Origin of the sequence: Alkaliphilus hydrothermalis, assembly GCF_016908555.1 — a bacterium.
Taxonomy (GTDB): Bacteria; Bacillota; Clostridia; order Peptostreptococcales; family Natronincolaceae; genus Alkaliphilus; species Alkaliphilus hydrothermalis.
The window spans coordinates 115,344-173,014 of the sequence record NZ_JAFBEE010000001.1 but is presented as its reverse complement, the minus strand read 5'-3'; the positions used below and the strand labels follow the sequence as shown (position 1 = coordinate 173,014).

The following is a 57,671-nucleotide window of genomic DNA, read 5'->3' as shown; positions in this document are numbered from 1 at the left end:
ATAGGGACACCTTTGGTGTTGTAATATTCACTCGATTTCCCAATAGGGTTGATAATGCAGTAGCAGCCGTACCCATGCTGATGTTACCAATTTCACCAATGGCATCCTTTACATCTTCGGCAAAGTCTTCATATTCCTCTTCATGGCTGGTATCGGGCGTGGAGGAGCTACTTCCACTGAGTAGTGCATCTATTTCTTCTTGGGATAGCATATTACTCATCTAGTTCATCTCCTTTCTTTTCAATCCTTGTAATTCGAACGGCTAATTTGTTTTTAGCGGTTCCAGGTACCCCGAAATATTTATGTTTGTCTCCAACCTGAACTTCGATTTCTTCGTTCACTGGATCATCCAACATAATTACATCGCCTTTTTGTAGTTCAAGAAAATCTTTAACTGTAATTCTAGTACCCCCAAGGATAGCTGCAATATTTATATGACTTCTTTCGACCCTTTTCTTTAGGGTGTGTTTATCATTATCTGTGACGGATTTGCTAATACTAGAAAACCAGAACTTTGTACTTAGCTTTTCTAATATTGGCTCTATAACGATATGGGGAATACATACATTCATCATTCCCTCTACTTCACCTATTTTTAGACTCAAAGTAATTAGAGCAATGGTTTCATTGGGTGAAACAATTTGCACAAACTGGGAATTAGTTTCAATCTTATCTAATTTGGGCTGTAACTCGATCACATTTTCCCAAGGGTCAATCATTAAATCAAGAATTTGCTTCATGAGCTTTTTGATTAATGTAATTTCAATCTCAGTGTAGGTTCTCTTTTCATCAAATGGTTTCCCATTTCCACCTAGAATTCGATCTATAAAAGTAAAAGCAATTGAAGGAGAAACCTCCATTACGATTTGTCCTGTAAGAGGATAAGGATTGACTACTGTAAGGACTGCTGGATTTACAATAGAATTGCTATACTCATAATAAGCCAATTCCTCTACGTTCAAAACTTCAGTGTGGATATAACTCCTTAAGTATCCAGATAAGAAGGTATTCAATAGTCTAGAAAAGTTCTCATGGATAATCTGTAGTGTCCTAAGTTGATCCTTCGCCAGCTTCTTTGGACTCTTGAAGTCATAGCTTCGAATCTTCTTCTCTTGCTTTTCTTCTTTAATTTCTTCAGCGTCTACCTCACCGGTACTTATGGCTTTCAACAAGGCATCAATTTCATTTTGTGATAATATATCCGACAACTACTTCACCTCCTACTGGATAATGTAGTCGATAAAATAAACATTCGTAATTTCATCAGAATTCACTACCCTTGATACTATTGCTTTGATTTCATTTCTAAGTTTTTGCTGTCCCTTTAAGTCCAGTATGTCCTCTGGTTTTTTAGAGATTAGAGTTTGAATAATTCCATCCCTCAGCTCAGAGTTTTTCTCTAGAAACTTTTCAGGTAATTTTTTATCACTGGTTTCAATCACAATCGTTCCTTTAAAATAAACCCTAGTGCCACTGAGGTTTGTTGTGAAATCCCCCATCGTGTACTCATAGGTCTTAACTTCCTTTGCTGCTTCTTGCGGATTTCTGAAAACAGCAAAATATAATATTGTCCCAAATACCAAGCCTGATAGAATACAACCAATCAGAGCGTATACTATAATTTTTTTAGTCTCCATAAATCATCCTCCATTTTATCTAGGGTAAAGAAATCTCATCTTCTGACCTCAATATAACTATATCTACTCGGCGATTTTTAGCTTTATTTTCCATCGTATCATTAGTAGTCACTGGATGATATTCCCCATACCCAGAGGCAGAAAATCGAGCTGGCTCAAGTTCAATCTCCTCTATTAAATACCGTACAACATTGGCTGCTCTTGAAACAGATAACTCCCAGTTCGTTTCAAATTTTGAATTAGGACGTAGAGGATCTGTATCCGTATGACCTTCAATTCTTATATGCTTTCCCTTAAACTCTTCAGCAGCTAAAAATTCAGCTAAATAAATAAGAATCTCCTTTGAGGTGTCCTTTAGGTCAGCTTTACCTGAGTCGAAAAGAACATTATCTTGAAATCTTAGGACTAAGCCCCGGGTTTCAAGAGAAACTAGAACGTCTGTATTAAGCCCTTTATCAGCTAAATATTGCTCTATCAATTCTTGAAGTTTTTTAAAATCTTCCCACTCTTCCAGTTGGTTTGTGATCTGATCTTCCTTCATCGCCTCAGATATATTTGGAGATGGTTCAACAGTTTTACCTGAATCAAGAATCCCTATGGAACCATTAAAAGAGGATATAATTGCTTCAAATTTTTGAACATCAATCTCTGAGAAGGAAAAAAGTAGTACGAAGAAGCAAAGTAGTAAAGTCACCATATCTCCATAGGTGGTCATCCACAATGGCGCACCTGCAGGTGGACTTTCTTCTCGTTTTTTTCTAGCCATTGGCACCCACGCCTTCCTGTTTATGATCCAGTGTCTCCCTTACCTTTGGTGGTAAGAAGGCCTTTAGTTTTTCTTCAATAATTCGTGGATTTTCCCCTGCCTGTATAGAAAGTAATCCTTCCACCATAATTTCTTTTCTCTGGATTTCTTCCCTACTTCTAAGCTTCAGCTTATTGGCAATCGGTAGAAAAATTAAATTTGCCAGTAAAGAACCATAAAAAGTAGTGATTAAGGCAACAGCCATCGAAGGGCCTATTGAAGATGGGTCATCCAATTTTTTTAACATGTTTATTAGTCCTATTAAAGTACCAACCATCCCGAAGGCTGGCGCATATGCCCCCATTGCTTCAAAGATTCCTTGTCCATTCTTATGACGTTCCTCTACAAAGGCCAACTCAGTTTCCAATAGATTTCTTACTAATTCAGGGTCAGTACCGTCAACAATCAGCATGACTCCTTTTTTAAGAAAATTATCATTGACACTTTCAGATGCTTCCTCTAGAGCTAGTAACCCTTCTTTTCTTGCAATATTCGCTAGGTTTATAATCTTGTGAATGATATCACCTGGATCCTCCTGCTTATGGGTAAAGGCTTTAGAAACAACCTTCATAGCTTCCAGTACCTTTTGCATAGGATATGCTACAAAGGTAGCTGCAATTGTTCCCCCCATAACAATCAAGATGGATGGTAAATTGAAGTATGATACAATATCACCGCCATCCATGATTCCCATAATAACGAAACCTAAACCCACTACAATTCCTATTATCGTTGCTATATCCAAGACTACACCTCATTTCTATGGTTCTATGTATTTTTCTCTAAGAAACCAATGTTGATTTTTTGTCTGTATTCTATAACCAATCTAATAATCTCATCTGCACTGTTGGAAACCACCATCTTGTGACCATTAGTTAAAGTGATGACAGTATCGGGAGTTTCCTCCACCAACTCAATCAATTCTGCATTGATGATGATTTCTGATCCCCTGAGTCTCTTTAATTTAATCATGGTTATCTTCCTTTAAGTCCCCTAGCCCCTAAGGGACTAGGGGGATTTTTTAATATTTATGTAACATCATGTTTATTGCCTTTTACTATCGTTTCATGTTAACAACTTCTTGAAGCATTTCATCGCTGGTGGTAATGATTCTTGAGTTTGCTTGGAACCCTCTTTGAGTTGTAATCATATTCGTAAACTCCCTTGAAAGGTCTACATTGGACATCTCCAACGCCCCAGGGTTTAAGTTGCCGAATCCACCAGAACCAGGTACTCCTACAATGGCTTGTCCAGAGTTGGAGGTGTTTCTATACATATTGGAAGCTGTCTTCTCTAAACCAGCAGGGTTCTTGAAGTTTGCTAAAGCAATTTGCCCTAATAATTTTCTCTGCCCGTTATCAAAAACCCCCATAATTTCACCAGTGCTGGCGATGGTAAAATCATCTAACGTTCCCTGCTTAAAACCATCTATACTCGTAGCAGAAGCAGTAGATGTATTTGCAAACATTGTTAAGTTATTATAATCTATTTCGAAGTTAACTGGTCCCGCACCATTCGTTAGTGGTGCTCCAATCACTAAATTTAGAGTGGTTGGACTAGAAACTTTTCCATTGAGATCAAATTGAACAGCTGCAGCAGCTCCAGAGAAGTCACCGGCACCAGCGTGATACATACTGCCATCAGCATTAATATAGAAGGATTCCACAGTAAATGTACTTGGAGCGTCTGAGGTCTTAATAAAGGCTTGCTTTATTCTATGAATTCCCCCTAAGTTGTCATACACCTCATAGGTGGTTTCTCTAGCCACTGAATCTTCATATAAAGGGTTGATTTCGTAAGCAGTAGCACCACTTGGTAATGCTTTTTCCATATATACAAAAGTCGCATCAGCTCCAACTGTTCCAGCTGGAGGTGTTGTATAAGTGGTAGTGGTTACCGTTTCACTATTTAAGTTGCCTTCAAACCCAACATTTTCAGTAATCTTAGCATCAAAGGTTGTGGCTTTAGAAACCTGTAGTCCCTCCATATTAGACTGTAGTACTCCATTCGCATCTGCTCTGTACCCCAGCACTTTGTAGCCATCTGCAGTAACTAAATTACCAGCTTGGTCTAATGCAAAGTTACCAGCTCTAGTGTAACTCCTATTCAAGTAGTTTGGATCATCTGCAACAACAAAGAAGCCATCACCATTTACCATTAAGTCTGTATTATAGTCAGTTCTTTCCACTGCCCCTCTAATATGAAAGGTATCCATTGAAGCGATGTTAATTCCTAGACCTACTTGCTGAGGGTTTGTTCCACCTTTTCCTGCTTGTGGAGATCCTGCACCCCTAAGGGTTTGGCTGAACACCTCTTGAAAGGTTACCCTAGACCCCTTAAAACCTACTGTATTAACATTGGCAATATTATTACCGATAACGTCCATTCTTGTCTGGTGGGCTCTTAATCCCGAAACAGCAGAAAACATTGATCTCATCATAATTAACGACCTCCTATCCTTATAATTGGTACTCCATCCCATCCATCAATCAGGGATGGTAAGCCTCCTAAGTCGGTCCGGCTTAGATCATTACAGCACCATCAATATTGGTAAAAACACTTTCCTTCAACTGATCTCCAACCGCTGCCGTTATAATGGTTTTATTCGCCACACTGGCAACAAAGACTCTGTTGTCCATCATAATTAAAGTTTCTTTAATGCCTTTTTGGGAAGCAATGCCAAAGGCTTGGTTTAGCCTCTTTATGTCCTGAGGCGACAAATGAATGTTCCTCTTGTCTAATCTTTCAATAGCATGCTTAGAAAATTTAATCTCTTGATTTTGTAGAATCTGATTTTGGAGAATCCTATTAAAACTGGTTTGGTCCCTATAGTTCTGCTTCAGTGGTTGCATCTTAGGCTGTTGTAAGGAGTTGTTTTTAATTTTAATGTCATTATACAATTTACACCCTCCTAACATCCCTAATAAAATCTATTTACTTGCTTTCCTCCACCGCAATTAAACGGTCTGATAGCTTCGTTATAGAATCATTAATGGAGTCTAATGTATTGGCTATGGTGGTTTGACTTTTCACCAAGTTATTATTCATTTGCATAATATGATCCATTATAGAGTTTTGAGAGGTTTGCATATTCTCGTTTAGGTTTTTCATTTGCTCTAATGATGTAAATTGAGCCATCTGAGCAATAAATTCCTTGTCCTCCATAGGCTTTAGTGGATCTTGGTTTTTCATTTGTGTAATCAATAGTTTTAAGAACATATCCTTATTCATTTCATTGGAATTTTTCTTTTGATTCGGTTCATAGGTTTTGTAATTGCCTGCAACTTGTGATACATCCATCAGGTATCCCTCCTTCTTTTATGCTAAACCATTAAATTTTGAATTAACAACATAAGGATTTTTACTCCCCCCCTCCTCTAGGAAGGTTGACGCCTCTGTCCCCACTAAATTAGCTTGATTTACCCGCCTAATTTTTAACTGTTTGTTTCTTTGTCTTTGAGGGTAATATTGAGATCTGTTAAAATCTTCTTGGTTATGACCAACCGCTACCTCTAGCTTAGTAATATTTAGTCCTTTATCTCCTAGAGCAATCTTTAATTGATTTAAGTTGGCGTCAATCATCTCCTTGATGTGTTGGTTCTCAGCGAACATTTTAGCCGTCATAGTGCCTTTATCAAGGGAAATATTGATATGTAGGGTTCCAAGATTTTCTGGAGTAAGCTGTATTTTCATCTCACTTTTACCCTTTTGCACAAGAATTTGTACCTTATTGACTACCTCTTGAACTAAAGCCTTGGCATCCACCTCTGGTAATGTCTGCACTAAAGTTGCTTCTAGTTTTTGCGTGAACTTAGCTGGATTTAAAGAAACATCTCCTCTATTAAGGGGTAATTCACTTACTTCCTCAACAGACACCAACTCTTCAGCAGATTCTGCAGACTCTGTTATCGTAACATCTTTGCCCTTGCCCTTAGGGTTTAAATCAATTTGATCAAATAAAACTTCTTCATTTCCCTCTAGGGTGGGGGCTTGTTCAACATCTACATCCTTGGAACCATCTGTTGCATGGTATGAGGTTGCAACTGTTTTTTCTTCTGTACCTGCAGCAAAATTTTCACCCGAAGAAAGACTTTCTTCAAGATGAGAAACTTTTTCATTTACTTGCTTAATCAAAGCTGGTAGAATTTCTTTGATACTGTCTAGTTTAATCGTGCCTTCTTCAAAAGCCAAGTCTACGCCAGATGCATTTAGAGCTTCTTGTAGCTTTAAGAGTTCTCCCTTTAAAAGTTCAGGGCTAATAGATTCCAACAAGCCTGCAATCTCACCTAATATAGCTAATGCTTCGTCTGGATTGATATTTTCTTCCTCAAGCTTTTTAAGTAATAGCTGTAATTCCATTAAAGCTGCTAACTCCTGCTCTACTTTAGAATCATTTTCAATCTTGTCCTCCTCTTCTATGGGAGTTTGATCTTTGAGATTTTTCATTTCAGAAGCATTATTAGCTTTAGGCTCTTTTTTTACTGGACCCGGCTGAGTAATTTCCTTTTTCTCAGGGGCTTTAGTATCTTCAGAGGTATTCCTAGCACCATTAAGTACAGCATTAAAATCACTGTTGCCATTTGTTCTGCTATTTTTTTGTTGCTGCAAACTATGTGTAATATTAACTGCCTTAATCATCATATCTACCATCATTTTTCATTTCACCTCCCTTCACATTAAGTTCAAGCCGTATTATTTAGTAACTAATTTTTTTGATAATTCAACAGACTTTGAAGTCTCCAGTTCCTCCATTAATTTAGCAACTAATGTTGGCTTTAGCCTTCTAAGTACATCCACCACCAATTGCTCTTGAGTAAAAATAATTTCTGTTCCTTCAGGCAACTGGTGCCTTTTGTAGGTACGTTCCGTCTGTAACATTTCATTTACTAGGCTGGCTAGTTCGATAATGGGAAGTTTTTCATATACTTGTGCTAACTCCTGCAATTTCTTTTCATACTCTTGTTGTATTAAGGCTGAAGCAGCCAAATGATTGGATAGTCCACTGGTTTCAGTGTTTAAATTTTCTAACTCAGTGATGGCTTTGTAAAGATTACCGATAAATTCCTGATCCTCCACCCTAGCTAATACCTCTCCAGCTAGTCCAATTGGTAGCTTTTGATATAGTTTTGCTAACTCACTGATATTGTACTGATCAGCAGAGCCTATTTTTTGAACTAATTCCTCTAAGGGAGTTTCTTTATAAACCTCTGCCAAAGATGCTAGCTCTTGGTTGCGTAATCTGTTTGATTCAATGACTTTCTCTATTTCTGCTTTTTTAGAAGGTATTAATCTAGCTTCTACTTTATCTTTTATTTCTTGGTTGAGGCCTTCAAGAAACAAGGCACTCTGCTCTACTGGCAACTTATCAAACACAAGAGGTAAAAGTTCTATTGAAAGCTCACCAGAATTAAAAGTTCTTTCGATCTCTTTAATGGCTCCATTAGTATTAAGGGAGGAATAATACTCAATAAGTGAATCCACCGTTTCCTCCTGTTCAACATTTATTTCTGTAAGGAGCTGTTGATAAATATCGCTTTTTAGTTCTCCTAGACGTAGGGTTTCCTGTACCCTTGCAGTCTTGGATGGATTTTCACGGTTTAGCAAAATCATAAATTCGTTAAAAAGTGATTCATCCTTAGACTTGATAATTTTGAGTTTATCAACAAGCCGATGATCTTCATAAGTAGCATATTTCTTTGCAATTTGTATTTTTAATAAATCTTTTTCTTCTTTAGTAGGCTTCTTAGCAAACACGTCCCCTAGCTTACCTGGTAAATAATTAGATAGGGTTTCATCGGCTTTATATCGAAAGTTTTCATCCGCATAGTAGATTATGCCTACTGTTAAGAGAGGTACCATTAAAAAAGTAACGATTATAATGATAATAGGCTTCATAATTCCATTTTTCTTTGCATCTTCACTACTGGCCATTTTATCCTCCTTATTTACAAGCTGCTTTGAAGGAAACCAATTGATCTATAAACATTTCTTCGTCCTTCAGCTCCATATAATGGTGGTCTTCAAAATCTTTTTCTTTAATTCGGTTAAATATTTTTGTTTGCTTTTTCGCCTCCATCAATTGTAGCCTACATTGGTCAACTTTGTTTTCCCATTGATTTACGTTAGTCCTCTGTTGATTAATTTGTCCGTCTATAAACTCTAGTTTTAAAGCGTAGTGTTGTAGGTCTCTAATCTGAAGCTTTTTTTGGCTGTTGATTCGAATTTCACTGGCTACTTCATGTCTTCGTTGCAACAAGCTGGTTAGATGTTCTTCCTCTTGTAGTAATGACTTTGTTGCTATTCCAAGATTATTTTTTTCATTTTCTTCATTCTTTTCTTTTAAGTTCAGAATTGTTTCAAATCGATAGGAAAATCTTCTAGCCACTTTGTTACCTCCTTTGCTTAATCTTTAAATAGTTGTTTGAGATGTACTAAGGTTTTTTCGTAGGAAGATTCCTCATGGGTACTCTGTCTTAAGAATTCATTAATTGCATCTATTTTAGCTATAGCATAATCTATTTTGGGATTTGTGCCCCGAGCATAGGCTCCAATATTTATCAGATCCTCTGCCTCACGATAGATTGATAGGATTTCTTTTATTTTAAAGGCGATGGATAAGTGTTCTTTGTCAACAATATTGTTCATAACACGACTGATACTTGCTAGCACATCAATGGCTGGATAGTGATTTTTATTAGCAAGCTTCCTAGATAGAACAATATGTCCGTCCAAGATTCCCCTTACAGCATCGGCTATTGGTTCATTCATATCATCACCATCCACCAGTACAGTGTATAAACCAGTAATAGCTCCTTTATCAGATGTTCCTGACCTTTCCAATAACCTTGGTAAAATAGCAAATACCGATGGAGTGTATCCCTTTGTTACCGGTGGCTCTCCGATGGCTAGTCCCACCTCCCTCTGGGCCATAGAAAATCTTGTGAGGGAGTCCATCATTAACATTACATTTTTACCTTGGTCCCTAAAATACTCAGCTACCGAGGTAGCTAATAGGGCTCCCTTAAGTCTAACAAGGGGTGGTTGGTCCGATGTTGCCACTATCAGAACAGAACGACTTAATCCTTCCTCCTGTAGGTCATTATCAATAAATTCCTTAACCTCTCTACCCCGCTCTCCAATCAGTGCAATAACATTTACATCCGCTTGCGTATTTCTGGCAATCATCCCCAACATGGTACTTTTACCAACTCCACTCCCGGCAAAGATACCTATCCTTTGACCATTACCACAGGTAAGTAATCCATCAATTGTCCTTACCCCCACAGATAGTGGCTGGCTAATTTTAGTTCGTGCCAGTGGGTTTGGCGGGATTCCCATAGCAGGATATGTCCTATGGGTGCCTAGAGCACCTTTTCCATCTATCGGATTACCTAGCCCATCTAATACTCGACCTAAAAGTTCATCTCCCACCTTGACTCTTAGGGTGTCACCTGTAGCCTCTACAAGACTACCAGGACCAATCCCCTCCATTTCCCCAAGAGGCATCAAGAGAACATGTTTCCCCTTGAAGCCCACTACTTCAGACAGAACAGGTACCGCCCCTTTAAGGGGATAGATAATGCATACCTCTCCGATCTTTACAGCAGGTCCCTGGGATTCAATAGTGAGGCCGATTACTTGTGAAACTCTACCAGTATATTTAATTAAGTCAGTCCTATCTAAGTTGTCATAATATTTTTTTAGTAGACTAGTCTTCATCTGCTTCACTCACTTCGTAAAAGCTCGTTAAAGAGCTTTTCAATTGTTTTAATTTGGGTATCAATGCTGGAATCAATTGTTCCAGATAGGGTGTCAATCAAAACACTTCCTGGTGACAAGGAAGGTTCGCATTTGATTTCCATTTTCTCAACGCCCTCTGTCATCATGTAAATCCTATGTTTTGATGAATTAACTAGGTCATAATCCTCTTCACTTACTCGAATAATCAGCGATTCTGCAAAGGTAAGCTTTTGAAGCCCCTCCATAACTAGATTTAAGAGCAGTTCATGATTCTCGTTGATTTCATGTCCAATAACCTTTTTAACAGTTTCAATAACTAATTGGATGACCTCCCCTTCAAAGGCCTTAGCCATTTGTTGCCTTTCCAAGAAAGATTGTTGCTTAATTTCGGCTGCCTCTTGAATAATTTCCTCCATTGCTTGGTAGCCATCATTTTTTCCTTGAATCATCCCTTCTTCATATCCATCCGCCTTAGCTTTATCAAATATCGATTGACTATCTATATAGGCCTCTTGAATAATTGATTGGGAATCTTTTTGCGCATCTGCAATCATTTGTTGACTAATCTCTTCAGCTTGACTTATAATCATTTCCGCCTGCTGATTCAATTCTTCTAGATCAACTGGAGGTTCTTCATCTTCCCCCTCCCGTAGTTGAGCTCTTTCAAATTCATCCTGCTTGATTTTTATTAAATTCTGAAGTTCTGAAAAGCTGATCTCCTTCTTCTCTCCTAGTATAATGTTTGAGGATTTAAATACTCTTGGTTTAGACAATGATCTCATCTCCTCCACCACGGGCAATGATAATCTCTCCTGCCTCCTCCAGCTTTCTGATGATATTTACAATCTTTTGTTGCGCTTCCTCCACATCCCTTAATCTTACTGGTCCCATGAAATCCATGTCCTCTTTTATCATCTCTGCCATACGTTTAGACATATTTGCATAGATAACATTGGCAACCTCTTCTGTAGCACCCTTTAATGCAACTGCCAGCTCTTTATTGTCAATATCCCTAATGAATCGCTGGATAGCTGTACTATCGAGACTAATGATATCTTCAAACACAAACATTCTCTTACGGATTTCTTCAGCTAATTCAGCATCAGAAATCTCTAAGGTATCCATAATGTTTTTCTCTGTTCCTCTATCAACAGCATTTAATATATCAACTATAGACTGAATTCCTCCTGCTGATGTATAGTCCTGACTTACTAAAGAAGATAGCTTCCTTTCTAAGACTGCCTCCACTTCCTTGATTACCTCTGGAGAGGTACGATCCATAATGGCTATCCTTTGAGCTACTTCTGATTGCTTTGCCTGCGGAAGAGCAGATAATATTTGTGCCGATTGCATGGATGGCAAGTAGGATAATATCAAAGCGATGGTCTGGGGGTGCTCATTCTGGATAAAGTTCAACAACTGACTTGGATCAGCTTTTCTAGCAAAGTCAAATGGCTTTACCTGTAGGGAGGCTGTCAACTTATTGATAATATCCATTGCCTTTTGTGAACCTAGTGCTTTTTCCAAAACGTCCTTTGCGTAGTTAATTCCCCCTTCTGATATATATTCTTGAGCAATACAGACTTCATAAAACTCTGAAAGGATTCTTTCCTTTTCAGCCGGAGATACTTTTCTCATATTGGCAATTTCCAAAGTTAGTTCTTCGATTTCTTCATCATTTAAATGTTTAAATATTTGTGCTGAAAATTCAGGGCCAAGGCTAATCAGTAAAATTGCTGCCTTTTCTTTTCCAGACAATTCCGTTTTTACGGACTTTCTAGCCATCCTCACACCTCTATTCTTCGCTTAACCAATTTCTGAGTAGCTGAGCCACAGCCTCAGGTTTTTTAGCTACTAATTTTTCTATCTGTTGCTTCACTTGAGAACCAGAAAGTTCTAAATCAATGTCTTCGTATTCTTCTGGAGTAATGGTTTCAATGACTGGTGGTAATTCAACCTTCTTCTTCTTTCTGATTTGGGCTACTGCAAAGAACGCAGCACCCATCACTACAGCCGCCAATACACCAATCAATCCTAAAGGTAAATCCCTTAGACCTCTAGATTCAACAGTGTTGAAGGCGTCCTGTACATGTGGTGGTAGTGAGTTATTAAACTCTTTAATACCAACTTGTACAACTTTTGTATCTAATCCAGCAGCTGCAGATATGATATTAATCAGTTCTTTTTTCTCAGAATCCGACAGATCTCCATTGTTCAAAGAACTACTATTAATGTATACCGCCACTGTAATATCCCTAACTTGGCCTTGAGCCTTCACTATTTTTTTTCTTAATTCATTAATCTCGTAATTAATAGTTTCGTTAGCCTCTTCATATTTTGCTTCCGATTGATCAGCTTCAACGTACTGGGGAGTTTCTGTATTTGGATCAGTGCCTGGTACCCCACCGGTGCTGGAGTTTACAGAAGAACTCTGAAGCTTCTGCATACTTCTAACGATTCCATTGGTTTCACCTTCTATGGGTGGAGAAAACTCTTTTATCTCTGTAACTTCACTATCAAAGTCTAAACGGACATTCGCCATTACAGCTATATTTCCATAACCGTAAACAGTTGATAGAAAGTCTGAGATGCTGATTTCTAACTCCTGCTTTATAACATTATTAAGATTTAACTGATCATTTACTCCAAAGGCTCCATCCTCTGTATTTTTAGGATTAAGCACCCTCCCATCATTGCCATGGATTGTAACATTTTCTACATCCAATCCCTCAACAGCATTGGATACCAATACAGCAATCCCGTTAATACTGTTATTGTCTAACTTTGTAACTGGGCTTAAATCCAAGTACACTGATGCTTTAGACGGTTGTTGGTTATTATTAAAAACAAAACCAGTCTTTTCAGGAACAGATAAATTAACCACCGCTCGATTGACCCCTGATATTTCTTCTATCGTCTGGGCCAGGTGATTTTGCTGAGCTATTAGAAATCTTTGAGATCTTTCTTCGCTAGTCATCATAAAAGAGCTCGAATTAGTTAATGCCTCTTCGTACCCGAATCTGGCACTGGGTAAACCTTCTGTAGCCACCACTACTTGTGCCCTCTGCATGTCCTTTTCATTAACCATTATCGTACTACTGGCCTCTCCCAACTTAGCTTCAATATTATTACTTGTCAGTACATTTAAAATTTCTCCAGAATGCTTTGGATCTAAATTTGTATATAATGGGACGTATTCTACTCTAGTAAAAAAGAAAATTAGTCCGGTTAAGGTAAGTAGTATAAATACCCCCGAAAAAAACATCTGCATTTTTTGTTTCTTTTCCATGCCCTGAAAATAATCATTCAGTTGTCCGCTTATTTTCTGTAATGCTTCCGGCATTGAATCACCTCATCTCTGCTATATTTAGATCTGCATTCTAGTAATTTCTCGGTAGGCGTCTAACACCTTGTTTCTAATTTGCATCATAAATTGCAAGGAAGTATCAGCTTTTTGCGCTGCAATCATAGCTTCGTGGATGTTTTCCAATTGACCTGAAGCAAGCTTTAAGGAATAATCTTCACTTGTTTTTTCCAAGCGATTTGTATTGTTAATTGCCTCTGCAAGGAGTTCCTTAAAATTTCCTTGAGATTTTTCCGATGCCTCATCAAACAATCCCAATCCCTTAATCCTATGTATTTCATTATTTATTGAAATTCCATTAATTTTCATCTCTTATCCCCCGCTATCTTCCTAATTCAAGTGCCTTCATGGCCATACTTTTTGTCGTGTTCATTGCTGTTACATTAGCTTCATACCCTCTTGAAGCTGAAATCATATTCGCCATTTCTGTCACGATATCAACGTTGGGCATCAATACATAACCTTCTTCATCTGCATCTGGGTGACCTGGTTCATATACCCGTTTAAAAGGCGTTGTGTCTTGTCTGATCCCTACGACTTCCACACCCTTACCAGATTGATTGCCTTTAGCATTGTTTAAAAAACTGGCAAAGGAGCCTTCTCCTTCTTTAGCCTTATATACCACAACTTGTCTACGATAAGGACCACCATTACTGGTTCTCGTTGTGTTGGCATTTGCAATATTTTTTGATATTGTATCCAGTCTTAATCTTTCAGCTGTTAATCCAGATGAACTTATATTGATGGAATTAAATATTGACATTATTATCGCTTCCCTTCATTTATTGCAATTCTCAATCTAGAAAAATGATTATTAAGTTGAGTAGACAATGTGTTGAATGTAATTGTGTTTTTAGCTAATTCAGCCATTTCCACATCTATATCTACATTATTTTTATCTCGCCTTGTACTAAAACCACCATTATTTACCACCTTGTGTTCCGCATCAGCTATTGACCTAACCCCTATTGGGATATGATTTTGGTGGGTTGTTACCCCTGTTAAATCATCTCCATTTACATACCTCTTGAGGATTTCTTCAAACTCCACATCAGATCGCTTAAAGTTGGGAGTATTTACATTTGCTATATTGTTAGCAATGACTTCATTCCGTTTCCAAGATGCATTGAGGGCTTTTGATAATAGGTTGATTTGATTATACATTCATTTACCTCCTAATTTAATAGACTATATCCTCTTATACCGATAGATGATTTTCTTGTAATTTTTAATTTAGACTTTTTTATTTAAGTATCCCTTAATTTTATAAAAGTTTCGTATAACTATAACGACACCTTTTCCTATATAATTGACTTGACAATTCGATGTTTCCTCGCTGACCAAAAGCAATTAAGAACCCTTAATAATTGAATAGTGTAAAAATGAATAAATCATCTCCACCTTATATGATTTGATATATTTCTTTATTTTCCTTCTTTTTTTTGCATTTTTCTACAAACAGGACTATAGCACTAAAGGAAAACAATCTAACCAACCTAAGCTATTTAGTACCCTTTGCTAATAGTAATATAGAATGTATATTTTGTCATTTTTTTTCATTTTCCTTCTTTTTTTTGCATTTTTCTACAAGCAGGACTATGGGCCTACAAAGAAATAAGAACAAAGAATATTGTTTTTCAACGTTTTGGGGATATCCTATTTAAATATTAAAATAATTTAAAACTTTTTTAAGTAAACATATTATGTCAAATTATGATTGTTATTTCCAAAATTACTTTTTGTTTATTTTAATTATAAAAGAAATCATGATAAAACACTGTTACAGTTAGGTTAAAATTCAAATTTACCATTAATTACATTCCATGATTATAACTAAACTCCAGACCTTTATGTGACAACAAAACATGCATGATGTGTATAATTATAAATTTCAGTTTATACAAATAAAAAAGGTGCATCTGATAGGGATGCACCTTTTTATTTGCAATTTCAAATTATCTCTTTAGCTTTCTTAACTCTTCCATTAGACGATTGTTTAATATTTTGATATGAGTTCCCTTCATACCTAAAGATCTTGACTCGATTACTCCAGCACTTTCAAATTTTCTTAGGGCATTTACAATAACCGATCTAGTAATCCCCACTCTATCAGCGATTTTACTTGCTACCAGTAAACCTTCACTACCATTTAATTCATTAAAAATATGCTCAACAGCTTCTAGCTCTGAATATGATAAAGTACCAATAGCCATTTGTACAACGGCCTTCTTTCGAGCTTCTTCTTCAATTTCTTCAGATTTTGCTCTTAGAATTTCTAAGCCTACTACCGTAGAGCTATACTCAACCATTACTAAATCTTCATCAGTAAATTGGTTAGCATGTCTTGCTAATACTAAAGTTCCTAATCGTTGTCCACTACCATTAATTGGAACAATAGTTACTAACTTATTGTAGCTTTCAACGTCGTATTTAAAGATTTGCAGTAGCTCGTCTTGTGTAATGTTAGATTTCGTTTCTAGGATTCTTAGCATTTCTTCATTGTACTCTTCTGGAAACCGTTTTTCAGCTGTTTTTTCATCAACAACAATTGGAATATCAGATGTATCAGTTAAACTTACACCCAAAACCTTTCCCTTTGAACTTGCTACGTAAACGTTGGCGTCTAAAATTTCACTTAGAATTCTACTCAACTCATTGAATGATATTGAATGCTCTCCCGATTTCTGTAGTATTCTATTAATTCTTCTGGTTTTTTCTAATAAAGCACTTGCCATTATACTTCCTCCTTTGTATCTAGAAAATTATATTCTTTTATAATGTATGTATCCTGATGAAGGTCAGATCAAAAATTCGATTAAAGTGTAATTTAGTATTATGTACTTAGTCAATATTACATATCTGCTATTTGTGTAATAATTTTCTATTAATTATATCATCTTCTGTTAAAAGGATTTTTATACCCCTTCTTATGCAATCTCCTAATATTTCATCAAGAATATCGCAGTAAATTTTTTGAATAATTACACATTTAACATTATGTATCAAATTGTTACCCCATAAATGGAGCTAAAACTTAAATCCTAAATCAATCGATACTTCTTCTTCATCTCAGTCTAAATGACATATTAACATAATTGAAAACTAGAATCAATAGTAATTATTAATCAATTTCTAATTTTCGTTTTCTACATTCTCTTCAAACTTACATTCCTTATGGCTACACACTATTTTATCGCCCTTTTTACTCTTTTTATAAATTAAAATAGATTCACACTGAGGGCATTTTCGATTTATTGGTCTATTCCAAGATACGAATCGACACTTTGGAAAGGAACTACATCCATAAAACAACCTTCCTTTTTTAGATCTTCTTTCAATTATTTCTCCATCTTCACAGTCAGGACATTTGATTCCTAATTTGTTAACGATTGGCTCTGTGTGGGTGCATTCTGGGTAATTAGAACAGGCTAAAAACTTACCATATCGACCATGCTTAATCAACATTTTAGCACCGCAGACTTTGCAATCTTCATCACTTTCCTCGACTAAATCAATTTCCTCCATATCCTTCTCAGCAATTTCTAACATTTTACCAAATGAATCATAAAATTCTTTAATTAATTGTCTCCAGTCCTCGCCGCCCTCCTCAACTTCGTCCAGTTGTTTTTCCAGACCAGCAGTGAAGTTAACATCCAGCACATCTCCAAAGTAGTTTTCTAAAATTTCCGTAACAATAATTCCTAATTCTGTTGGTTTTAAGTTCTTACCTTCTTTTTCCACATATCCTCTTGATAAAATGGTTGAAATGGTTGGTGAATAGGTACTTGGTCTTCCTATGCCTAACTCCTCCATAGTCTTTACTAAAGACGCCTCTGTAAATCTAGGCGGTGGTTGAGTAAAGTGTTGCTTTGGAACTGGATTGATGATACTGATTTTTTCTCCCTCTTCCAAAAGGGGCAGATTAACGTCCTCTGATACACTGGCATAACTATATATCTTTAAAAATCCATCGAACTTTAATCGTGATCCAGAGGATTTGAAGTTAATCTTCTCAACTTCTAGTTCAATTGACAAAGTATCAAAAATTGCTGGTGCCATCTGACTAGAGATGAATCTTTCCCAGATGAGCTTGTATAGTTTGTACTGATCCCTAGAAAGGGAGTTCTTAATAGAATCGGGATCTTTATCCACATATGTAGGTCGAATTGCCTCGTGGGCGTCTTGAATATCTTTCTTATCCTTTTTACTCTCTTTTTTCTTCGTCGTCCCTTCCTTTCCAAGATACTTTTCTCCAAAATTTTCTAAGATTAAATTTTTAGCATTTTCTTTAGCTTCTTCGGAAATTCTGGTAGAGTCAGTACGCATATAGGTGATGAGACCTACGGTCCCCTCTTTTCCAATATCTATACCTTCATAAAGCTGCTGTGCAATCGACATTGTTTTCTTTGTAGAAAACCCTAACCTATTGGAGGCTTCCTGTTGCAATGTGCTGGTGATGAAAGGTAAGTAAGGATTTCTTTTCTTTTCACTCTTTTTCACCGAGCTTATCAATAGGTCCTTATCCTTGATTCTACTTAGAATCAATTCAACTTCATCTTGATTATTAAGATCCTTATTGCCTTGATGGTCAGAATGGAATTTAGCTTCAAATTTCTCCTTCTTCTTGTTAGCTACTTCTAACATTAAACTCCAGTATTCTACAGGCTGGAATTCATTAATTTCTTCTTCTCTGTCTTTAATAATCTTCGTTGCAACCGATTGAACTCTACCTGCACTTAAACCCTTTCTAATATTTCTCCAAAGCAGTGGACTTATTTTATATCCCACTAGTCTATCTAAAACTCTTCTTGCCTGTTGAGCATCAACAAGATTTTTGTTGATGGCTCTAGGCTTTTTGATAGCATTTTTGATAGCATTTTTAGTTATCTCATTAAATTCGATACGACATGGAGTGTCTTCAGGAATATTAAGGGCATTGGCCAAGTGCCAAGAAATGGCTTCCCCCTCTCGGTCAGGGTCAGTAGCCAGTAGAACTTTTTTAGCCTTTTTAGCTTCCTGTCTAATTTCCTTTAAAACAGGTCCTTTTCCTCTAATAGTAATATAATTTGGATTAAAATTATCTTCTATATCTACACCCAACTTACTTTTTGGTAAGTCGATGATATGTCCAACTGAAGCTTTTACAACATAATGGGCTCCAAGAAATTTCTTAATGGTCTTTGCTTTTGCTGGTGATTCTACAATCACTAAAGATTTTGCCAAACTACTACACCTCCCAAAGTCAATTCCCCTCATTATAACAATTTATCTATTCACTGTAAATGTTTTGCCAGGCAATTGGTTGATGAACCCCTTTATTTCTAATATTGTTAATATACTACTTAAGTCCTTTATCTTCAATCCAGACTTATATGCTATTAAATCAATAGAGATTTGTCCTTGTCTAATAATTGAGTAGATTTTTTCTTCTATCTCCCCTAGTTGTTCAGTTGTTGCTACCTTGTTACAATTATTGATGAGGGGATAACTTTTCTTAAGGTCTTCTATAATATCTTCAATGCTTAGTAGAATTTTAGCTCCATCGCGAATAAGTTTGTTGGTACCTTTACTCTGAAGCTGATTGATATTCCCGGGTAATGCATATACTTCTTTACCATGGTCTAAAGCGTATTCTACAGTAATTAAGGCCCCGCTCTTTTCTGCCGCTTCAATAACAATAACACCATCTGATAATCCACTAATAATCCGATTTCTTGCGGGAAAATGATGTTTCATCGGCGGCGTTCCGGGAGCATATTCACTAAGTACACAACCTGTTTCAATCATCTGCTTCATGATAGCTGAGTTGGAAACAGGATAGCATTGTTCCACACCACTACCTAATACACCAATGGTGTAACCCTTATTATCTAAAGTGCCTTTATGACTAGCAGCATCTATCCCCAGTGCTAGACCACTGATAACACCAATGCCCCACTGACTCAATTCCTTTGCAAATTGATAGGCAGCCCATTTACCATAAGGACTTGCTTTCCTCGATCCTACAATTGATATTAATGGCAGGTCAAATTTTGCATTGCCATTTATGTATATTACGTAAGGTGAATCATATATATTTCTTAATTTATCAGGATATGCTTCATCTAGTATGGTTAAGATTTTAATATTTTCCTCACCAGCTCTTTGATAAATCTTTTCAATGAATGTTTTATCTCTATTTTGAGTAATTCTATTGGCAATTATTCGGTGTTTATTGAGGGCTTCTAATACTTCCTTCTCATCAGCCTCCCATATTTCCACTAATCCTCCGAAATACTCTTGTAATTTCATGACGACATTATAGCTAATTCCCCCAAGATGATTAAGCCAGACTAATATATCCTTATCACCTAAAAGCAAATTTCTACCCCCCTCACCTAAAATATGTTTTTCCAATCTTAGGTATCTATCACTTGATTACTAAAAGCTCAACTTATCACATTATATAACAACAAATAAAATTAATAAACTAAAAGCAAACAAAATTTGCCCTTTACTTTTCCTGTCTCCATTGGTTCATATGTTCTCCAATAAACCTTAAGATTTCTTTGTGTGTTTCCTTGCCATTTCCTGTTATTTCCATAGATTTACCAAAAGCCATATGTATATGCTTACTTCGATCAATAGGCCCTAAATCCCGAATGTACTTACCGTTTTCCCACATATCCGTCTTAATGGCTATAGGCATTATCGGAACATTAGCCCTCTTTGCTAGTTTAATACCAAGGGTGTTGAAATCCTCTGGAATAAAATCAGAAGCCCTTGTACTCTGGGGAAATATAATGACAGATCTTCCTGATGCCAACATTTCCTGACCCTCAGTCATAACTTTTTGTAAATCTTCCCTAGGGTTAACCCGATCAACTACAATTGGCTTTCTCGCCCTCATGATGGAACCAATATAGGGATGGGTTGCCAGACTTGCCTTAATTACGAAGCTGGCTGACATTCTTGGTGCAATAATACATGGGAAAACCATTGTTTCTAAAGTACTCATATGATTACTAACTAAAACAAGAGGTTTTTGTGTTTCAACAAGATTATTTAGACCAGTCAAATGAAACTTTCCTCCGCACTTTTCAATATTCTTCATAATCCTGTAGGAGGCTTCTGCCCACTCACCTCTATTAAAATTACCAGCATCGGCAATTTTTTTAGCCCTTAAGATTTCCTGTGCAAATTTATAGTGAAAATAGTATCGAGTACCTAGAGAAAGTCTGTCCAATAGAAACCTTTGGGTGTCCGCTGGAGTATGATAAGTGTCTTCATTAAAATAAACTTTCATAAATATGTATCTCCTCACATTAATATTATTTTAACTGCTAGATATTGGTCTATATAAGTATCTAATATTATACCACAGGATCTTACCTCTACAATCCCTCCAATCCTTTAAAACATTGGCTATCTTTAAGTTAAAGGATTTTATTGCCTTGGAAATAGCAAAATTTCAACATTTTCCACCATAACCTGTAGTATTTTATCGAATGAACAAAGTCTGCCTTCGGAAGATTTAATTGATGACTTATGTTGAAACTCATTTACGAAAAAGTTCTCTTTCATATTAATTTAATGTAGAACTTTCCTATTCGTTATAAAATAACCTCCTCTTCCCGAAGGGTATAAACCGCAGAACTACCTTCCCCCGTATATTCTCAGATGGAATAGCTCCAATCATTCGACTATCCTTACTATTATTCCTATTATCCCCCATTACGAAATAATGATTATCAGGAACAGTTATTGGTGAAAATGACACCCTCATCTCCTCAAGAATATAGTCCTCTGCCACAAGTTCTCCATTCCTGTAAATCTTGTTTTCTTTCATTTCCAGATAGTCTCCAGGCTTTCCAACAATCCTTTTGATCCATGTACGTTTGTTTTGATTGCCAATAATTCTATTGATTAGCGCAGTTTCCTTTATCTCATCTTTAAGGGTCCTCATTCTTTCAACATTGCTATCGACAATGACAATATCTCCATAATTCGGTTCCTGCTTTAAGAAAAGGTTCAATTTCCAAGCCATCACTTGATCTCCATCACTGAAGGTCGGCATCATGGAGGTCTGCTGTACAGTATAGAGCTCAAGAATAAAAATATTAATCAATAAAGCTGCCACTATGGCTAGTCCGATAGACAAACTCCAGCCTCTTATTTCCTTAATGATATGACTTTTTTACTGTTACAACTGTTATTACAGTTATTAATTTCTGGTGTCATGTTTAGTTGCTATCCTCCCTCATTTCAACTTGTTTATTTTCTAAAAAAAGACTGTATATAATAGTAGGTAATCGCCGAAACCTCCCTCAAGGTGTAACGAAATTTTAATGCCTTATTTCTATACAGTGTAGTATCCTTGACAGGAGCTCCATAGGTGGTGATTCCTTGATTTTCAGCCATCAACAAGGCTCTTTTCATGTGGAATACATCTGTAACGATAATCGCTGTTTGCCACTGATGTTTCTCCATTATTTCCTTGCTGAATTCTATATTTTCATAGGTGCTGGTTGCCTGATCCTCTAAAAACAAAACCTCTTCCTCAACTCCTAGGGAAATTAATCCCGCCTTCATGACTTCCGCCTCGGTAGGGGGATATGTACCCATTCCACCAGTAAGGATTATATAATCTGCCAACCCTTCTTTATATATATTCATCCCATGGATGATTCGAGCTTGTAAAGCAGGACTAGGACCATGTTGCCATACGGCTGCTCCAAGAATTATAATGACGTCCGCCTCGACGGGGGAGGCGTATTCTCCAACCTGACTGATGGAGTAATACTGATACCCTCCCCAACCAAGACATAGACAACCTAAAATCAAAATCGAGATTATAACTTTCTTCATAAGTAGACTCCTTTATAAGACACTTTTTGCCATTATCTATAATGTACTTCACCAATTAGTCTGTGAACATGATCCCTCTAAGCTATTTTCCTTCATATTCTTTCCTTAGGATAGAATAACTTTCAAGATCAACATATTCCCCCCATTTCATAACATCCTCTCTTTTTAATCCTTCGAAAATCATCCCCATCTTTTCCATCACCTTGCTAGAACCACGATTTCCCTTCATACATAAGGCATATATCTTATTGAGTTCTAGTTCATCAAAGCCAAACTTCATTAGAGCTTTTCCTGCTTCTGAGCAATATCCCTTCCCCCAGTAGGGCACCCCTACCCAGTATGCCATTTCAGCCTTATTAAAGACCTTTAGCATTAAACCAATCGCCCCTACTAGAACATTACCTTCCTTTAGGGTGATTGCATAGGTTATTGCAATCTTTTCCTGAAGATTCTTGTCATGGGTATTAATCCAAGCCTCTGCCATTCCATCTTTATAGGGGTGGGGTATATTAAGGGTTGTAGATGCAATCCTTTCATCCCCAGCCAGCTCCTGCACTCTTTTTGCATCGGTTAATTCAAATGGCCTTAATATTAATCTATTTGTCTCTAAAATTGGTTGTGTTATTGTCTGTTGTTCCATAGTATAAGCCCTCCTAATAATTATATATTAACGTAAAAAAGGTGACAACTGTAGGATGTCTAGCCTATGCCGCCACCTTGCATTCCTGTTATTTTAAATGCTTGTATCCCTAAATGGGACTGCCTCAACCTTTTCCACTCCCCATTTTCTCATGCTGACCTTTTGAAGAGTCAGCATAACTACACCAGTGTAGGTTCGTTCATTTGTTAATAAAACTCCATCCTCACCTACTGTATCCTTTAAATTTACCCTTATGGCTACGCGACGAAGATCTTTGTCATAACCTGAAGTCTCTACTTCTTCGATATCTAATTTTTGAAATAATCCCTTTCTGATTTCTACAGACTTATTAAATTTCATTACTAGACTTGGCAAATCGTACTCATTTACTCCAAAGATCACCTGATTGACTAGCTGTTTTTGATCTTCAGTGATGTCAAACACCTCATTTCCTACAGAGAGCTCTTTTATGATGGTTTCTGCAGCGTCTTGTGGTGAGACAATATAAAAGTTCAATGAACCAACTATAGCTCCAACTAATAGAATAAACGTCACTCCCATCCCCATCTTAGTCTTAAGTATTTCAACCTTCATATGAATTTACCCCCTCTAATAATTTTCCTCAATTTCCACTCTGTCTCATCATTAGTTAAACGTTTGTATTCCAAAGCGATCTAATCATACGAATGGTATCAGCATTAATAGCCTACTCGATATTTTTGTCTTTAAATTTCCTCTCACAATAGCACATCCTGTTATACACTTCTCTAATGTCTGAAATATCACTATGGATGCCCCATGACCACATCCAACATCAAGTACTTAGTTTTCCCGGTTGGTTGTTCCATTGGAGGGAATGGGGTGTTGCCAAGCATTCCTCCTATTATTTTAATAGCGTCATATTTCGATATTGTAACGCCTCTGCCACATGATTGCTTGCTATTTCCTCTTGATGGTCTAGGTCTGCAATGGTGCGGGCAACCTTTAGGATCCGATTGTAACCCCTTGCACTGAGTTTCATTCGGTCATAGGCTACCTTCATTAGCTCCTCAGCATCTTTATCTAGTTTACAATATTTTTTTATATCCGATGGACTTAACTGGGAATTTGACAATACATTTTTCCCTTCATATCGCTCCAACTGGAATTCCCTTGCCTTCTTCACCCTTTGTCGTATTTCCTTTGAGCCCTCCGACTTCTGGTTGCAGACCATATCAGTATAGGTGACGGCGGAGGTTTCCACGATTAAGTCTATTCGATCCAGCAATGGTCCAGAAATTTTACTGATATATCTTCTAATTTCGTTTGGGCTACAGGTACACTGTTGTTCTGTCCTGCTGCCATAGTATCCACATGGACATGGATTCATGGATGCCACCAACATAAATTTAGATGGATAGACGTAGGAACCATTTACCCTTGAAATACTGATATATCCGTCCTCTATAGGCTGCCTCAATACTTCTAATGTAGTTTTATTAAACTCAGGCAATTCATCTAAGAATAATACTCCATAGTGACTCAAGGTGACTTCACCAGGTTTTGGAATTCTCCCCCCGCCCGTTAGAGCTATGGTGGAGGTGGTGTGATGGGGTGAACGAAAAGGTCTTATATTAATCATACCTTCCCCGTGGTCTAATAAACCTGCAACACTATATATTTTTGTGATTTCGATGGCTTCCTCAAAGGTAAGATTAGGCAATATTGATGGCAATCGTCTGGCTGCCATGGTCTTACCTGACCCCGGAGGCCCCACCATTAAAAGATTATGTCCTCCAGCAGCGGCAATTTCCATTGCTCTTTTTAAGTTATCCTGTCCTTTGATATCCTTAAAGTCTTCCAAAATATCTAAGCTATCCTGCAAATCTATTTCTTTACCTACCACCGTTTCAATTATGCAATCACCATTGAGAAAATCCACTACTTCCTTTAGGCTTGATACACCTATACTTTCCATTTCCTTTACTAATTTTGCTTCTTCTATATTTTGATGGGGTAGGATGACTCTTTTATACCCCTTTTCATACATGGATAACAACATGGGTAATACCCCATTGATTTTATGGATTTTACCATCTAAAGCCAATTCCCCCATGATTACCGTATCACTAAGATTATCTGCCCTAAACTGATTTGATGCCTTTAATATTCCCAGGGCTATGGGTAAATCAAAATGAGTACCCACCTTCTTAGTGTCGGCTGGTGCTAAGTTGATGGTGATTCTTCTTAGGGGAAAATCAAATTCACTATTATTGATGGCTGCCCGGACTCTTTCCTTTGATTCTTTTATCTCTTGGTCTGGTAGCCCTACAATATTTGTAACAGGCAACCCGTTGGATAAATCTATTTCTACATCAATTTCTCCTGTATCTAGTCCATTGATACAACAGGACTTAATCTTCGCCAACATTCTTCCACTTCCTAACATTTTTAAGGTGTAATAATCTAGGTTCTATGTAATGGGTCTTTTGTCCTTCTTTTTTATTAATATTTCGTAACATTATTTTGTCGCCTAGTGCCAGAGTCCCTTTGTATGGAAAAATTTATGGTATATTTTCATCAATTTGACATATTAATTTATATATGATAAAATTTCTTAATACGAAAGACTCCAATCATGAAATCAAACTGGGTTATATCCCTTCATATGAGGTTTCCAATTATTGTTATGAGGCTTACATCTCAAGTTTTGCTGGCATGTAATACAAGCCCTTTGTAAAGTTAGCAAAGTAAGTTTCACTATCTCATTCAATCATTTATAACCTATTTTTTAGTATATTAGTTAATATCAAACACAACCAATTTTAATTTCTTGGTTTTCTTAAATTTGCAAAAATATAGACAATCATCTATGTTTTATTTGCGTTCTTTTTTAATAGGAATTTTTAAGTTCTTTTTATCAAATCCTATATTACCACAAATTATATTAAGATAAACATAGTTTTTTAAGGAGGAGATTTAATGGAAGAAAGAAACAGTCGAGAAATTTCACTACAGAGAGCTCATGAGCTAAAATCGAGAATTGAAGATTTTTTAACAGCAAGAGACAGTATCCCTAGAGGATTATCCGAAGAAGAAACTAGTAAACAAGATGAAAAAAAGAAAAAAATCCTATCACTGTTAAATGCAACTGAGGAGGATTGGAATGATTGGAAGTGGCAACTCAGCAACCGTATTAGCGATGTTGACTTATTAGCTCAAATTATCAAATTAGATGAAAATGAAATCAAAGCAGTTAAACGCGTTCACAAGAAATTCAGATGGGCAATATCCCCCTACTACTTATCGTTAATCGATGATAACAACAAGTATGATCCTATCAAATTGATGTCTGTTCCAACAAAAGTAGAAATCGAAAAGGCTGTAGGGAGCACTGACCCGATGGCGGAGGAATTTACGAATCCAGCCGGTTCAATCACTAGACGTTATCCAGATCGTCTAATCATAAACGTTACCAACGAATGTGCAATGTATTGTAGACATTGCCAAAGAAGACGAAATATTGGAACTCTAGATCAGCACACTCCAAGGGAAGAGTTACAGGAGTCTATTGATTATATTAGAAATACTCCAGAGGTTAGAGATGTGTTAATAACTGGTGGAGATGCCTTTACCCTTTCAGATGCCACTTTAGACTGGCTTTTAGGAGAGCTCCACAGCATCCCCCACGTTGATTATATCCGACTTGGCACTAGAACCCTAGTAACAATGCCTCAACGTATAACAGACGACTTATTAAACATCCTAAAGAAGTACAGCCCTATATACATCAACACTCATTTTAACCATCCTAAAGAAATCACTAAAGAAGCCAAAGAAGCCTGTGATAAACTATCTAACATTGGTGTACCTTTAGGAAATCAAGCTGTATTATTAAATGGAATTAACAACGACAAGTTTGTTATGCGATTAATGAACCAAGAGTTATTAAAATGTCGTGTAAGACCATACTATATCTTCCATGCTAAGAAGGTATTAGGGACTACCCATTTCAAGACATCAGTAAATGAAGGAATTGAAATCATGGAGTATTTAAGGGGCTACACCTCTGGTATGGCTATCCCAACCTATATTATCAATGCACCAAAGGGTAAGGGTAAAACTCCCATTCTACCTCAATACCTTATTTCCCACGGTAAAGACTATGTGAAAATCAGAACTTGGGAAGGGGAAGTCATCGACTATCCAAGCACGCCTTCTAAGCCTATGGCTGAAATATTGAAATAGACCAAGTATCAACATAAAATATATTTTCCTTGTACTGATGGCCTATCAAAAAGATTGCTCTCAAAGACAATAATCTCTAGCCTGTTCAAAAGCCTTTAGATTCAATAAAAAAGAAAACCAGCCTCCGCAGCGTATATAAATACGTAAGGGTGCTGGTTTTTTGTAATATTTAGAAAGCATTCACAATATGCTCCACTCGAAAATCTTCTCCATCCTTGTAGACCTCCATCACATCGAAGCGATAACTGACACTTTTTAGATATCGATGGGTCTGTATATAGTACTCTCCAAGTCGATAATAGTTTATCTGCTTACGGGTGTTTACAGCTTCGCGAGGTAATCCAAAGCCAATGGATCTTCTTGTTTTAACCTCCACAAAGGCAACGGTATCACCTTTTCTTGCTACAATATCTATTTCTCCAAATTTAGTTCGGTAATTGCGGTCCAATATTTCATAACCTTCATTAATTAGATAAGCACAGCTTTTGGCTTCCCCTAAAGCCCCCAATTGCTTTTTCATAACCATCCCCACTACACAGCAATAATCTTCTTTAAGAAGCTTCTTCTATGTAAATCGCTGGGACCATAAGTTATCAAGGCTTCTTTATGGAGCTTAGTCCCGTACCCCTTGTGTTGCTCTATGCCATACAGGGGGTATTCCTCCGCCCATTTAAGGCACATTCTATCCCGTATCACCTTTGCTACGATTGAAGCACAGGCAATTCCATGGCTGGTATCATCTCCTTTGATGATTGCTTTCTGAGGTGTCTTTAAATCCACTTCCTCAGCATCTATTAAAAGAAAATCCGGTGTAATGATATTTCCTTCTTTGTCCTTTAAACTTGCGATTGCCTTCTTCATGGCTAATCTAGTGGCATTTTTAATATTAATTTCATCAATAATCCTAGCCGACACAGTACCTACACCAATGGCAATAGCCTCTTCTTTAATGATTTCATATAATGTTTCCCTCTTCTTAGCACTTAGCTTTTTAGAGTCCCTCACACCTTCAATAATTAAATTCTTTGGCATAATTACAGATGCTGCTAAAACACTACCAAAAAGACAACCTCTACCCACTTCATCACAGCAGGCAATTAGATCATGTCCAAAATCCCATAGTTGTTGCTCTAACTCTAGATTACTCATTTTTTCGCTCCCCACTTTATCAATACTTTATCCATTATAGCCAACAAACATTTCCTTGGGTCACCATATGGATATACGACCAAAAATATCTATTTGCTTTTCTAAAGATTTTCCTACTCTACTAGCTTATCTTCTATTTCTTCTCTTACATCTTCTTCTACAGCTTCCATTTGTTCTTGACTTAGTACCTTCATCTGTTCGGATTGCTGATCATCCTGCTCTCCTTCATTCTCTTGCTTTTCTTCCATTAATTCCTGTGGACTTTCTAATGTAATTCTACCAATTTTCCCCGCACGGAATTCATCCAATACGATATTGGCTATTCTAGTATAGTCTACCTCACCACGTTTAATGATACAACCACGCTTTATTGCCATCTCCTCCATAGTCTCAAGTGGAGTCCCTGCTTCCCCCGAAAGATTGTATCGTTCCTTAATCTTTTCTGGATGATGTTCTACAAGGTACTCGATCAACCGTAGAGCCAAAGTTTCTACATCCATAATTTCATCACGGATTGCTCCCGTAAAGGCTAACTTGATGGCAACTTCTTGATCCTCAAATTTAGGCCATAATATACCGGGAGTGTCTAAAAGCTCCATATTTCCCCTTAATCGAATCCATTGCTTTCCCTTTGTTACCCCAGGCCTGTCTCCAGTTTGGGCACTCTTTTTTCCTGCCAGTCTATTAATAATAGAAGACTTACCTACGTTGGGGATTCCCACCATCATAATTCTGACGGCTCTTGGTTTTCTACCCTTTTTAATCCATGCCTCCATTTTATCCTTTACTGCCCTTTCTCCCTCAGCCATTACTTGTCTTAGACCAGTACCTGCTATGGTGTTAATAGGGATGGCTGTAATGTTTTGGGCCTTGTAGTATTCGATCCACTTATTTGTTCGGTCTGGATCCGCTAAGTCCACCTTGTTAAGGATGACTACCTTTGGTTTTCCACCGATAATATTGTCTATATCAGGGTTTTTACTACTAAAGGGTAGTCTAGCATCAAGTAGTTCAAAAACTACGTCTACTAGCTTTAGCTGCTCCCTTAATAGTTCCCGAGTTTTCTTCATATGGCCAGGATACCAGTTGATGTTCATCATAACATCATCTCCTCTTCCTATATTCCTATTTATGTATATCTATTTTAAACATATATGTTTTTTATAATACATAAGGAGTTATATACTTTATATGTTGAAGCAGTCATAATCTCTCCTTATGTTTTACCCATTAAGGTATTAAAAATCTTATCTTTTAAAAGATTACCTTATTATATATTATACAGGTTAATGAGTACAATAAAGGGACTGCATGCAGTCCCTTTATTAAACAAATTAATATTTTTTTCTTTCCTTGATCTTGAATGCAGCCTTACCGATTCTATCTCTTAAGTAGTAGATTCTAGCTCTTCTAACTTTTCCTCGCTTAGCTACTTCAATCTTCTCAATTTTAGGAGAGTTTACTGGGAAGGTTCTTTCTACACCTACACCGTAAGAAATTCTTCTTACAGTGAAAGTTTCAGCGATTCCTCCACCTTGTCTTTTGATAACGATACCTTCAAAAATCTGGATTCTCTCTCTGTTACCTTCTTTAATTCTAACGTGAACTTTAACTGTATCACCTGTATTAAATTCTGGTAAATCCTTCTTAATTTGTTCGCTTGTAAACGCTTTTAATAAATCCATAGTTTGTCCCTCCTTCCTTCCTAGACGTTCTTATGCTATCATAGTCATAGAGGACCGCCCGTATTACCTTTGTAATTATATCATACCTATTTTAACTAGACAATAGGTGAATATACTATTTTTTATTTTCTTTTTTCAGTTCCGCCAACAGCTTTAAATCAGCCTTTGATGGCTGTAATCCCTCCATCAAATCAGGTCGTCTCTCCATAGTCATCTCTAGGGATTTCTTCCTTCTCCATGTGTCGATATTCTTATGATTTCCAGACATGAGGACATCCGGCACCTTTAACCCTCGGAATTCCGCTGGACGGGTATAATGGGGATATTCTAACACCCCAGAATAGAAGGATTCCTCTTCATAGGACTCCTCTTGGGACAGAACCCCGGGTATCATCCTAGACAGGGCGTCAATCACCACCATCGCAGGGATTTCTCCACCTGTTAGAACATAATCACCAATGGAGATTTCATCCGTTACCAATTCATCAATTACCCTCTGGTCGATTCCCTCATAGTGTCCACAGAGGAATACTAATTCCTTTTCTTGTGCCAGCTCTTGGGCGATTTCTTGATTGAAGACTCTTCCCTTAGGAGAAAGATAAATTGTCCGTGGCTTCTTTTCCAGTTTCAATTCCTCAACAACCGCTTGATGGCTATCGAAGATTGGTTGGGGAGTCATCACCATACCAGCACCACCCCCATAAGGGTAGTCATCCACTTTTTTATGCTTATTTGAAGCATAATCCCGTATATTGATACAGGCTATATCCAGTAGCCCCTTTTCCCTAGCCCTTTGAAGAATACTAGAACCAAGGGTAGCATCAAACATCTGGGGAAACAATGTCAAAATCCTGATTATCATTCGATCATTCCTTCTATTGGATCTACTATGATTTTACCACCTTCTATGTCGATAACAGGAATAAATTCCTTTACAGAAGGAATCAGATATTCCTTACCATCTTCATTGGCAATAATATACACTTCATTTGAACCTGCCTGTAGTATATCCTTAACTTTGCCTAAATAAACATGATCTACAGTATAAGCCTTAAGCCCGATAATGTCTGAAATATAAAAGGTATCCTCTGGCAATTCCCTTTTTTGACTCTCATCAATGTACAAGAACTTGGTTTTGAATTTTTCAACTAAGTTTATATCATCAAGATCCTTAAAAGTGATGATGGCATTATTTTTTTGATATTGAACCTTATTAATGTAGAATTTTCCCTCCACACCCTCGATGTATACCCACTCCAATTCTGCAAACCGTTCTAATTCATCAGTTAAGGGTGTAACCTTTAATCCCCCCTTTATACCATGGGTATTAATGATTCGTCCTACTTTTAACTTTTTCATCCTTTAGCACCTACTTTTATCCTAGTCTCTAAAATAATTTTGGATATTGAAGAAGGATTAGGTATACCTAATCCTTCTAGATGATTTCTACAATGACTCTTTTATTATCTTTGGTAGCTGCGGCTTTTACAACAGTCCTAATTGCTTTAGCTATTCTACCTTGCTTTCCTATAACTTTTCCCATATCTTCTGGGGCTACCTTAAGTTCAACAATAATAGATGAATTTCCTTCTACCTCATTAACTGAAACTTGTTCCGGAAAGTCCACTAAAGCTTTGGCTATAACTTTTACCAATTCGCCCATTTGTAAAACCTCCTAAAGTACATTATTATTCAATAATGCCGTTTTTCTTAAGTAGATATTTTACAGTGTCAGTAGGTTGTGCTCCATTGTTTAGCCACTTGTTAGCCTTTTCATCATCTATCTTAATTTCCTTTGGTTCGGAAACTGGATTGTAGTATCCGATTTCTTCGATGAATCTACCATCTCTTGGTGCTCTTGAGTCAGCAACTACAATTCTGTAAAAAGGTCTTTTCTTAGCACCCATTCTCTTTAATCTAATCTTAACTGCCATCTTTCTTTCACCTCCTTCAAATCACAAAATTTGAAATTTATCTTCCAAAGAAAGGTAATTTAAACTTACCACCCTTTTTCATTGATTTCTCCATATCGGTAAATTGTTTCATCATTTTCCTCGTTTGTTCAAACTGTTTAATCAAACGATTTACCTGTTGCACACTGGTTCCACTACCAGCAGCAATTCTTTTTCTTCGACTAGCATTTAGAACTGAAGGATTTATCCTTTCTTCCCTAGTCATGGATTGAATGATGGCTTGGATATGAAGTAATTCCTTTTCATTAACCTCCATGCCCTTCAACTGCTTTCCAGCACCGGGAATCATTTCTAAAAGCTGGCTAATTGGTCCCATACTCTGTACTTGTTGTAATTGATCTAAGAAATCTTCAAAAGTAAAGGATTGGCTCTTAATTTTCTTTTCTAATTCTTTAGCCTTTTTCTCATCAAAGTTTGCTTGAGCCTTCTCAATTAAACTTAATACGTCCCCCATACCAAGAATTCTTGAAGCCATTCGATCTGGATGGAAGGGCTCTAAATCATCTAGCTTTTCACCTAGGGCTGCAAACTTAATCGGCTTGTTGGTAACTGCTCTTACTGAAAGGGCAGCACCACCACGGGTATCACCATCGAGTTTTGTTAGGATTACCCCATCAACTCCAAGTTGATCATTAAAGTGCTGGGCAACATTTACTGCATCCTGCCCTGTCATGGAATCCACCACTAACAAAATTTCGTGGGGTTTAATAGCACTTTTAATGTTTTGTAATTCCTCCATTAGCGCTTCATCTATATGCAATCGACCTGCTGTATCCACCAGCATTACGTCGTTGCCGTTTTTGTTGGCATGTTCTAAAGCTGCCTTTGCAATTTCTACGGGGCTTGTTTGATCCCCTAGGGTAAACACAGGTACATCCACCTGTCCCCCCACAACTTGTAGCTGTTTGATTGCGGCTGGTCTATAAATATCCCCTGCCACCAATAGGGGTCTTTTTCCTTGTTTCTTTAGCATTTTTGCTAATTTACCAGAAGTAGTTGTCTTACCAGCACCCTGTAAGCCTACCATCATAATGATTGTAGGGGGCTTTGATGCAAAAGTAAGCTTACTCTGGGTGGTACCCATTAATGCAGTTAGTTCTTCATTTACTATTTTAATGATTTGCTGACCAGGAGTTAAACTTTCCAATACATCAGACCCAACTGCTCTTTCTTTAACCTTATTAATAAAATCTTTAACTACTTTAAAGTTAACATCTGCCTCCAACAGGGCAAGTTTAACTTCCCTCATGGCTTCTGCTACATCTTTTTCAGAAACCTTTCCTTTTCCCTTTAATTTTGACAAGGTGTTTTGGAGTTTTTCTGCCAATCCCTCAAAGACCATCACGAAACCTCCTCGAAAATCTATTAATTCAACATCTCTGTGAGTAATTCTTTTATTTCATCTAATGGTTGCATTAAAGCTTCCTTGGTGGACCCCTTTTGGATTTCATCTTCAAGAGTCAATATTGTCTCCAAGGTCTTTTGTAATTTTTCACTGCGGCTGGTAAACAACTTAACCAATTTCAACTTTTCTTCATATTCGTATAGGATTTTTTCTGTACGTTTAAGGGTATCATAAACGGCTTGTCTAGAAATTTCAAAAGTCTCAGAAATCTCTCCTAAAGAGAAGTCTTGGTTATAATATAAGTCAATCATTTCCCGTTGACGATCCGTCAACAGCTGACTATAAAAATCAAACAATAAAGATATTTCAATTGTTTTTTCCAGCATCATTTTCAACACTTCCTATGTTTTATTCAGTGTTAGTATGTGTAAAGTAAGTTTCCTTTACAGACATATTCTATAATAAATTTAAGCCTGTGTCAAATACTTTTTGAAAATTATTCTTCACCAAATAATGCAGCGACAAAGGCTTGGGAATTAAACTCTTGTAGGTCCTCCATTTTTTCCCCAACTCCAATGAGTTTTACGGGGATTTGTAGCTCTCTACTAATGGCGATAACAACCCCACCCTTTGCAGTCCCATCAAGCTTGGTTAAGACAAGTCCTGTTATATCAGTCACCTCTTTAAAAACCTTTGCCTGTTGAATCGCATTTTGACCTGTAGTGGCGTCTAGCACTAACAAAACTTCCCTTGTAGCTTCGCTGTATTCTCTTTCAACGATTTTATCGATTTTACCTAACTCATTCATTAGGTTCTTCTTATTATGAAGTCTTCCTGCAGTATCACAGATTAAAACGTCAGCCTTTCTAGCCTTAGCCGCCTGAATTCCATCAAAAATTACTGCTGCTGGATCAGAACCTTCTTGGTGCTGAATAACATCTACACCAACACGATCTCCCCATATTTGTAGCTGGTCTGCCGCCGCTGCTCTAAAGGTATCTCCAGCTGCTAATACAACCTTCTTACCCTGTTTCTTTAACTTGTGGGCAATCTTACCAATAGAAGTTGTTTTACCTACACCATTTACTCCTACCACTAATAAAATTGCTGGGCTTGGCTCTACATTTAGAATTTCACCCTCAGAGAATTCATCTAAGATCGACGCTAACTTATCCTTTAACAATTCTTTAATCATGTTTGGATCTGTGATTTTTTCCTTCTTAATACGATCCCTTAAATCATCAATTACCTCCATTGTTGTATCTACCCCAAGGTCAGCAGTAATTAAGATTTCCTCTAACTCCTCAAACAATTCTTCATCAATCTTTTGGTAGGACTTAACGAGGTTTTCAATTTTGCCAGTGATCCCTTGCTTAGTCTTTGAAAGACCTTCTTTTAATCGTTTGAATAGACTTACCTTCTCAGTAACTGTCTCTACAACCTCTTGTACCTCTTCTTGCACTTCTTCTTGTACTTCCTCTTCAACATCCTCTATCTCTACAACCTCTTCCACAGGCTTTTCTTCCACCTCTGGCTCTTCCTCTACTGCTGGCTCTTCCTCAATACTTTCTTTAGGAGCTTCCTCCACTAATTCTTCCTGAGGTTCTTCCTCCAAAATTTCTTGAACCTCTTCAACTAGCTCCTCTTGAATTTCTTGGATAGCTTCTTCATTTGGTTCTTGTTGACCTTCAAGCTCTTCAAGTTCTTCTATGATTCCTTGCACCTCTTGGGACTCTACCACTTCAATGTTTTGCTTGTCTTTCCCCTTAAGTTTGTCTAATAATTTTTTAAACATATAACCCCTCCTAACTGGCAATCACTTCGTTATTATCTGTTAATTTTACTGAAACTAATTTGGATACTCCCTCTTCCTCCATGGTCACACCATACAATACGTCAGCCATCTCCATCGTTCCTTTACGGTGGGTAACAACGATAAACTGCGTTGTCTCTGAAAGCTCCTTTAGGAAGCTGGCAAATCGTTTTACATTGGCATCATCCAGGGCCGCTTCAATCTCATCTAGTATACAGAAGGGACTCGGCTTTACTAAAAGAATGGCAAACAATAATGAAATGGCAGTTAAAGCCCTCTCTCCTCCTGAAAGAAGTGAAAGATTTTGAAGTTTCTTTCCTGGTGGCTGTGCGTTGATATCAATACCACAATTTAGTATATCACCATTGGCCTCTAATATTAAATCTGCCTTGCCTCCACCGAAAAGCTTTGCAAACACCTCATTAAAGTTTTTCTTAATAATTTCAAACTGTTCTAAGAACTGTTTTGCCATCGTCTTTTCCATTTCTTTAATTACATCTGCGAGGGAATCCTTTGCCTCCACTAAATCTCCCTGCTGTTGCTTCATAAATTCGTAGCGTTCCTTTACCTTGTCGTACTCATCAATCGCTTCAAGGTTGATGCTACCTAAGAATTTAATCTCATCCTTATATTTTTTGATTTCCCTTTGTACTTGCCCTAGGTCTGAGATTTCTTCCTTGTAGCCTTGGGCTGAATTGTAGGTCAGTTCATATTCTTCCCATAATTTATTATAAAAGCTTTGTTGCTGCATTTCCAGTCGAGTTCTTCTCAAGTCAAGTTTATGACTACTTTCTTGTAATTCACCTATGACCTTTTCTACATGACCTAGCTTTCTCTTCACCTCTGTCTCTGATTTAAGAATCTCATTCTTCCTCACTTTAAGATTCTTCATCTGGGCATTAAGTTCCTCAGCCAGAAGCTTCAGTTGATTTAATTCTTCCGCCTGCTTTTCTAGCGCTTCCTGTAGTTGATGATTTTTTTCTCGATGCTGTCCTATGCCCTTTTCCTTGTCATAAATCAATTCTTTATAATTTCTTATAGATTTTTTAAGGCCATCGATCTCCAGTAAAAGGGCGTTTTTCTCCCCTTCTATGCCTGCAACCTTAACTTTATCTTGGGTAATCTCATTGTTAATGGCCTCCAAGAGACCTTTCTCCGATTGAAGATCCTTGTGAAAATAACTCACCTGTTGCTGAGTATCAGATATTTTGGATTCCAGTAGGCATATTTCAGAATCCCTCACCTTGAGCTTTTCTTCCGAATCCATTTTTACGGACTCTAGTTGCCCCACCTCTTGGGTAAATTGCTGTAGCGTCTTCATAAGCTGTTGTTTTTCAGCCATTATCTGCTCCAACTTATTCTTAATCGTAACCTCTTTGATTCTATTTTCCTGCTGTCGTTGATTAATCTCACTTATAATCCTATTAATTTCAGTATGCTGATTTTGAATTTCATCTAGTTTTTGTCGTCGTTCTTCTATTTCCTTGTTTAACACGTCAATCAGCTCAGTTAAATCCTCTAGCTCTCTTTTTCTACCCAGTATCCCTGAACCCTGCTTCTGGGCACTCCCCCCAGTCATAGACCCACCGATATTTAGAACATCCCCATCGATCGTGACTATTTTAAAACGGTGTTGTAGTTTTCTAGCAACCTGAATACCGATATCTAGGTTTGGCACAATTAGCACCCTCGACAACAGGTTAGAGAATACCCCTTGAAACTTTTCGTCAACCTCCACTAGATCAAAGGCAACCTGCACCTCTTTACAATCATTAATCATTTCTTTTTCATCCTTGTGGATACCCCTCGGCTGCAGGGCACTGATGGGAAGGATGGTAATTCTTCCTAGGTTGTTGTGCTTCATATGGTCAATGATTCGCTTACCATCTTCTTCTGATTCACTGACAATATTTTGGATGGCAGCCCCTAATGCTGTCTCAATGGCTAATTCATAGCCCTTTGGAACTTTAATCAAGTCTGCCACAACCCCATGGATACCCCTCCCTAGGTGAGGGTTTTTTTCACAGGCGGTTAAAATATTCTTGACGCTCTTATTAAAACCATCATGCTCCTTTTCCAGCTCCTCTAGGAGATTTTTTCTAGATTTCTTATGATTAAGCTGGTTGTTTCTTTCATTCAAGTCCTTAGTCACTTGATAAAGATTCTTTTCCAGCTCTCCACGACTTTTTAGAACCTTTGTTCCTTCTGACTCAGTGTTACGGATTAATTCCTCTATTTCTATAAGATCATTTTCCAACTGTGTCATGTGGGCTCCATTAGCCTTTACCTGATCTTGATATCTTTTTACTTCCCCTTGGACTTGTTGCAATCGATCATCCATGGTCTTAATAAGGGTTCTAAGACTATTTAATTCACTTTTTTTATCGGATATTTCGTTTAAGGTATCGATAATTAAAGCCTTAGATTTTTCTAAATCTTCTTCTTTTGAAGAATTAACCTTTGTCTGAGCCTCATATTGGGATATTTTGGTTGTTAAATGTTTTTTAAGACTTTCTAATTCTTCCCCTTTAGCCTCGAGTGCCTGTAGTTTTCTTTCTAATTCTTCTGATGCTGTTTTTTCCGACTGTTGGATATTATCAATTTCCAACCGAATCCTATGTAGATTCTCATCATTGTGGGTAATCTTTTCTTGATTTAATGAAATGATCCCTTCCTTACTTTTAATGGAATTCTCCGATTGATAATATTGGTTTTGAATTTGCCCAAATTCTTCCTCCTGTTGCTTCAATTGGTTATTGATTTTCTCCATACTGCCCTGGTGCTGTAGTTTAATCTTCGTTTGCTGTTCAATTGAGTCTTTTATTGACTCAATCTGCTCTAAAAGCATTTTAAGGTCCCCATCTATTTTATCAATTTCTTGAATAAACAGGTTAACCTCCAGTTTAATTAAGCCATTCCTCAAATCCTTGTACTTTTTTGCTTTATTGCTTTGGCGTCTAAGGGGCTCCAGTTGATTTTCCAGCTCATGTAGAATATCTGCCACTCTGGAGAGATTGTCCTTGGTGGAGGATAGTTTCTTTTCTGCTTCATCTCTTCTGTTTTTGTACTTTACAATCCCAGCTGCTTCTTCGAAGATGAGTCGTCTGTCCTCAGGTTTACTACTGAGGATTTCGTCAATTTTACCCTGTCCAATGATAGAGTATCCTTCTTTACCTATCCCCGTATCCATTAGCAGCTCCCGTATATCCTTTAGACGACAGGAGGATTTATTTAGATAATACTCACTTTCCCCAGAACGGTATACCCGCCGAGTAATGGTGACTTCCCCATAATCTATAGGCAGCATTTGAGATGTATTATCTAAAGTTAAGGAAACCTCCGCCATACCAACAGGTCTTCTGGATGTAGTACCAGCGAAAATAACATCCTCCATTTTAGATCCCCGTAGAGACTTGGGGCTTTGCTCCCCCAGTACCCATCGGATGGAATCGGAAATATTACTCTTCCCACTACCATTTGGTCCTACAACTCCTGTAATACCACCTTCAAAGTGCATATCTATTTTATCAGCGAAGGACTTAAAGCCTTGAATATCTAATCGTTTCAAATACAAAAAAATCACCTCTTACCTACTATGAAATCTATACTGATTTATTTTATCATAAAGCAGTCTATAACTCTAGTAAAAGGATTAATAACGATCTTGTCTATACTAATTTCAGTACTATTTATCTACCTTTACCATTACCCTTCCACCCTCTACTTCGCCACAGGCTTTTATCTTAATATAATCAAGACGATACTTTTCCATAAAATATGACTTATTTGCTTGTTTAAATCCTGCTACTTTAGAGGCCTCCCTACTATTACAATAAATTGTAACAGCCTTTATACTGGTAGGCCCACATTTTTCTAATTCAGCCTCAATCAAACCTCTATAGATCTCCGTCTCCACCATTTCTCGAAAGGCCGGGTGATAGGGACCTGCAACAATACTCTTGCCGTAGGCAATTTCATCTGTGGATTGTAGTCCCAATCGTATAACAGGAATATTATATTCTTGGAAACTTAAAAGGGCGGTTTTGCACAACTCAACACATTCCTCCATCCTAAAGGGAATGTATTGACCAGTTTCATATAATTCCTCCAATGCTGTATCTTTAATCACAATAGTTGGATAAATTCTAACAAAGTTCGGTTGATAGCCTATAAAGTCCTTCACCGTCTGCCCCATTCTTTCCTTTGAATCCCCTGGCAATCCCACCATCATTTGTAGCCCCAAGCTAAAACCAAACTTTTTAACTAATTCCACTGCAACATCCACGTGACGTTTATGATGTCCTCGGTTACTTAGTGCTAGAACTTCCTCATGGGTGGATTGAACCCCTAATTCAATGGTGGTGACTCCATATTTTTTTAAGAAGGCTAATATTTCATCTGAAATATAATCTGGACGAGTGGAAAGTCTAATACCTTTGACTTCCCCTGTTTTTATACGGGAATATGCAGGTGCCAGTAATTCTGCTTGCTTGTCTAATGAAAGCCCTGTAAAGCTTCCTCCATAAAAAGCCACCTCCCTATGATGATTACCTTGGGGAAGTGTCTTTAAGTACTCTGAAATTGTATTCTCAACATCTTCACTGGTGGTCTCCAGAACATTCCCTGCTATCCTTTTTTGATTACAAAACACACAATCGTGGGGGCAACCTTTATGGGGTATAAATATAGGGATGATGTAATTATTCTTAGCCATAGGATCTCCTTAGTTATTTCTTTACTTTCTTAAAAGCTACTTGAGCAGCATTTTGTTCTGCTTCTTTTTTGCTCTTACCTTCACCTGTCCCCAACATTTGGTTTCCAGCCCAAACCTCTACTTCAAAGGTCTTATCATGGTCTGGCCCGATCTCGTTGATGACTTTATAGAATATTTTATCGGTGGTTTTACTTTGTAACAACTCCTGAAGGTGGGTTTTGTAGTCCTTAAATAACTCCCCATTACCTGCTAATTCAATCAAATCTTCTAAGTTATCTAAAACGAACCTTCTTGCCATTTCAAGACCGCCATCAATATAAATCGCTCCGATGGTGGCTTCAAAGGCATCAGCCAAGATGGAGGCCCGTCTTCTTCCTCCAGAAATATCTTCCCCTTTCCCCAGCATAATGAACTCACCTAAACCCACCTTATTCGCACCAGTGGCTAGAGAAGCTTCACATACCACATTTGCTCGAACTTTTGTCAATTCTCCCTCTGGTAAATGGGTGTATTTATGAAATATATAATCACTAATGATTATACTTAAAACCGAATCCCCTAAAAACTCCAAACGTTCATTGTATGGGTGTTTTTTATTTTTACTTTCATTGGCGTAGGAACTATGGGTTAGGGCTTCCATCATCAAATTGACATCGTTAAATCTATAGCCAATCTTCTTTTGAAAGGCATTTAATTTTTCTATTCTAGTTTTAGAAAAAGGCATGTCATTCCCCCATTTCAAAATTTGGTAATATATTGAATAATAGCTAATTTTAGCATTCCCCTGGAATAAAAAAATAATTATAGGAAACCATTTCCCTATAATTATTTTTTATTAATTAAATTCCTAAGAATACTTTCTTTAAGCTACTCTTAACTTGCTTTATTGATATTTCTTGAAGATGATCGTTGCATTATGGCCACCAAAACCTAAAGAGTTGGATAGGGCATAATTTACAACCCTCTCTTTGTATTGGTTTGGTACGTAATCCAAATCCAATTCTGGGTCTGGTGTTTCATAGTTGATTGTTGGTGGTACTTTATCTTGGTTAACTGCCATTACGCAGGCAATGGCTTCCACCCCACCAGCAGCCCCTAATAAATGACCTGTCATTGACTTTGTTGAGCTAACACTTAATTTATATGCATGCTCCTTAAAGACTCTCTTGATTGCCATTGTTTCAAACTTGTCGTTGTAGGGAGTACTTGTTCCATGGGCATTGATATAATCAATCGCTTCTGGCGTAATATCGGCATCATTGATAGCCTCCATCATTGACCTAGCAGCCCCTTCTCCCTCTGGAGATGGCGCAGTGATATGATATGCATCTGCACTCATACCATAACCTACGATTTCAGCATAGATTTTAGCACCCCTCTTAATGGCATGTTCTAAATCTTCAAGAATGATGATACCAGCGCCTTCACCCATAACAAATCCATCTCTTTTAGCATCAAAAGGACTACTTGCCTTCTGGGGTTCTTCATTTCTCGTGGACATAGCCTTCATAGAACAGAAACCACCAATAGATAAAGGAGTAATACCTGCTTCCATACCACCAGTTATGATGACATCTGCCGCTCCTCTTTCAATAGTTTTGAAGGCCTCGCCAATTGCATTGGTTGCCGATGCACAAGCAGTAACGATTGTGGAGTTTGGTCCCTTAGCTCCTAATATCATAGAAACGTAACCAGCTCCAATATTTGAAATCATCATAGGGATAAAGAATGGGCTAACTCTCTTTGGACCCTTCTCATGTAATCTCATATGCTGCTCTTCTAGGGTTTCGATTCCTCCCACCCCAGAACCTAAGATTACACCTATCTTCTCTGCATTTAAAGATTCAATATTCAGTTCAGCATCCTTCACTGCTAAACTAGAAGCTGCAACTGCATATTGAGTAAAGCGATCCATTTTTTTAATTTCTTTTTTCTCAATATAATCTTCTGGATTGAAGTCCTTAACTTCTGCAGCAATTTTAGTTGGGTAATCTGATGTATCGAATCTAGTAATATAATCAATTCCGGATTTCCCAGAAAGCATTCCATTCCATAGCGCGTCTTTACCAGCTCCCAAAGGAGTGATACATCCTAGTCCAGTAACTACTACTCTTCTACTCATCGTAATGTCCTCCTTCATTAGAAAGCCCCGAAATTATCGGGACTCTAATATGTTCTATTGATTAGCTTCAACGTATTTTACGATATCTCCAATATTCTTGAACTTTTCAGCTTCTTCATCTGGAATTTCTACACCAAATTCATCTTCAATCGCCATAATAATTTCTACAGCGTCTAAAGAATCTGCCTCTAAGTCATTCATTAAAGATGTGGTTGGCTCTACATGACTCACATCGTCTAATCCTAATTGCTCACCAATAATTTTAACTACCTTTTCAAACATAATAAAATCCTCCTTAAATTTTAATTTTTTATATTTTTCAATTCATTTATCTATCAAAAATAGATTACATTACCATACCACCATCAACATTAATTACTTGACCTGTAATGTAACTTGATAAATCGCTACTTAAGAATAAGATCACGTTGGCTATGTCCTCTGGATTACCATATCTTTGTAATGGAATATTGTTTAGCATGTGTTCCTTTACTTGGTCTGAGAGAACTGCCGTCATATCAGTGGCAATAAAACCTGGAGCTATGGCATTTACATTGATCCCTTTACCTGCCAACTCCCTTGCCATTGATTTTGTAAATCCAATTACCCCTGCCTTAGAAGCACAGTAATTACCCTGACCTGGGTTACCCATTACGCCTACAACAGAAGAGATATTAATAATTTTACCAGATTTTTGTTTAATCATTTTTCTTGCAACAGCTTTAGTGCAAAGGAAGGTTCCTTTTAGATTGACATCCATTACTTGATCCCAATCCTCTTCCTTCATACGAATAAGTAAGTTATCTTTTGTAATCCCTGCATTATTTATTAGAATATCAACTTGTGGGAAAACTTCCTCGATAGCATCCATCATCCCTTTAACATCATCAGCGTTGGCAATGTTCGCCTTTACCGCTAAACCTTTTACACCAAGGTCTTCAATCTCTTTTACAGTAGCTTGTGCCGCCTCAGCATTACTTGTATAGTTAATAATGACATTGGCGCCAGCACCTGCTAATGCTAAAGCAATGGATTTACCAATGCCCCGCGACCCACCTGTTACTAATGCATTTTTTCCACTTAAGTTCAAACTAATCCCTCCCTTTATGGGTTTAAAATTTTCTTAAGATCTTCTAACTTATCAACGTTACTTAATTTAACTTCATATTTGTTGGTCTTAGCAATTCTTTTAATGAATCCTGTAAGGGCTTTTCCTGGTCCTATCTCAATAAAGGTATCCACACCTTCCTTAATCATGAGGTCTACAGAATCTTCCCATAGAACTGATTTACTCACCTGTTCTACTAAAGCTGGAACAACCTCATCTTTGTTGTTAAGAATTTGTGCAGCTACGTTTGTCACAACAGGAATCTGAGGGTTCTTCACCTCATACTTTAACAATTCCTCATGTAATCTTTCACCAGCAGGCTTTAATAGACTACTGTGGAATGGTGCGCTTACAGGTAGTAAAACCGCCTTTGCAGCCCCCATTTCTTTAGCTTTTTCCATGGCTACTTCTACCGCTTCAACTTCTCCTGAGATTACAATTTGTCCTGGACTATTAAAGTTTGCGGCCTCTACTACACCAGCTCCACTACTTTCAGCTAGACATTTTTCAAGAATTTCTCTGTCTAATCCTAAAATGGCCGCCATCGTACCCACTCCTAGGGGTACAGCCTCCTGCATGAACTTTCCTCTGTTTTTAACAATTCTAACAGCGTCTTTGAAATCTAAAACGTTGGCCTTTACTAAGGAAGTATACTCTCCTAAGCTTAATCCTGCTGTGATGCTGCACGTAAACCCTTCCATTTCTAAAACCCTTAAAGTTGCAACGCTTGTGGTAAGGATTGCTGGTTGGGTGTTCTCTGTCTTTACTAGTTCCTCATTTGGTCCTTCAAAACAAAGCTTTTTCATATCTAAATTCAAGTAATCACTGGCTTCTTCAAATACGTCCCTTGCCACTTGGAAATTATCAAAAATTTCTTTACCCATCCCCACATATTGAGCTCCTTGCCCAGGGAAAACAAATGCTATTTTAGACACATCTACTCCTCCTTAAATATGTTTTGTTAGAAGGCTAAGTTGCTTCTTTGCTCCTTCAATAATATCTTCAATAATTGCTTTACATGGTTGGATTTCCTTTACCATAGAGGCGATTTGTCCTGCCATTACAGAACCATTTTCCACATCACCTTCAACTACAGCATCTCGAAGTTTTCCAGTTCCTAACTTTTCCAACTCTTGAGGGTCAACCCCTTCTTTTTCCATTTGGAGGAAGTCTTTTGCTAGTTTATTTTTCAAGACCCTTACTGGATGACCAGTTGATCTCGCAGTTACAATGGCATCTCTGTCCTTTGCCTTAATTACCATTTGCTTGTAATTATCATGTACAATACATTCCTCAGCACAGATAAATCTAGTCCCTATTTGCACTCCTTCAGCCCCTAAAGCTAAGGCTGCTAAAAATCCTCTACCATCGGCAATTCCACCTGCGGCAATTAAAGGAACTTTGATTTCACTGGCCACTTGAGGGACTAATACCATTGTCGTTAGCTCACCAACGTGACCTCCTGCCTCAGTACCCTCTACGATTACTGCATCGGCACCTAGCTTTTCCATTCTCTTTGCTAAAGCTAGAGATGGAACAACAGGGATTACCTTTGTTCCTACAGATTTGAACTTTTCAATGTACTTCCCAGGATTTCCTGCACCCGTTGTAACAACAGCTACCTTCTCGCGATAGGCAACCTCCACAACATCCTCCACAAAGGGAGATAAAAGCATAATATTCACACCAAAAGGCTTGTCGGTTAGTTCCTTTGCCTTTTTGATTTCCTTTTCCACTACTTCTGCAGGTGCATTACCAGCTGCTATAATCCCAAGTCCACCAGCTTCCGAAACAGCAGCGGCTAATTCTGCTGTAGCTAACCATGCCATACCCCCTTGGATAATAGGGTATTCTATATTCAACAAATCACATAATCTCGTTTTAAACATTTTACATCCTCCTTCACCAGATCAATTATTTAGACCATTTCAGCAAAGTAGACCCCCATGTTAATCCACCACCAAAGGCTACAAGTACTACCAAGTCATTCTTTTTAATCTTTCCATTTCTTACGGCTTCGTCCAAGGCAACTGGTACAGAGGCAGCAGACATATTTCCATATTTATCAAGGTTAACATATACTTTATCCATTGGAAGCTTTAAGCGCTTTGCAGAACCTTCTATGATTCTGATATTAGCTTGATGGGGAATGAGGAAGTCTATATCCTCCAAGTCATACCCTGCCCTTGAAAGGGCCTCTTTAGCAGCTCTTCCCATCACCCTTACTGCAAATTTGAATACTTCACTACCATCCATTTGAACATAGTGTAGTTTGTTCTCTAAAGAGAATTCAGATGCTGGAATTCTAGATCCTCCAGCTGGTTGAGTCAACACATCGCCACTGGCCCCGTCGGCTCCCAAGTAGGATGATAAAATTCCCATACCTTCTTCAGTCCGTTGAAGTACTACTGCACCTGCCCCGTCCCCAAACAACACACAAGTATTCCTGTCTTCCCAGTTTAGGATTTTACTGAGGGTCTCAGCTCCAATCACTAGGGCGTTTTTGTATACGCCATTTTTAATAAATTGTTCTGCAATGGTCATTCCATAAATAAAACCTGAGCAAGCAGCCTCTAAATCAAATGCCGCCGCCTTTGTAGCTCCAATGTTCTTTTGCACAATGCAGGCAGTAGATGGGAATGCCATATCTGGTGTTACTGTTGCCACGATAATTAAATCTACATCCTCTGGGTTCAAATCAGCATCTGCTAGAGCTTTTCTAGCAGCCTCAGTTGACAAGTCCGACGTTGCTGTATTTTCGTCAGCCACTCTTCGACTACCAATTCCTGTTCTTGTTCGAATCCATTCGTCGGTAGTATCCACCATCTTTTCTAGGTCTAAATTTGTAATTTCTTTTTCTGGTAAGGCACTACCTGTTCCACCAATACCTACTGAATATTGTTTAATCAAGTCTATCAGCTCCTAAAGTATTTATTTCACTAGTAATTTCCTTTACTACTTCCTTTTCAATCAACAACTTTGCTTGACGTATACCATTCTTGATAGCCAGTTCATTGGAGCTTCCGTGGGCTTTGATCAATAGACCCTTAACCCCAAGAAATGGAGCTCCACCATATTCCCTATAGTCAAATCGTTTCTTGAACCCTTTAAAGCCTGATTTCATCAATAATGCTCCAAATTTCCGAATCGGGTTTTTTGTAAGTTCTTCTTTTAGAATTTTAAGAAATGTTCCAGCAACTCCCTCCATCAGCTTTAGGATCACGTTGCCTGTAAACCCATCACAAACAACTACATCAGTGTAACCTGCTGGAATATCTCTCGCCTCAACATTGCCACAAAAATTGAAGGGGGCATCTTTACATACCTCATAGGCTTCTTTAGTACTTACATTTCCTTTTCCTTCTTCTATTCCAATGTTGACAAGACAGACCCTCGGTCTTTGGATATTCAATAGTTTCTTTGCATAGATGCTTCCCATCAATCCAAACTCCAAGAAATTCCTAGGCTTACAATCGGCATTTGCACCACCATCTATCAGAACAGACACCCCTTTTTCTGTCGGGATTACTGGTGCTAAAGCTGGGCGATCAATCCCTTTAATCCTTCCAAGCAAAAGCAATCCTCCCGCCAATAGAGCTCCCGTGTTGCCTGCAGATATCATTGCGTCAGCTTTACCTTCTTTAACAAGCTTAAAAGCCACCACCATCGATGAATCCTTCTTCTTTTTAATAGCTGCTACTGGCTTGTCTTCGTTTTCTATCACCTCTGTACAATGAATGATTTCTATTTTATCCTTAGGATAGGTTCTATTATTTAATTCCTTCTTTAGGATTTCCTCATCCCCAGTTAGAATCATATGTACTCCATACTCATTTACAGCATCTACAGCCCCTTGTACTGTCACCTTTGGTCCATGGTCTCCTCCCATGGCGTCTAATACGATTTTCATGGAATCCTCCCCTATCTATTATCATTAATGGCTACCAAGATGAACTTCCCTCGAAAAACCTGCTCTTGGTTAAAGTGAATTTTAACATGAACGAAATGGTCATTGTCTCTAACCCGTACAACCTCTGCCTTGGCTATTAGCTTATCACCTGCCCTTACAGGGCTTAGATACTTTATGTTTGATACTCCTGTCAAGGCTACATCAGCATCTATTACCGCCATAGCTAAGGATTCAGCTTGCGAAAAAATATGATGTCCTCTAACAATGTTTGTCTTACTAAATGCCATTTCAGCAGTTGTTTGTAATATTGAAATTCCACTTTCGCCTAGAGTTAGGTCTATCAACTCTCCAACGATCTCTGTGCCCGTCATACTTCTAACCTTTTGATAGTTTTTAGCAGCCACGCTCTTAATTCTTTCCCTTAACTCTGGAATCCCTAGTTCCAACCGATCCAATCGAATGGTTTGTATACTCACTTTGAATTCTTCAGATAAATCTTCATCTGTTACAAAAGGGTCCTCTTCTAATAGCTCCAATAGTTTGTTTTGTCGACCTGTTTTATTCAGTTTTCCAGTTCTTTTCAAATTACCACCTCCAATTAGTACTTTGAATTAGTACCTGATACTAACATTTAGTATATATTAATCCAATTGAAAAATCAAGTATATTATTTACTAAACTTTCTAACTTAAAAACAAATCAAAAAAATAAAAAATAGTAATGATTACTCATTACTATTTATTGTTTCCAAATTACTTTGTTTCAACTACCTCTTTATTTTTGTAGAAACCACATGATTTACATACTCTATGAGGTAACTTTGGCTCATGGCATTGAGGACAATTAATAATTCCTACAGCAACGTACTTTGAGTTGGCTGCTCTTCTCATGTTTTTCTTAGACTTACTGGTTTTACGCTTTGGTACTGCCATATTTTAACACCTCCTTAATCGTCTTTAAGTAATTCCTTCAGTTTAGCCAGTCGAGGGTCCAGTACTTCTTCTTCTGGTTCCTCTTCAAAATCACACTGACAATTCTCTTTGTTAAGATCTTTCCCACAGTGAAAGCATAGACCTTTGCAGTCATCATCACATAGGGTTTTAAGAGGAACATTAATAAAAATGCTCTCCTTAATTATTCCTTCAAGTTCAATTTCATCTTCTGTATAAAAAATTAGATCATCAAGATCATCAGTCTCTTCATACGAATCCTCTTGAACTAATTCGGCATTAATATTTTCGTCAAGTTGATAGTTGAACAATTTAAGACAACGACTACATTTGACTTGCAAATCACCTTTAATATTGCAGGAAATGTAGACGCGGTTGTCCATCAGGTACAACTTTCCCGCTACTGAAACAGGCGACGGTACTTTGATTTCATCTCCATAATAATCAATATTATCAAGATTCATTAGAAAATTCAAGTCTACTTGATCTTTTTTTTCCTTTTTTAGAGCTGTTAAATTAATTCTCACACAGTTCACCTCTTAACCATCGCTAAAATAGATTATACAAATGAATAAATTGTTTGTCAAGTATTTTATCTTGATACCTAAAAGGTTTCTTTTAAAAAATAAAGCGAAGGTAGGTTCCCCTACCTTCTTAGACTGTTGAAAACCCATTATCTTCTTCGTCACTACAAGAACATCATTTTTACGTATGTTTTCATACGCTACGGCACATATGTTCTTTTGCTCCTTGAATCTAAATAAGTTTTTCAAAAGTCATGGAAAATTACTTAACTAGTTCTAAAGTGTCTCTTGCGATCATTAATTCTTCGTTAGTTGGAATTAATAATACTTTTGTAGTAGAGTCGTCAGTTGTAACTACTGTTTCTTTACCTCTAACGTTGTTCTTCTCAGTATCGATCTTAATTCCTAAGAATTCTAAGCCACGGCATACTTCTTCACGACATTCTTTAGAGTTTTCACCTAATCCAGCTGTAAATACAACTGCATCTAACCCACCCATTTCTGCCGCGTATGCTCCAATATATTTTTTAACTCTCTTGTAGTATACGTCTAAAGCTAATTGAGCTCTTTCATTACCTTCAGCCGCAGCGGTTTCAATATCTCTAAAGTCACTGCTCACTCCTGAGATTCCTAATACTCCAGATTTCTTGTTCATAAGATTGTTTAATCCGCTTGCATCTAGGTTTTCTTTTTCTAATAAGAAAGTAGTGATGGCTGGGTCCATATCTCCACATCTAGTTCCCATTACTAATCCTTCTAATGGAGTGAAGCCCATACTAGTATCTACTGATTTGCCATTTTCTACAGCGGCAACGCTGGCACCATTCCCTAAATGGCAAGTAACGATTTTTAAATCACTTAGAGGCTTGCCTAACATTTCTGCTGCTTTGTTAGCAACATACTTATGGGAAGTACCGTGGAAACCGTATCTTCTGATTTTGTATTGCTCATATAATTCATATGGTAGAGCATATAGGTAAGAAGATTTTGGCATTGTTTGGTGGAAAGCTGTATCAAATACACCTACCATTGGAATACCTGGAAGAATTTCTTCGCATGCATAAATACCCATTAAGTTTGGTGGGTTATGTAATGGTGCTAATTCAGAACACGCTTCAAGGGCCTTCTTAACTTCGTCTGTGATTACTACTGAACCTGAGAACTTCTCCCCACCGTGAACAACTCTGTGTCCAACAGCTGCGATTTCATCCATAGATTGGATAGCACCATGATTAGCATCTACTAATGCTTCCAATACGATTCTGATGGCATCCTTGTGGCTAGCCATGTTTTCTTTGATTGTAACTTTTTCTTTTCCAGCAGCTGTATGCTTCACAACTCCATCTTCAATTCCAATTCTTTCAGCTAATCCAATAGCTAGTACTTCTTCATTCTCCATATTAATTAATTGGTACTTTAATGAAGAACTCCCACAGTTTAATACTAATACTTTCATTTGATAACCTCCTAAAGTAATATATTGTATGGCTTAAATCATAAATAATCACTTAGATTTGTTCCGACATTTCAATAATAATAAATTTTTAGTTATATTGCAAGTTGTTTCAGCTCTTTTGTCTCCATAAGAAAAAAATATTATTTATTAGAAATATTCTAACTACTATTTTCCCATATTCTTGACAAATTATTAGAATAATATAGTATAATCAAAGTTGACTTCAGAGCTAGATCAACAACTATCTTCTTTACTTAGAATAGATAAATTTGCCCTACTATATACAATAATAATTAAATTTTTTTGAATAGATAAAAATAAACCTATTCCCATATACTTTAGACCATTGAAATGTTTTTGTAGTAAGATTACAAATACACGATTTGATAACTTAGGAGGCTTTTATGAAGGTACTTGGATTAATTACAGAACACAACCCATTCCACAATGGACATTTATATCATCTACAGGAGTCCCTCAGGGTGACGGGCGCTACCCACAGTATTTCCGTCATGAGCGGGAATTTTCTTCAAAGGGGTGAGCCAGCCCTACTACATAAATGGCAGAGGGCTAAAATGGCTGTCCTGGCTGGAATAGACCTCGTAATCGAACTTCCCACCATCTATGCCTGTGCCACAGCTGAATACTTTGCTTATGGTTCTGTAAAACTACTTGATCAAACTGGTGTGGTGGATGCCCTTTGCTTTGGGAGTGAAGAAGGAAATCTAAAGGGATTAAAACTAATGGCAGATCTATTGGTCAATCCACCAGAGAAATTTGAGGATTTTCTACAGCAGCATCTACAGAGGGGTGTCTCCTTCCCTGTTGCCCGTGAGGAGGCCTTAAAGGTCTATTTAAAAGAAGAAAATGGACTCCCCCCCCATGAGTTAGACCAATTGAATAAAATCATCAATAACCCCAACAACATACTGTCTATAGAGTATTTAAAAGCCCTAAAAAAAATTAACAGCAAGATTACTCCCTATACCATCCTTAGGAAAAAGGCAGGTTATCATTCAACTGATCTTTCTTCTGATATCGCCAGTGCCACTGCTATACGGGAGCATTTGCGAAAAATGGGGGATATGGAGGGAATACGGCAGGTTGTACCCCCCACTACCTATGATGTCCTAAAGGAGTCCTTTGAGGGCAAAATAGGCCCTATTTTCGCCCATGATTACCATCAGTCCATCATGACCCTGATCCGTCGTAGTCCTGCCAATGAATTGGCTAGTATTTTTGATGTGAATGAGGGATTGGAAAATAGGATAAAGCACTGTGGACTTGAAGCCAATGACTATAAAGGTCTGTTGGAGTGTATCAAGAGTAAGCGTTATCCTCTGACAAGGATTCAACGGATTATGATGCATTTACTGATTGGACTAAAAAGAGATGAGATCGAAACCCTCCATCAACAGGGAGGACCTCAATATATTCGGGTGTTGGCTTTTAATGACAAAGGAAGAGAACTACTGAAACTAATGAAGAAAAAGGCAACTGTACCGATTGTTACGAAAATTAATCAGTATAGCCCCCAGAATGAGGCGGCAAAGAGGATGTTGGAGATTGATATTCGGGCTACGGATGTTTATGCTTTGGGGGTTGAAAATGAAGGGTTTAGGAGGTTGCAGATGGATTATTTGGAGAGTCCTTTTTATTTTAGGGGGTAGGGTCGGAGGGTCATAGTCATGTCCTCCTTCAAATCTTTATTGTATTCTAGAGGCTACAGCAAAACAAAAAAATACCTCTATTAGTGATGTCAATGTATTAGGGTAGACCCCCTAAGCCCCCTTTAGGGGAGCACTGGATCATCATCTCCCTTGGTCAGGAACCTTGCAAGAAGAATGCAAAACACCCCTTGAATCTAAGAAGTAGCAAAAGACCTATTTACGAGAATTATCTCATAGATAGGTCTTTCTTCATATGTGGGTTGTATTTGACAGATACGAATAAAAAAGTTAACAGCATATATTTGCTACTTTATAACCCTAACAATCTCACCAGTAAATAATCGAAATTCAATACTATATGGCTCAGTTCTCTTAGATCTTACCCAATAGTTAAGAAAGTCCACAATTTCTGGTGATGTTTCTTCAAAATACTGATCATTTAATGTCGGATATGCCGATTCAATTCCATACTGTTGAAACTCTTCAAGTGCTTTTGACTTGAGTATTTCCAACTGTTCCTCCTTAACAACTACCTCAATAGGTGTATCAGTAATTCTCCTATTTTTTTCTTTAGGGTAAATATACCATACCACTTGGTTTCCCATTTGTCTTTCTAGTACAAACATGTTATAGTCACCAAAAGATCGCTTTAAATCTACTCCTAACTTCCATTCATAGTAAATCAACTCTATTGCTTGGAGATTGAGGAAACCAAGCCATGTAATCACAAGGACTAAAAGTAGTAGATTTATAATCCATTTCTTTTTATTCATCGAATGCACATCCTTATTGAGGTGTCACTTTAGCCTTTTTGTACTCCTACTTGCTAAAGTCATAAATGATTTTTTGTTTTCCATCTTGCCTAACCAACTCTATCCGATAGCACGTCTTGCGCATCTCTTAGTTTTTTGCGTAGTCTTGCATTCTCCTTTGCTTCATCACTTTGGTAATTACCGGATCCTCTTGTAGGCACCTCACCATTATTTGAATTTGAATCTTTTACCCAAGTAGATAATGCTGTTCTGCTTACCCCTAAATTCTTTGCACAAACCATTAACCCTAAGTCTTTATTCTCTAAATAATAAACCGTTTTTAGAATATTGACCAAATCTAATTGGCTTCTTAATACTTGATTAAAAAGCTTGTTCAGTAACTACTACGTTAAGTATATCACAATTTTCTAGTTTTCTTAAATAATCCCATCTACAATTTTTTCCATACTTTGTCAATTGAATTATATTTACGTACATGAGTGTGATTTTTTATCTGCATATGTAAATAATTGTTATCCAAAAAACAAAACCTACCAATGTATAATATTGTATTTGTAGATTGCTATTTTAGATATTATGACAACCAGTTACTTTATCTGATATAGAAAAAAACAAGGGAACCCTACTTCATTCCCTTGTTAAGCATTTTTGCATCTTTTTCAATGTTCTCTTTCGAATCCAGCCTACTGATAAATAACAAGCCCAGGCTTGGGATTCAAGTTTAAAACCTGCTCTGGAGTCATTAGCGGATTGTCAAAGTGTACCCCTGCTTTATTAGAATAGAAATACCATAACTTAAAGCCCTTGTATGGTATATTTGTTGCCTTCGAATTTCTGGTATGGGTTGCTACCTTTCCTTCAGGAGGCCCCCATCCAGATGTATTATGCACCAGTAATACAGGATCATAATTACTGGCTACTTCTGTAATGTCATGTATCATCGTATCAAGGAACTGATGAAAAACAAACTGACGTTTACCCTGAATATCATTAGCCACCATATAATCCCGCATAGTTTGTTGAACTTCATTTATTTCGGAGGCAGTTAAATGGCCTACCTCTTTCATTGGTTTATTAGTACGCCATTCCGGGTCAAGTGCCAGATGTACGTTAGGATATTTCAAAAATGGCAAGAGTTCCTTCATTGCATCAACGGGAGCATATTTTCCCATTTGATTATCAAGGTATACTAACACCCCATTTTTATAGGCTTCCTCAATATAAGACATCATGAGGTCAAAATTAATCGTATTAATTTCGCCTCCAGGCTGAACGGTTCCATAAACAAGGTATATTGCTGGAACGACACCTAGATCGCCGTTTTGGGCATCATATTTTTCAGAAGTTTTCTTTAACAGGGAGATAAGCTCTTCCTTTGGATGACGTCCAACAATTCCCATTATTTTTGAATTTGGGTGACCATAATAGGCAATAACTGTATTATCCTCGAAAAGGGATGGAGATGTAAAGTAAGCATTCTTCTCGTGATCATCAAAAAGGGCTGGTGATGTAAGTAGGTCATTTAAATCCTTTACAGTATATTCTGATGAAACCCAACCTTCATTATTATTGTCTGCACTCTTAAATCGAACCTTATACCATACTGTTTCTTCATTTTTAACTTCATCAATAACTTCCACTTCTTTTCCTTTGAGTAAGCTTCCCAATACTTCGCTTTGGGCATTGCTGTCACTTCTAATTTTCAACTTACTTGCACTGATATAAACTTTTTTTCCTTTTGCACTATCGTTACTTTGAGATGTTTCTTCCTCAGCTTTTTCATTTTCATCTTCTTTTTCTTGGTTTTCATTTTCTTTTGTTTCTTCTTGTTCTTTGGTGTTTTCACCTGATTTTTCTTGCGGTGTTTCTATTGTTTGATTTCCAGGTTGTTGTTCATTTGATGAAACTTCTTGAGCACATCCTGTGAGGCCCATCACTGATGCTAATACTAATGCGACTGTTGATACATATTTTTTCTTTGACATTGTGCACCCCTTTTCTTATGTGTTATCAGCTCAAGGACATTTTTTCCTTATTGCCCCCCAAGGGGGATTTCACTAAGAATCAACTTGCCTTCAGCTTGATTTAACTCTTTATTCTTGTTTTCCAAAATATAGTATGATCAAGTTTGAAAAAAAGCTAGTCCTACTAAATATGGTATTATAAAGACAAGCTAAACACAAGAATTAATTTCTTCCATTGATTACTAGATTTTTACTAGAAGTAAGCTAACAGGATAAGCTATTTTATTTGATATGAAAAGAAAACAAGAGAACTCTACCACATTCCCTTGTTTTATATTACTTATGATGTCACTATTCATTTTGAATTTATACTAATACCATCTTCACCCATTAAATACTTTTTCTAATGATACATTGTCATAGATTTATGCCACAAATACAATCCTAAAAATGATGCGAATAGTTAAAGGAATGCCTAATCATATACAGCACTATAGCTCTTGTAGTAAATCTGCCTAAACTATTTAGATAATATCTATTCTTTAAACAAAAAAATATTAAGTTCAATTATTAACTTATCACCACTTCTTTCTCAACATATCCAGATATATTCATCAGACCATTTCTATCTATTGAGGCAAAAAATACTTCCTCAATGCTTTTGTAACCCTTCTCCTTGATACCCGCTTGAATATACTCCTCTGTGAAGGTTGTACTATTCAAATTATTTCTCTGCAATTTTCCTTCAGATATTACCGTTGTATGCAAACTGCTTTCAGGAGTGTATATGTTCATTTGCTTTGGGGTAAGGGGTTCCTCCTGGGACTTTCTCAGTACTGAAAGGTTGCCATTTTGCTCAATAATCGCATACCCAACCCTATTTAAATCAAATATATCCTTCTCCCTAAGTAACATCAAGATTTCATCCACGGTATAATCTATTTTCTTTATGTTCTTATAATGTAGTTCTCCCCCCACAGCCACTATAGTAGGTTCAAAATTTATCAGTTTTTTCACCCTCTTGCTTTTAATTGATAATGTGCTGATAATTTTTTGCAAAAGGGCTAATACGACGATGGCAAAAGCAGTGGGTAGATGCTTAATACTAGGATCAGCTATATCCGCCCCCACCACAGCACCAATGACAACAATAGTTAGAAAATCAAACACTGGCAACTCTCCTATTGGTCTTTTTCCCATAACTAATAAAACCATGAATAATAGTAAGCTCATAATGCTAATGATCCTTAAGAAAACTAGTAAGTATACGTTCATAGTCTACCTCCTTCTATCTGTCTTAAAAGTAATTATCTCCCCTTTCACAATTATCTAATCTATTAACAACCCTCTTTTTAAGTCAATGAATGAATTAGAAGGGCCAAATAGGAACAAGCAACAGCCTCTTAATGCCCATAATAATAAAGGAACACAGCCCCCTACGCGTATTTATAGCACAGTTTCTGTGTTCCCTCAGTGTTACAAAAGTTAAGATATTGAATTATAGCTGATCCATAAAAGCATCCTTCTCATACTTATATCCACCAAAATTAATATACTCTGATACCTTCACCTTTGGTCCTAGCTCAACACCCTTTAGGGCATATTCTTTGAAGACTTGGTATCCAGTACGGTCCACGATATATCCGATATGTTCCTTTGGTAGTGTTCTATCGATGAATTGATCAATATATTCATAGGTATTCACGATTACTTTAATAATGGTGTCTTCATCCACCCACTCTAAAAATGGCATTGCTAGACGAGGGTTTTTCTTACCTGTACGTCCCATGATTAGTAGCTTGTAAAACTTCTCTGGGTTTCTAGTCCATGCGGCGGTTGGACATTTAAGGACACATTCTCCACAACCGATGCATCTTCTTTCATCTCTTTTTACTTTTCCATTCACCATAGATAAAGCCCCTGTTACTCTTCTCTTACAGTTCTTTACACAGGCTTCACACCCAATACATCGGTCTGCTTCATATTGAGGGTCTGACATTCCGATGATCCCAAAATCCTGCATATGGGCTTTGATACAATCGTTTGGACATCCCGTCAAAGCAATCTTTACATGATAGTCATTTGGGAAAATTGCCTTCTCAATCCTTCTAGCAAACTCTGTCGTGTTGTAGTTGGCAAATTGACATACTTTATTACCGATACAGGCAGATACATTTCGTGTTCCAGCTGCTGGATAACCAGCCTCTGGATTTTCAATATCTACTCCATAATCTAATTCTAACCCTTGAATAATGGGCTTAATCTTCTTATTAATCTCATCTATTTTTTCAAAAGGAATCCCCGGAAGCTCAAAGCCTTGTCGAGTTGTGATATGCAGTTGACCATTTCCATACTCCTCAGCAATCTCTTGTAATAGTGTTAAGTATTTTGCCTCTAATGCTCCACCTGGTACACGAACTCTTAAAGCGGTTTTACCCCGTTCCTTTGTTATTCTGTAGGCATTCTTTTTTATAGCCTTAGTATTTAAATCCAATGCCACTATATTCTCCCCCTTTTTCTAGTCAATCAGCGTTTCTGCCTTGGTGTAGTTAAATACTGGTCCTTCTAAACAGACATAAGTTTCGTCAATCTTACAGTGACCGCATTTACCAATGGCACAGGACATTTTTCTTTCAAAGGAAACCCAGATTTTTTCTTTAGGTACCCCTCTCTTAAGAAATTCTAAAGATGTAAATTTCATCATAATTGGAGGTCCTACAATGACAACTTCCACATTATCCATATCTTCTATTGTAATATCGGCCACAAATTTTGTAATGAGTCCAGTATTTCCCTTCCAATCCTCTGTTGCTGAATCAACAGTAAGGGTAGTGTTAAACTTTTCTGCCCATTGATCAATCTCTGGTTGGAACAAGATATCTTCTGGAGATTTAAAGCCCATTAGTACATCAAACCTTGCTACTTCCTCTGGATTTCTGTAGAAATAGTTGATGATACTCTTAACAGGTGCTAGTCCTGTTCCTCCTGCGGCTATAATTAGGTGCTTTCCTTTATACTGTTCTAGAGGAAATCCTTTGCCATAAGGCCCCCTAAGAAATAGGTCATCTCCTGGCTTTAAGGTATAAATTTCATTTGTAAGACTTCCTACTTTACGGATGGTCATTTCAATATATCCACCGCCAAAATCACTAATGGAAATAGGGGCCTCCCCTACTCTTGGAATAGATACTTGAACAAATTGTCCGTTCTCAGGCTGTAAATCTGATTCTACTTTATAGGTTATATCAATATCCG

Annotated in this window: 61 protein-coding genes (2 of these 61 cut by a window edge); 2 read left to right on the top strand and 59 right to left on the bottom strand. The window is 37.4% G+C overall.

Going from position 1 to position 57,671, the window contains the following annotated elements; translation table 11 throughout:
- From fliY to JOC73_RS00750, 28 genes are all read right to left on the bottom strand, one after another.
- Window positions 1–220, bottom strand: partial view of a flagellar motor switch phosphatase FliY gene (fliY, locus tag JOC73_RS00885; RefSeq protein ID WP_204399953.1) — the beginning only. 950 nt of this gene lie to the left of the window's left edge; only the first 220 of its 1,170 coding nucleotides appear in the window; its start codon is at window positions 218–220; the stop codon falls past the left edge of the window.
- Complete coding sequence (gene fliM, locus JOC73_RS00880) at window positions 213–1,208, bottom strand: flagellar motor switch protein FliM (RefSeq protein WP_204399952.1); 996 nt, start codon at window positions 1,206–1,208, stop codon at window positions 213–215. The genes fliY and fliM overlap by 8 nt, the downstream gene beginning before the upstream one ends.
- A 12-nt stretch (window positions 1,209–1,220) precedes the next feature.
- Window positions 1,221–1,637: a flagellar basal body-associated FliL family protein gene (locus JOC73_RS00875; RefSeq protein ID WP_204399951.1), complete on the bottom strand. Its 417-nt coding sequence runs from the start codon at window positions 1,635–1,637 to the stop codon at window positions 1,221–1,223.
- Window positions 1,638–1,656: 19 nt separating this feature from the next.
- Complete coding sequence (locus tag JOC73_RS00870) at window positions 1,657–2,403, bottom strand: OmpA/MotB family protein (RefSeq protein ID WP_204399950.1); 747 nt, start codon at window positions 2,401–2,403, stop codon at window positions 1,657–1,659.
- Window positions 2,396–3,187: a flagellar motor protein gene (locus JOC73_RS00865; RefSeq protein WP_204399949.1), complete on the bottom strand. Its 792-nt coding sequence runs from the start codon at window positions 3,185–3,187 to the stop codon at window positions 2,396–2,398. The genes JOC73_RS00870 and JOC73_RS00865 overlap by 8 nt, the downstream gene beginning before the upstream one ends.
- Before the next feature lie 23 nt (window positions 3,188–3,210).
- Window positions 3,211–3,414, bottom strand: coding sequence for a flagellar FlbD family protein (locus tag JOC73_RS00860; protein ID WP_204399948.1), 204 nt, complete (start codon window positions 3,412–3,414; stop codon window positions 3,211–3,213).
- Between the two features lie 85 nt (window positions 3,415–3,499).
- Complete coding sequence (locus JOC73_RS00855; RefSeq protein WP_204399947.1) at window positions 3,500–4,882, bottom strand: flagellar hook protein FlgE; 1,383 nt, start codon at window positions 4,880–4,882, stop codon at window positions 3,500–3,502.
- A gap of 82 nt (window positions 4,883–4,964) precedes the next feature.
- Entirely contained in the window at window positions 4,965–5,342 is a 378-nt protein-coding gene (locus JOC73_RS00850; RefSeq protein ID WP_243427817.1) for a TIGR02530 family flagellar biosynthesis protein, read from the bottom strand.
- A gap of 34 nt (window positions 5,343–5,376) precedes the next feature.
- The gene (locus tag JOC73_RS00845) at window positions 5,377–5,742 is read right to left on the bottom strand and encodes a flagellar hook assembly protein FlgD (RefSeq protein ID WP_204399946.1); all 366 of its coding nucleotides are present in this window, start codon (window positions 5,740–5,742) and stop codon (window positions 5,377–5,379) included.
- A gap of 18 nt (window positions 5,743–5,760) precedes the next feature.
- Complete coding sequence (locus JOC73_RS00840; RefSeq protein WP_204399945.1) at window positions 5,761–7,095, bottom strand: flagellar hook-length control protein FliK; 1,335 nt, start codon at window positions 7,093–7,095, stop codon at window positions 5,761–5,763.
- Between the two features lie 39 nt (window positions 7,096–7,134).
- Window positions 7,135–8,373 (bottom strand): hypothetical protein, encoded by a 1,239-nt coding sequence (locus JOC73_RS00835; protein WP_204399944.1) that lies wholly within the window; start codon window positions 8,371–8,373, stop codon window positions 7,135–7,137.
- 10 nt (window positions 8,374–8,383) lie between these two features.
- Entirely contained in the window at window positions 8,384–8,827 is a 444-nt protein-coding gene (gene fliJ / locus JOC73_RS00830) for a flagellar export protein FliJ (protein ID WP_204399943.1), read from the bottom strand.
- A 17-nt stretch (window positions 8,828–8,844) separates the two neighbouring features.
- A complete protein-coding gene (fliI, locus tag JOC73_RS00825; RefSeq protein WP_204399942.1) occupies window positions 8,845–10,161 on the bottom strand; it encodes a flagellar protein export ATPase FliI in 1,317 nt (438 codons plus the stop codon).
- Window positions 10,162–10,166: 5 nt separating this feature from the next.
- On the bottom strand, window positions 10,167–10,955 hold the full coding sequence (locus JOC73_RS00820) for a FliH/SctL family protein (protein ID WP_204399941.1): 789 nt from the start codon (window positions 10,953–10,955) through the stop codon (window positions 10,167–10,169).
- Window positions 10,948–11,967: a flagellar motor switch protein FliG gene (fliG, locus tag JOC73_RS00815; RefSeq protein ID WP_204399940.1), complete on the bottom strand. Its 1,020-nt coding sequence runs from the start codon at window positions 11,965–11,967 to the stop codon at window positions 10,948–10,950. The genes JOC73_RS00820 and fliG overlap by 8 nt, the downstream gene beginning before the upstream one ends.
- A gap of 10 nt (window positions 11,968–11,977) precedes the next feature.
- A complete protein-coding gene (gene fliF, locus JOC73_RS00810) occupies window positions 11,978–13,525 on the bottom strand; it encodes a flagellar basal-body MS-ring/collar protein FliF (RefSeq protein ID WP_204399939.1) in 1,548 nt (515 codons plus the stop codon).
- A gap of 24 nt (window positions 13,526–13,549) precedes the next feature.
- Window positions 13,550–13,855 (bottom strand): flagellar hook-basal body complex protein FliE, encoded by a 306-nt coding sequence (fliE, locus tag JOC73_RS00805; RefSeq protein ID WP_204399938.1) that lies wholly within the window; start codon window positions 13,853–13,855, stop codon window positions 13,550–13,552.
- A gap of 13 nt (window positions 13,856–13,868) precedes the next feature.
- Window positions 13,869–14,309 (bottom strand): flagellar basal body rod protein FlgC, encoded by a 441-nt coding sequence (flgC, locus tag JOC73_RS00800; protein ID WP_204399937.1) that lies wholly within the window; start codon window positions 14,307–14,309, stop codon window positions 13,869–13,871.
- 2 nt (window positions 14,310–14,311) lie between these two features.
- Window positions 14,312–14,710, bottom strand: coding sequence for a flagellar basal body rod protein FlgB (gene flgB / locus JOC73_RS00795; protein WP_204399936.1), 399 nt, complete (start codon window positions 14,708–14,710; stop codon window positions 14,312–14,314).
- 791 nt (window positions 14,711–15,501) lie between these two features.
- Window positions 15,502–16,281 carry a GTP-sensing pleiotropic transcriptional regulator CodY gene (gene codY, locus JOC73_RS00790; protein ID WP_204399935.1) on the bottom strand — a complete coding sequence of 260 codons (780 nt, stop codon included), beginning with the start codon at window positions 16,279–16,281 and terminating at the stop codon, window positions 15,502–15,504.
- Between the two features lie 397 nt (window positions 16,282–16,678).
- Window positions 16,679–18,769: a type I DNA topoisomerase gene (topA, locus tag JOC73_RS00785; RefSeq protein WP_204399934.1), complete on the bottom strand. Its 2,091-nt coding sequence runs from the start codon at window positions 18,767–18,769 to the stop codon at window positions 16,679–16,681.
- A 42-nt stretch (window positions 18,770–18,811) separates the two neighbouring features.
- Window positions 18,812–19,906 (bottom strand): DNA-processing protein DprA, encoded by a 1,095-nt coding sequence (dprA, locus tag JOC73_RS00780; protein ID WP_204399933.1) that lies wholly within the window; start codon window positions 19,904–19,906, stop codon window positions 18,812–18,814.
- 133 nt (window positions 19,907–20,039) lie between these two features.
- Complete coding sequence (locus JOC73_RS00775; protein WP_204399932.1) at window positions 20,040–20,831, bottom strand: lysophospholipid acyltransferase family protein; 792 nt, start codon at window positions 20,829–20,831, stop codon at window positions 20,040–20,042.
- A 300-nt stretch (window positions 20,832–21,131) separates the two neighbouring features.
- Window positions 21,132–21,686, bottom strand: a complete 555-nt coding sequence (lepB, locus tag JOC73_RS00770) for a signal peptidase I (protein ID WP_204399931.1) — start codon at window positions 21,684–21,686, stop codon at window positions 21,132–21,134.
- Between the two features lie 113 nt (window positions 21,687–21,799).
- On the bottom strand, window positions 21,800–22,393 hold the full coding sequence (locus JOC73_RS00765; RefSeq protein ID WP_204399930.1) for a YdcF family protein: 594 nt from the start codon (window positions 22,391–22,393) through the stop codon (window positions 21,800–21,802).
- 82 nt (window positions 22,394–22,475) lie between these two features.
- Entirely contained in the window at window positions 22,476–23,033 is a 558-nt protein-coding gene (locus tag JOC73_RS00760) for a GNAT family N-acetyltransferase (protein ID WP_204399929.1), read from the bottom strand.
- 93 nt (window positions 23,034–23,126) lie between these two features.
- Window positions 23,127–23,627, bottom strand: coding sequence for a hypothetical protein (locus JOC73_RS00755; RefSeq protein ID WP_204399928.1), 501 nt, complete (start codon window positions 23,625–23,627; stop codon window positions 23,127–23,129).
- Between the two features lie 289 nt (window positions 23,628–23,916).
- Window positions 23,917–25,443: a YifB family Mg chelatase-like AAA ATPase gene (locus tag JOC73_RS00750; protein ID WP_204399927.1), complete on the bottom strand. Its 1,527-nt coding sequence runs from the start codon at window positions 25,441–25,443 to the stop codon at window positions 23,917–23,919.
- Between the two features lie 551 nt (window positions 25,444–25,994).
- Here JOC73_RS00750 and eam point away from each other — a divergent pair.
- On the top strand, window positions 25,995–27,260 hold the full coding sequence (gene eam, locus JOC73_RS00745; protein ID WP_204399926.1) for a glutamate 2,3-aminomutase: 1,266 nt from the start codon (window positions 25,995–25,997) through the stop codon (window positions 27,258–27,260).
- Window positions 27,261–27,429: 169 nt separating this feature from the next.
- On the opposite strand, the gene JOC73_RS00740 is transcribed toward eam, so the two are convergent.
- The 25 genes from JOC73_RS00740 to JOC73_RS00620 all read right to left on the bottom strand — a co-directional run bounded on the left by JOC73_RS00740 (window position 27,430) and on the right by JOC73_RS00620 (window position 50,009).
- Entirely contained in the window at window positions 27,430–27,780 is a 351-nt protein-coding gene (locus tag JOC73_RS00740; RefSeq protein ID WP_204399925.1) for a YraN family protein, read from the bottom strand.
- Window positions 27,781–27,791: 11 nt separating this feature from the next.
- Window positions 27,792–28,409 (bottom strand): ribonuclease HII, encoded by a 618-nt coding sequence (locus JOC73_RS00735; RefSeq protein ID WP_204399924.1) that lies wholly within the window; start codon window positions 28,407–28,409, stop codon window positions 27,792–27,794.
- 113 nt (window positions 28,410–28,522) lie between these two features.
- Window positions 28,523–29,509, bottom strand: coding sequence for a ribosome biogenesis GTPase YlqF (gene ylqF, locus JOC73_RS00730; RefSeq protein WP_243427816.1), 987 nt, complete (start codon window positions 29,507–29,509; stop codon window positions 28,523–28,525).
- A gap of 234 nt (window positions 29,510–29,743) precedes the next feature.
- A complete protein-coding gene (rplS, locus tag JOC73_RS00725; RefSeq protein ID WP_204399923.1) occupies window positions 29,744–30,094 on the bottom strand; it encodes a 50S ribosomal protein L19 in 351 nt (116 codons plus the stop codon).
- Between the two features lie 115 nt (window positions 30,095–30,209).
- Window positions 30,210–30,956: a tRNA (guanosine(37)-N1)-methyltransferase TrmD gene (gene trmD, locus JOC73_RS00720; protein WP_204399922.1), complete on the bottom strand. Its 747-nt coding sequence runs from the start codon at window positions 30,954–30,956 to the stop codon at window positions 30,210–30,212.
- Window positions 30,953–31,453: a ribosome maturation factor RimM gene (gene rimM / locus JOC73_RS00715; protein ID WP_204399921.1), complete on the bottom strand. Its 501-nt coding sequence runs from the start codon at window positions 31,451–31,453 to the stop codon at window positions 30,953–30,955. The genes trmD and rimM overlap by 4 nt, the downstream gene beginning before the upstream one ends.
- Window positions 31,454–31,529: 76 nt before the next feature.
- Complete coding sequence (locus JOC73_RS00710) at window positions 31,530–31,757, bottom strand: KH domain-containing protein (RefSeq protein ID WP_204399920.1); 228 nt, start codon at window positions 31,755–31,757, stop codon at window positions 31,530–31,532.
- Between the two features lie 25 nt (window positions 31,758–31,782).
- Window positions 31,783–32,028, bottom strand: a complete 246-nt coding sequence (gene rpsP, locus JOC73_RS00705) for a 30S ribosomal protein S16 (RefSeq protein ID WP_204399919.1) — start codon at window positions 32,026–32,028, stop codon at window positions 31,783–31,785.
- A 37-nt stretch (window positions 32,029–32,065) separates the two neighbouring features.
- On the bottom strand, window positions 32,066–33,409 hold the full coding sequence (ffh, locus tag JOC73_RS00700; RefSeq protein ID WP_204399918.1) for a signal recognition particle protein: 1,344 nt from the start codon (window positions 33,407–33,409) through the stop codon (window positions 32,066–32,068).
- Between the two features lie 23 nt (window positions 33,410–33,432).
- Window positions 33,433–33,801, bottom strand: a complete 369-nt coding sequence (gene ylxM / locus JOC73_RS00695) for a YlxM family DNA-binding protein (RefSeq protein WP_243427815.1) — start codon at window positions 33,799–33,801, stop codon at window positions 33,433–33,435.
- Between the two features lie 107 nt (window positions 33,802–33,908).
- Window positions 33,909–35,207 carry a signal recognition particle-docking protein FtsY gene (gene ftsY, locus JOC73_RS00690; RefSeq protein ID WP_204399917.1) on the bottom strand — a complete coding sequence of 433 codons (1,299 nt, stop codon included), beginning with the start codon at window positions 35,205–35,207 and terminating at the stop codon, window positions 33,909–33,911.
- Between the two features lie 10 nt (window positions 35,208–35,217).
- Complete coding sequence (gene smc, locus JOC73_RS00685; RefSeq protein ID WP_334297430.1) at window positions 35,218–38,808, bottom strand: chromosome segregation protein SMC; 3,591 nt, start codon at window positions 38,806–38,808, stop codon at window positions 35,218–35,220.
- Between the two features lie 102 nt (window positions 38,809–38,910).
- Window positions 38,911–39,939, bottom strand: a complete 1,029-nt coding sequence (locus JOC73_RS00680; RefSeq protein WP_204399915.1) for an elongator complex protein 3 — start codon at window positions 39,937–39,939, stop codon at window positions 38,911–38,913.
- Window positions 39,940–39,952: 13 nt separating this feature from the next.
- Window positions 39,953–40,663, bottom strand: coding sequence for a ribonuclease III (gene rnc, locus JOC73_RS00675; RefSeq protein ID WP_204399914.1), 711 nt, complete (start codon window positions 40,661–40,663; stop codon window positions 39,953–39,955).
- Between the two features lie 159 nt (window positions 40,664–40,822).
- Window positions 40,823–42,061, bottom strand: coding sequence for a beta-ketoacyl-ACP synthase II (gene fabF / locus JOC73_RS00670; RefSeq protein ID WP_204399913.1), 1,239 nt, complete (start codon window positions 42,059–42,061; stop codon window positions 40,823–40,825).
- 54 nt (window positions 42,062–42,115) lie between these two features.
- Window positions 42,116–42,343: an acyl carrier protein gene (gene acpP / locus JOC73_RS00665; RefSeq protein WP_204399912.1), complete on the bottom strand. Its 228-nt coding sequence runs from the start codon at window positions 42,341–42,343 to the stop codon at window positions 42,116–42,118.
- Between the two features lie 64 nt (window positions 42,344–42,407).
- The gene (gene fabG / locus JOC73_RS00660; protein WP_204399911.1) at window positions 42,408–43,151 is read right to left on the bottom strand and encodes a 3-oxoacyl-[acyl-carrier-protein] reductase; all 744 of its coding nucleotides are present in this window, start codon (window positions 43,149–43,151) and stop codon (window positions 42,408–42,410) included.
- A 14-nt stretch (window positions 43,152–43,165) separates the two neighbouring features.
- Window positions 43,166–44,104 (bottom strand): ACP S-malonyltransferase, encoded by a 939-nt coding sequence (fabD, locus tag JOC73_RS00655; protein WP_204399910.1) that lies wholly within the window; start codon window positions 44,102–44,104, stop codon window positions 43,166–43,168.
- A gap of 12 nt (window positions 44,105–44,116) precedes the next feature.
- The gene (fabK, locus tag JOC73_RS00650) at window positions 44,117–45,058 is read right to left on the bottom strand and encodes an enoyl-[acyl-carrier-protein] reductase FabK (RefSeq protein ID WP_204399909.1); all 942 of its coding nucleotides are present in this window, start codon (window positions 45,056–45,058) and stop codon (window positions 44,117–44,119) included.
- Window positions 45,059–45,083: 25 nt separating this feature from the next.
- Window positions 45,084–46,079, bottom strand: a complete 996-nt coding sequence (locus JOC73_RS00645) for a beta-ketoacyl-ACP synthase III (protein ID WP_204399908.1) — start codon at window positions 46,077–46,079, stop codon at window positions 45,084–45,086.
- Window positions 46,072–47,079 carry a phosphate acyltransferase PlsX gene (gene plsX, locus JOC73_RS00640; RefSeq protein WP_204399907.1) on the bottom strand — a complete coding sequence of 336 codons (1,008 nt, stop codon included), beginning with the start codon at window positions 47,077–47,079 and terminating at the stop codon, window positions 46,072–46,074. The genes JOC73_RS00645 and plsX overlap by 8 nt, the downstream gene beginning before the upstream one ends.
- Before the next feature lie 11 nt (window positions 47,080–47,090).
- The gene (gene fapR / locus JOC73_RS00635) at window positions 47,091–47,663 is read right to left on the bottom strand and encodes a transcription factor FapR (RefSeq protein WP_204399906.1); all 573 of its coding nucleotides are present in this window, start codon (window positions 47,661–47,663) and stop codon (window positions 47,091–47,093) included.
- A gap of 168 nt (window positions 47,664–47,831) precedes the next feature.
- Window positions 47,832–48,011: a 50S ribosomal protein L32 gene (gene rpmF / locus JOC73_RS00630; protein WP_204399905.1), complete on the bottom strand. Its 180-nt coding sequence runs from the start codon at window positions 48,009–48,011 to the stop codon at window positions 47,832–47,834.
- Between the two features lie 14 nt (window positions 48,012–48,025).
- A complete protein-coding gene (locus tag JOC73_RS00625) occupies window positions 48,026–48,556 on the bottom strand; it encodes a YceD family protein (RefSeq protein WP_204399904.1) in 531 nt (176 codons plus the stop codon).
- Between the two features lie 259 nt (window positions 48,557–48,815).
- The gene (locus JOC73_RS00620) at window positions 48,816–50,009 is read right to left on the bottom strand and encodes an acetate/propionate family kinase (protein WP_204399903.1); all 1,194 of its coding nucleotides are present in this window, start codon (window positions 50,007–50,009) and stop codon (window positions 48,816–48,818) included.
- Between the two features lie 404 nt (window positions 50,010–50,413).
- Between JOC73_RS00620 and JOC73_RS00615 the strand changes: the two genes are divergently transcribed.
- Window positions 50,414–51,679 (top strand): nucleotidyltransferase, encoded by a 1,266-nt coding sequence (locus tag JOC73_RS00615; protein WP_204399902.1) that lies wholly within the window; start codon window positions 50,414–50,416, stop codon window positions 51,677–51,679.
- Between the two features lie 305 nt (window positions 51,680–51,984).
- Here the strand turns inward: JOC73_RS00615 and JOC73_RS00610 are convergent, their stop codons facing one another.
- The 6 genes from JOC73_RS00610 to asrB form a co-directional block, all read right to left on the bottom strand.
- Window positions 51,985–52,452: a hypothetical protein gene (locus JOC73_RS00610; RefSeq protein WP_204399901.1), complete on the bottom strand. Its 468-nt coding sequence runs from the start codon at window positions 52,450–52,452 to the stop codon at window positions 51,985–51,987.
- Between the two features lie 89 nt (window positions 52,453–52,541).
- The gene (locus JOC73_RS00605) at window positions 52,542–52,733 is read right to left on the bottom strand and encodes a hypothetical protein (protein WP_243427814.1); all 192 of its coding nucleotides are present in this window, start codon (window positions 52,731–52,733) and stop codon (window positions 52,542–52,544) included.
- Window positions 52,734–53,135: 402 nt separating this feature from the next.
- On the bottom strand, window positions 53,136–54,437 hold the full coding sequence (locus JOC73_RS00600; protein WP_204399899.1) for an SH3 domain-containing protein: 1,302 nt from the start codon (window positions 54,435–54,437) through the stop codon (window positions 53,136–53,138).
- Window positions 54,438–54,986: 549 nt separating this feature from the next.
- The gene (locus tag JOC73_RS00595; protein WP_204399898.1) at window positions 54,987–55,691 is read right to left on the bottom strand and encodes a DUF421 domain-containing protein; all 705 of its coding nucleotides are present in this window, start codon (window positions 55,689–55,691) and stop codon (window positions 54,987–54,989) included.
- Between the two features lie 223 nt (window positions 55,692–55,914).
- Complete coding sequence (gene asrC, locus JOC73_RS00590) at window positions 55,915–56,916, bottom strand: sulfite reductase subunit C (RefSeq protein WP_330613034.1); 1,002 nt, start codon at window positions 56,914–56,916, stop codon at window positions 55,915–55,917.
- Window positions 56,917–56,934: 18 nt separating this feature from the next.
- Window positions 56,935–57,671, bottom strand: the 3' portion of a protein-coding gene (gene asrB / locus JOC73_RS00585) for an anaerobic sulfite reductase subunit AsrB (RefSeq protein WP_204399897.1). Its footprint extends 58 nt past the window's final position; the window shows 737 of its 795 coding nt (coding positions 59–795); its start codon lies off the right edge, out of view; it ends in the stop codon at window positions 56,935–56,937.

Excerpts from the sequence above, each read along its gene's own strand:
- JOC73_RS00750 (WP_204399927.1), bottom strand. The coding sequence starts at position 25,443 with ATGTTGGCGAAGATTAAGTCCTGTTGTATCAATGGACTAGATACAGGA.
- JOC73_RS00760 (WP_204399929.1), bottom strand. The coding sequence starts at position 23,033 with ATGGAACAACAGACAATAACACAACCAATTTTAGAGACAAATAGATTA.
- flgC (WP_204399937.1), bottom strand. The coding sequence starts at position 14,309 with ATGTCAATATTTAATTCCATCAATATAAGTTCATCTGGATTAACAGCT.
- JOC73_RS00680 (WP_204399915.1), bottom strand. The coding sequence starts at position 39,939 with ATGGCTAAGAATAATTACATCATCCCTATATTTATACCCCATAAAGGT.
- JOC73_RS00840 (WP_204399945.1), bottom strand. The coding sequence starts at position 7,095 with ATGATGGTAGATATGATGATTAAGGCAGTTAATATTACACATAGTTTG.
- ylxM (WP_243427815.1), bottom strand. The coding sequence starts at position 33,801 with ATGATGCTGGAAAAAACAATTGAAATATCTTTATTGTTTGATTTTTAT.
- JOC73_RS00710 (WP_204399920.1), bottom strand. The coding sequence starts at position 31,757 with ATGGGCGAATTGGTAAAAGTTATAGCCAAAGCTTTAGTGGACTTTCCG.
- trmD (WP_204399922.1), bottom strand. The coding sequence starts at position 30,956 with ATGATAATCAGGATTTTGACATTGTTTCCCCAGATGTTTGATGCTACC.
- JOC73_RS00615 (WP_204399902.1), top strand. The coding sequence starts at position 50,414 with ATGAAGGTACTTGGATTAATTACAGAACACAACCCATTCCACAATGGA.
- rplS (WP_204399923.1), bottom strand. The coding sequence starts at position 30,094 with ATGGATTTATTAAAAGCGTTTACAAGCGAACAAATTAAGAAGGATTTA.
- JOC73_RS00875 (WP_204399951.1), bottom strand. The coding sequence starts at position 1,637 with ATGGAGACTAAAAAAATTATAGTATACGCTCTGATTGGTTGTATTCTA.
- flgB (WP_204399936.1), bottom strand. The coding sequence starts at position 14,710 with ATGTATAATCAAATCAACCTATTATCAAAAGCCCTCAATGCATCTTGG.
- JOC73_RS00855 (WP_204399947.1), bottom strand. The coding sequence starts at position 4,882 with ATGATGAGATCAATGTTTTCTGCTGTTTCGGGATTAAGAGCCCACCAG.
- fliE (WP_204399938.1), bottom strand. The coding sequence starts at position 13,855 with ATGAAAATTAATGGAATTTCAATAAATAATGAAATACATAGGATTAAG.
- ftsY (WP_204399917.1), bottom strand. The coding sequence starts at position 35,207 with ATGTTTAAAAAATTATTAGACAAACTTAAGGGGAAAGACAAGCAAAAC.
- acpP (WP_204399912.1), bottom strand. The coding sequence starts at position 42,343 with ATGTTTGAAAAGGTAGTTAAAATTATTGGTGAGCAATTAGGATTAGAC.
- rimM (WP_204399921.1), bottom strand. The coding sequence starts at position 31,453 with ATGAAAAAGTTAAAAGTAGGACGAATCATTAATACCCATGGTATAAAG.
- fliF (WP_204399939.1), bottom strand. The coding sequence starts at position 13,525 with ATGCCGGAAGCATTACAGAAAATAAGCGGACAACTGAATGATTATTTT.
- rpmF (WP_204399905.1), bottom strand. The coding sequence starts at position 48,011 with ATGGCAGTACCAAAGCGTAAAACCAGTAAGTCTAAGAAAAACATGAGA.
- ffh (WP_204399918.1), bottom strand. The coding sequence starts at position 33,409 with ATGGTCTTTGAGGGATTGGCAGAAAAACTCCAAAACACCTTGTCAAAA.
- fabF (WP_204399913.1), bottom strand. The coding sequence starts at position 42,061 with ATGAGTAGAAGAGTAGTAGTTACTGGACTAGGATGTATCACTCCTTTG.
- rpsP (WP_204399919.1), bottom strand. The coding sequence starts at position 32,028 with ATGGCAGTTAAGATTAGATTAAAGAGAATGGGTGCTAAGAAAAGACCT.
- eam (WP_204399926.1), top strand. The coding sequence starts at position 25,995 with ATGGAAGAAAGAAACAGTCGAGAAATTTCACTACAGAGAGCTCATGAG.
- plsX (WP_204399907.1), bottom strand. The coding sequence starts at position 47,079 with ATGAAAATCGTATTAGACGCCATGGGAGGAGACCATGGACCAAAGGTG.
- JOC73_RS00835 (WP_204399944.1), bottom strand. The coding sequence starts at position 8,373 with ATGGCCAGTAGTGAAGATGCAAAGAAAAATGGAATTATGAAGCCTATT.
- JOC73_RS00775 (WP_204399932.1), bottom strand. The coding sequence starts at position 20,831 with ATGAAAGTTTATTTTAATGAAGACACTTATCATACTCCAGCGGACACC.
- JOC73_RS00845 (WP_204399946.1), bottom strand. The coding sequence starts at position 5,742 with ATGGATGTATCACAAGTTGCAGGCAATTACAAAACCTATGAACCGAAT.
- JOC73_RS00735 (WP_204399924.1), bottom strand. The coding sequence starts at position 28,409 with ATGAGTAATCTAGAGTTAGAGCAACAACTATGGGATTTTGGACATGAT.
- fliI (WP_204399942.1), bottom strand. The coding sequence starts at position 10,161 with ATGAAGACTAGTCTACTAAAAAAATATTATGACAACTTAGATAGGACT.
- JOC73_RS00595 (WP_204399898.1), bottom strand. The coding sequence starts at position 55,691 with ATGAACGTATACTTACTAGTTTTCTTAAGGATCATTAGCATTATGAGC.
- JOC73_RS00765 (WP_204399930.1), bottom strand. The coding sequence starts at position 22,393 with ATGAAGAAAGTTATAATCTCGATTTTGATTTTAGGTTGTCTATGTCTT.
- JOC73_RS00610 (WP_204399901.1), bottom strand. The coding sequence starts at position 52,452 with ATGAATAAAAAGAAATGGATTATAAATCTACTACTTTTAGTCCTTGTG.
- rnc (WP_204399914.1), bottom strand. The coding sequence starts at position 40,663 with ATGCCTTTTTCTAAAACTAGAATAGAAAAATTAAATGCCTTTCAAAAG.
- JOC73_RS00870 (WP_204399950.1), bottom strand. The coding sequence starts at position 2,403 with ATGGCTAGAAAAAAACGAGAAGAAAGTCCACCTGCAGGTGCGCCATTG.
- JOC73_RS00605 (WP_243427814.1), bottom strand. The coding sequence starts at position 52,733 with ATGGTTTGTGCAAAGAATTTAGGGGTAAGCAGAACAGCATTATCTACT.
- JOC73_RS00755 (WP_204399928.1), bottom strand. The coding sequence starts at position 23,627 with ATGAAGGTTGAAATACTTAAGACTAAGATGGGGATGGGAGTGACGTTT.
- ylqF (WP_243427816.1), bottom strand. The coding sequence starts at position 29,509 with ATGATGAACATCAACTGGTATCCTGGCCATATGAAGAAAACTCGGGAA.
- fliG (WP_204399940.1), bottom strand. The coding sequence starts at position 11,967 with ATGGCTAGAAAGTCCGTAAAAACGGAATTGTCTGGAAAAGAAAAGGCA.
- JOC73_RS00740 (WP_204399925.1), bottom strand. The coding sequence starts at position 27,780 with ATGAAAAAGCAATTGGGGGCTTTAGGGGAAGCCAAAAGCTGTGCTTAT.
- JOC73_RS00860 (WP_204399948.1), bottom strand. The coding sequence starts at position 3,414 with ATGATTAAATTAAAGAGACTCAGGGGATCAGAAATCATCATCAATGCA.
- JOC73_RS00600 (WP_204399899.1), bottom strand. The coding sequence starts at position 54,437 with ATGTCAAAGAAAAAATATGTATCAACAGTCGCATTAGTATTAGCATCA.
- JOC73_RS00620 (WP_204399903.1), bottom strand. The coding sequence starts at position 50,009 with ATGAAAGTATTAGTATTAAACTGTGGGAGTTCTTCATTAAAGTACCAA.
- fabK (WP_204399909.1), bottom strand. The coding sequence starts at position 45,058 with ATGTTTAAAACGAGATTATGTGATTTGTTGAATATAGAATACCCTATT.
- codY (WP_204399935.1), bottom strand. The coding sequence starts at position 16,281 with ATGGCAAGTGCTTTATTAGAAAAAACCAGAAGAATTAATAGAATACTA.